A 57,145-nucleotide genomic window follows, 5' to 3' on the forward strand; every position below is an offset into this window, starting at 1 on the left:
GGTTTCCATCATGGAAAACACAGAGCACACCCAGCTGCGGGAGTCGCTGCGCGCCGCCGAGCGCGCCGAGGCGGCCCCGTGGATCGACTACCCGCCCACGCCCGCCTGGTACCCGGTCTCCGTGGCTCTCTGGGCCGCGGCCCTCACCATGAGCTTCGCCATCGAGTCGACACCGGTGCGCCTGGTGGTCGTCTTCGCGCTCGTCGGCCTCGAGCTCGGCTTCATCGTCTGGTATCGCCGGTACCGCGGCACGATGCCCGCGGGCAAGGTCCCGCCCGAGCTCGCCCGCCCCTTCTACGGCTTCATGGCCGCCAACCTCGCCATCGCGGGCGGCGCGCTGCTCATCGCCAGGACGAGCACGGTCTGGGCTGCGGCGATCTTCGTCTTCGTCGTCGTGATCCCCTCCCTCGTCTGGTACGAGCGCAGCTACGCACGGGCCGCCGCCCGCACCCGCGCCCGGCTGGACGCTGCATGAGCGGCACCGAGCAGACCTCGGCCCTGCACGGCCTCGACCCCACCCTCACCGCCCCCAAGCGACTGGCGGCCATGGCGCTGCTCAGTCGTTCCAACAGCACCGACTTCGCGTTCCTGCGCGAGCACCTCGGCGTCAGCGACTCCGACCTCTCCAAGCAGATGTCGGCGCTCGAGGCCGCGGGCTACGTCAAGGTCGCCAAGTCCGGTCGGGGGCGCGGCAGCAGCACCACGTTCTCGATCACCAAGGCCGGCCGGCGCGCCTACCAGGTGCACCGCGACACCCTGGCCGCGATCCTGGCCGACTGAGCACCCTGCCCCGACGCCCGGGGCCTCCTCAGTCCTGGACGGCCTTCGCCACCGTGACGCAGGTCGTGAGCCAGGCCCGGTCCGGCGTCGTCGCGCCGCCGGGCGGGTGGTCCTCCAGCTCCCACAGCGCGTTGTGCAGCATCCGCACCACCACCCAGTCCCGCGCCCGCTGCTCGTCGAGACCGGCGACGTCGACCAGCGTGTGGAAGCGTCGCCTCAGCGCGTCGCGCACCCCGCCCGGAGCGGCGTCGAGCTCCTCGACCCGGTTCCACAGCATCGGCGCCGGCTCGTAGTGCGGATCGCCGCTGAGCGGCTTGGGGTCGATGGCCAGCCACGGCTCGCGCTCGGCCGCCAGCACGTTCTCGTAGTGCAGGTCTGAGTGCACCATCACGCCGTCGGTCGCCGGGTCGGTCGCGAATCCGCGCCCGAGGGCCACGGCCTGCTCCACCAGGCGCCGCGGCAGGGGCGCGTCACGGGGCAGCGCTGCCAGCCGGTCCGACCACCGGGCGACCGCCCCCGAGAGCGGCCGCAGCTGCGGTGGGGCCGAGCGGTGCAGGCGGCCGTAGAGGCCGGCGACCACCTCGCACGCCTCGAGGTCCCACTGGTCGCGCAGGTCGAGGTCGTGCAGCCGCTCCAGCAGCAGCAGTCGGCGTCGCGGGTCGGCCCGGAGCAGCTGCACGGTCCCGCGCCCGCCCCAGTGCTGCAGCGCGAGGGGCTCGTGCTCCTCCTCCCAGCCGGGGCCCACGAGCTTGAGGACCGCCGACTCGCCGTCGTCCGTGGTGACCGGCAGCACCAGGGCGGTCGAGCCGCTCCTCGGCGCGCCGTCCGGCCGCAGCCGCCACTCTCCCAGCACGTCGTCGACCAGCCGCGGCAGCCGCCGCACCCACGTGTCCCACCCGGGACCGCGCTGCGCGAACGCGGCCACGGCGTCGGGTAGGCGTGAGGTCACTTCTTGGGCTTGTCCACCGACGAGCCGGCGCCGTCGTTGGAGAGCGCGGCCACGAACGCCTCCTGGGGGACCTCGACGCGGCCGACCATCTTCATCCGCTTCTTGCCCTCCTTCTGCTTCTCCAGCAGCTTGCGCTTGCGGCTGATGTCGCCGCCGTAGCACTTGGCGAGCACGTCCTTGCGGATGGCGCGGATGTTCTCGCGCGCGATCACCCGGGCTCCGATGGCGGCCTGGATCGGCACCTCGAACTGCTGGCGCGGGATGAGCTCCTTGAGCTTGCCCGCCATCATCACGCCGTAGTTGTAGGAGGAGTCGCGGTGCACGATGGCGCTGAAGGCGTCCACAGGCTCCCCCTGCAGGAGGATGTCGACCTTGACGAGGTCGGCGGCCTGGTCACCGGAGCGCTCGTAGTCGAGCGAGGCGTAGCCCTTGGTGCGCGACTTCAGCTGGTCGAAGAAGTCGAAGACGATCTCGCCCATCGGCAGCGTGTAGCGCATCTCCACGCGGTCCTCGGAGAGGTAGTCCATGCCGCCCAGCTGACCGCGCTTGGTCTGGCACAGCTCCATGATCGTGCCGATGAAGTCCGAGGGGCTCAGGATCGTGGCCTTGACCACCGGCTCGCGGACCTCGGCGATCTTGCCCTCGGGGAACTCGCTGGGGTTGGTCACCTCGATCTCGGTGCCGTCCTCCATGCGCACCTCGTAGACCACGTTCGGCGCGGTGGAGATCAGGTCGAGCCCGAACTCGCGCTCGAGGCGGTCGCGGGTGATCTCCATGTGCAGCAGGCCCAGGAAGCCGCAGCGGAAGCCGAAGCCCAGCGCACCGGAGGTCTCGGGCTCGTAGGTGAGCGCCGCGTCGTTGAGCTGCAGCTTCTCCAGCGCCTCGCGCAGGTCGCCGAACTGGTCGCCGTCGATCGGGTAGAGCCCGGCGTAGACCATCGGGTTGGGGTGCTTGTAGCCGCCCAGCGCGTCGACCGCGCCGCTGTGCTGGGTGGTGACGGTGTCGCCGACCCGCGACTGGCGTACGTCCTTCACGCCGGTGATCAGGTAGCCCACCTCGCCGACGCCGAGATCGGCGGCCTTGACCTGCTCGGGGCTGATCACGCCGATCTCGAGCATCTCGTGGGTGGCGTTGGTCGACATCATCTTGATCCGGTCGCGGTGGCTGAGCTCCCCGTCGACCACGCGGACGTAGGTGACCACGCCGCGGTAGGTGTCGTAGACGGAGTCGAAGATCAGGGCGCGTGCCGGCGCGTCGGCGTCGCCCACCGGGGCCGGCGTCTGCCGGACGATCTCGTTCAGCAGCTCCTCGACCCCCAGGCCGGTCTTGGCGCTGACGCGCAGGACGTCGGAGGGGTCGCAGCCCACCAGGCCGGCCAGCTCCGCCGCGTACTTCTCCGGGTTGGCGCTGGGCAGGTCGATCTTGTTGAGCACCGGGATGATGTGCAGGTCCGCCCCCATCGCCAGGTAGAGGTTGGCCAGCGTCTGGGCCTCGATGCCCTGCGCGGCGTCCACCAGCAGCACGGCCGCCTCGCACGCCTCGAGCGAGCGGGAGACCTCGTAGGTGAAGTCGACGTGGCCCGGGGTGTCGATCATGTTGAGCACGTAGGTGCCGGGCTCGGCGTCCTGCTCGTTGCCCTCGGCCACGGTCCACGGCATCCGCACGGCCTGGCTCTTGATGGTGATGCCGCGCTCGCGCTCGATGTCCATCCGGTCCAGGTACTGCGCCCGCGCCGCCCGCTCGTCGACCACCCCGGTGAGCTGCAGCATCCGGTCGGCCAGCGTGGACTTGCCGTGGTCGATGTGCGCGATGATGCAGAAGTTGCGGATGGTCGCGGGCGGCGTGCGCCCGGGGGCGGGCACGGCGGAGGCTGGCGTCACAGGCATGGTGCCCCCATTCTGGCCGACCGCCGCGCACGCGCGGAATCAACGCCCGCTCGCGCTCGGCCGATCCGTCGGATCAGGGGGTGAAGCGGTCGGCGTCGGCAGCGGCCCAGTCGGTGGCCCAGCCGGGCGGGGGCGCCGTCAGCAGCTGGCCGGGGGCCAGCTGCTCCACCAGGTCTCCGTAGGCGGCCACGGTGAAGGGTCCGGTGCGCCGCTGCAGGTGGTGGGGGCGCAGCTGCTCGGGGCCGTGCAGCCCCATGGAGGCGAGCAGGTGCTGGGCCTGGCGCACGGTCTCGGCCTGGTAGCGGGCCACCCGCTCGGCCTTGCTGGGCACGTGCAGGGCGCGCTGGCGCCGGGCGTCCTGGGTGGCGACGCCGGTGGGGCAGGTGTTGGTGTGGCAGGTCTGGGCCTGGATGCAGCCGACGGCCAGCATCATCGAGCGGGCGGCCATGGTGAAGTCCGCGCCCTGCACCATCCGGGTCACGATGTCGGCGCCGGTGGCGACCTTTCCGGCGGCGCCCACCCGCACGTGCTCGCGCAGGCCGGTGCCGACGAGCGCCTGGTGCACGATGGCGAGTCCCTCGGCCAGCGGCAGCCCCACCCGGTCGACCCACTCCAGCGGTGCGGCGCCGGTGCCGCCCTCGGCGCCGTCGACCACGATGAAGTCCGGCGTCACGCCCTCCTCCAGCATGGCCCGGCACAGCGCCAGCACCTCGATCCGTGCGCCGACGCACAGCTTGAACCCCGTGGGCTTGCCGCCGGAGAGCTCTCGCAGGCGGGCCAGGGTGCGCACCAGCTCCCGCGGGGTGGCGAAGAGACGGTGCGCGGGCGGCGAGATCACCGTCTGCCCCACAGGCACGCCGCGCGTCTCGGCGATCTCGGGCGTGACCTTGGCGCCGGGCAGCACCCCGCCGAGACCGGGCTTGGCGCCCTGGCTCAGCTTGAGGTGGACCATCTTCACCTGGGGGTCGCGCGCCTGCTCGGCGAAGCGCTCGGCGTCGAAGCCGCCATCGGCGGTGCGGCACCCGAAGTAGCCCGAGCCGATCTCCCAGACCAGGTCGCCCCCGCCGCGCCGGTGGTACGAGCTGATCGCGCCCTCACCGGTGTCGTGGGCGAAGCCGCCCATCGCGGCGCCCCGGCTCAGTGCCTCGATCGCGTTGGCCGAGAGCGAGCCGAAGCTCATCGCCGAGACGTTCAGCAGCGCCAGGTCGTAGGGCTGGGTGCAGTCCGGCCCGCCGACCCGGACCCTCGGCGCTTCGGCCGCCGGCTCGACCGGCGCCACCGAGTGCACCAGGTACTCGGAGCCGACGGCGTACAGGTCGCGCTCGGTGCCGAACGGGTGGTCGTCACGGTCGCCCTTCGCGCGCTGGTAGACCGCTGAGCGGGTGACCCGGTCGAAGGGCCGGCCATCGGTGTTGCGCTCCACGAAGTACTGCTGCAGCTCAGGGCGCACGTCCTCCATCAGGAAGCGGATGTGACCGACCAGCGGGTAGTTGCGCAGGATCGCGTGCCGGGTCTGGACGACGTCGTGGACGGCGACGGCGAGCAGCAGCGCGGCCAGCACGGCGACGATCAGCCAGCCCCGCGCTCCACCCACCGCCGCGGCCAGCAGCGCCACGGCGCCCACGAACACCAGGACGCCGATGACGTAGAAGCGCAGCACCCGGCCGTGTCTACACCACCCGGGGCGTCGAGGTGGGCAGGATGGACGTGTGCCACCGCCACCCCCGCTGCTCTCCTCGCTGCCGCACGGACGCACGGCTCGCCGGCTGGGCTGGGAGCACCTGCCGCCCCTCGTGCGCGCCGCGGTGGCAGAGCGCTGCGGCGCGGCCGTCGTCGACGACGAGCCGCTGACCGGTGGCTTCCTGCCCGGCTTCAGCTCGGTGCTCACCTGCGCCGACGGATCTCGCCACCTGGTGCGGGCCGCCTCGACCCGCGCCCAGCGCGGGTACGCCCACGGGTGCCAGCTGGAGGCGCGCACCCGCCCGGCCCTGCCACCGCAGGCTCCTGCCGCACCCCTGCGCTGGGTGCTGCGGGAGCAGGACTGGGTGGCGGTGGGCATCGAGCACGTACCGGGCCGCACGCCCACCCGCCCCTGGTCGCTCGAGGACGCGACCGCGGTGCTCACCGGGCTGGCCCGAGCGGCCGAGGCCCTGACGCCGGCACCCGTCGCCCTCGAGCTCGAGACCGCCGCCGAGGCCTTCGCCACCTGGCCGGCGGCGTGGGACCACGTGCGGGCCACCGACCCCGACCTGCCCCACCTGGAGGAGATGGCGGCGCTGGCCGCGCGCTTCCCGCACGTGTGCGCCGGCGAGACGCTGGTGCACACCGACGTGCGCGACGACACCGTCCTGCTCACCGACGACGGCCGCCTGCTGCTCGACGACTGGCACTGGCCGGTGCGTGGCGCCGCGTGGATCGACCCGGTGATCGCGCTCGTCGGCCCGCGGGGCGACGGCCTGGACGCCGACGCGCTGCTCGCCGCCTGCCCGCTGACCGCCGAGGTGCCCCGCGACCACGTCGACGCCCTGCTCGCGCTGCTCACCGGCTACTACCGCCAGGTGGCCGACGGCCCGGCCGTTCCGGCCGCCCCGCACCTGCGTGCGGCCCAGCGCTGGCAGGCCGAGGTCTGCGAGACCTGGCTGCGCGACCGTCGATTTCAGCCGTCCTGAGGTCCGCTGCTACCTTTGTCCGTCGCGAGTGCGGCCGCTCCGGCGCGCCCACCGCGTGGGATCTTGCAGCAGCACCGACCAGCCGGCACAGCGCCGTCCAACCGAGTCAAGAGGGTTATCCGCAGTGGCGAACATCAAGAGCCAGATCAAGCGCAACAAGCAGAACGAGAAGCGCCACGAGCGCAACAAGGCGGTCAAGTCGAGCCTGAAGACCGCGATCCGCAAGTTCCGCGCCGCCGCCGAGGCCGGCGACAAGGAGACCGCGGTGACGCTGAGCCGCGAGGCCACCCGCAAGCTCGACAAGGCCGTCTCCAAGGGAGTCATCCACAAGAACCAGGCCGCCAACCGCAAGTCGGCGATCGCCAAGCAGGCCGCTTCTCTCTGACCCGGCTCGGAGCCCTGCGCTCCGACCGGTCTGCTGCCCTCCGACCCGCCCTCCTCCGGGAGCCGGCGGGTCGTCGGCATTTGCGCCCGTGGGTTCTCTGGACCGGATCAGGCGTCGCGCAGCGCGGCGACGGTGAGCACCAGCCGCTCCAGGGTGTACTGCGGGTCGCTGGCCGCGCCCTTGATGTCGGCGTCGGCTTGGGCGACGGCGCGGATGGCGCGGGCGATCCCGGCCTCGCTCCACGAGCGGGAGAGGTCGCGCAGGGTGCGCAGCTTCCACGGCGGCACGCCCACCTCGCGGGCCAGGTCGTTCTCCCCCATCCCGCGCGGCGCCGAGCTGTAGCGGGCCAGGCCCCGCACGTTGCCCGCGAACGCGGAGGTGACCAGGACCGGTGCCGTGCCGGCATCGAGCGCCCAGCGCAGCTCCTCCAGCGCCACGTGACGACGCCCTGCCAGGGCGGCGTCGGCGACGGCGAACGAGGTGGCCTCGGCGCGACCGCCGAAGTACCGCTTGACCTGCTCGAGCCCGATCGTCTCGTCGGGGAAGTCGTTGACCAGCTGGTGGGCGGCGGCGGAGAGCGAGCGCAGGTCCTGGCCGACGGCCTGCACCAGGAACGAGGCGGCCTCCTGCTCGATCCGACCGCCGTGGGCGCGTGCCTCCGCCGTCGCGAAGCCGGGGTACTCCGAGGCCCGCAGCTCGGCGGACTTGTGCTCGGTGACCGTGGGCAGCTTGCGCAGCTTGGTGAGCACCCCCGAGCCCTTCTGCCCACCGCTGTGCACCAGCACCAGGCCGACGTCCTCCGCCGGTGCCGCCGCGTAGTCGAGCAGCCCGGCCACCGACTCCTCGGGCAGGTCCTCGACCTTGCGCACCACCACGCACCGCACCGTGGAGAAGAGCGAGGGGGCGGCCAGCTCGCCGAGCGTGGCGAGGGTCAGGTCGCCGCCGACGGTGTCGGCCAGCTCGGACTCCGGGTCGTGGGCACGCACCGCGGCCCGCGCCGAGACGACCGTCCGCTCGGCCAGGAACTCCTCCTTGCCGGTGACCAGCAGGACCCGGCCGAGCACCTCGCCGGCGTCGCTGATGGCACGCGCTGCTCCCCCGCTGGAGCCTGACCTCGCACCGGACCTGGACCCTGCTCGACCTGCCACGCGGAGCAGCCTGCCACAGCCCGCCGACACAGCAGGTGACGCTGCTCTGACGTGTGGTCGCCCACCCGCCCTGCTCGGTTGATCGACCCACCAGACTGGACTGACCGCAGAGCCGACGACATCGAGGAGCACGGCGACCGATGGCTCTCCCGAGACGTTCAGGTTCTCCTTGCTGCGCGGCTTCGATCCAGCCACGCCGACGCGTGTCATCGATGCAGCAGAGAGCCACTTCAAGCACGCTCTCGACTCGCGCCGGCACGGCTTGAACAGGAACTGACGAGACCAGGTCCGTGTCCCGGGTGTGGGTCTGGCCCGACACCGCTCAGTCCCGGGTGACCAGCCGGGCCTCGCCCGCCTCCACCACCACGGCGACGTCGCCCTGCTCGTCGGTGCGCCCGACCTCGGTGCCGGCGTCCTCCAGTGCGTCGAGCAGGTCCGGCGCCGGGTGGCCGTAGTCGTTGTCGGCCCCGGCGGAGACCACCGCCAGGGGCGCCTCGAGCGACTCGAGCCAGTCCAGGTCCTGGTAGCGACTGCCGTGGTGCGGCACCTTCAGCACGTCGACGTGCAGCCCTGGCAGGGCACGCGCCAGCAAGGCCTGCGACGGCGGCTCGATGTCGCCGGTCAGCAGGATCCGCACGCCACCCACCTCCGCCAGCAGCACCACGCTGGCGTCGTTGGCAGCCGACCCGTCGCCCGGACCCGCCACCACCGGCCCCGGTCGCGGCCACACGGCCTGCAACCGGACCTCGCCCACCGTGCGCGTGGTGCCGTAGGGAGCCGCCGACGCCGGCACCGCCGCGGCCGCGCTCTGCTCACGCACCTGCTGCGACCCCGCCGAGGGGTCCAACGTGCGCGAGGTCTCCACCAGGCCGACGCGCCGACCCGCCAGCACCCCGGGCAGCCCGTCCACGTGGTCGGCGTGGAAGTGGGTCAGCACCACCAGCGGCACCTCGGTGACACCGAGCCGGTCCAGGCAGCCCTCGACCGCGGGCGGGTCGGGCCCGGCGTCGACGACGACGGCGCTGCCCGGACCGCTGCGCAGCACCAGCGCGTCACCCTGTCCGACGTCGCAGGCCACCAGGACCCACCCCGGCGGCGGCCACCCGGGCGTGGGCAGCCGCACGCAGACCGCCACCCCCAGCACCGCGCAGCACAGCAGCGTGCTGCGGGGGCGGGCCAGCACCCGCGGCGCCACCAGCACCAGCAGGACGCAGAGCACCACGAGCAGCAGCAGCGACGCCGGCCCCGTGCCCCAGCCGAGCGAGGCTGCCGGCAGGTCGGCACCGCGCCGGGCCACCGCGGCGATCCACCCCACGCAGGCGCCCGCACCCCAGCCGAGCACCAGCCCCACGGGCGGCAGCACGAGCACCACCAGGCCGCCCACCAGCCCCAGCACCGTGGCAGGCCCCACGACGGGTGCCACCAGCAGGTTGGCCACCACCGCCACGAGGCTCACCTCGCCCGAGATCGCCGCGACCAGGGGGGTGCAGGCCACCTGGGCGGCCGCGGGCACGGCCACGGCCTCGGCGCACCAGCGGGGCATCCACCGGGCCAGGGCGTCGCGCAGGCCGGGGCCCAGCAGCACGATGCCGGCGGTGGCCAGCACCGAGAGGGCGAAGCCCGCGGTGGTCGCCAGCGCGGGCTGCACGAGGAGGAGCACGACCACGGCCAGACCCAGTGCGCGCAGCGCCCGGTGCCGACCGTTGCTGCCCAGCGCCAGCAGCCCGACGGCGCCCATGGTGGCGGCACGCACCACGCTCGGCTCGGTACGCGCCAGCAGCACGAAGCCGCAGATCCCCAGTGCCCCCACGAGCAGCAGCCAGCGCCCCCGCACCCGGCACCAGCGGGCGAGCACCAGCAGGAACCCCACCACCAGCGTGAGGTTGGTGCCGCTGACAGCGGTCAGGTGGGTGAGGCCGGTGGTACGGAAGTCGGCCTCGAGCCCGGGGTCCAGCGCGGCGTCGTCGCCGTCGACGAGGGCGGGCACCAGTGCCCGCTGGTCGGCCGGACGCCCGGCCACGGCCTCGCGGATGCCCTGCCGCACCACGGCGGCTCCCCGCCACCACAGGTCGGGCCGGGCCAGCCGCTCCGGCTCGGTGGCTCCGGTGAGCAGGGCCGAGACCCCACGGTCGCCCGGCGCCAGCCTGCCCCCGGCCCGCACCCGCTCCCCCAGCTCGACGCCGCGCCAGGCGTCGTCGCCCAGCACCAGCACCGCCGACCGCAGCCGGACGACCACCCCCCGCGCGGTGACCTCGGTGACCTGCAGCCGCACCGCCGTGCGCGGCTCGAAGCCGCCGTCGACCTGGCGCGGGTCCGAGACCACGGTGGCCACGAGCTCCACCCGTGCGCGCTCGTGGGCCAGCTCGGCCAGCGGCCCCTCGGTGACGGCGAGCCCGCGCACCCAGGTGAGCGACGCGACCGCCAGCGCGACGACGGCGAGGGCCGCGACCGTGGCCGCCCAGCGCCGCAACCCGTCGCTCCGGCCGGCCCGGCGCGCGGCCACGAGCACGATCGCCGGCACCAGCGCACCGAGCCCGACCAGGGCCGGGCCGAGTCCGCCCCACGCCGTGGCGGCCAGCGCCCCCGCCCACGCGGCCGCCCCGAGCAGCGGCATCCGCAGATCGGTCCGGGCCGGCTCCCGGCCGGGCTCCTCTGGTGGCTCAGACCGTGGCATACGGGGCGATCTGGGCCAGCGTGGCCTCGCCGATCCCGTCGACCTCGACCAGCTGGTCGACCGAGGCGAACGCCCCGTTGGCCTCGCGCCACGCCACGATCGCCGACGCGGTGACCGGGCCCACCTGGGGCAGCGCCTCGAGCTGCTCGGGCGTGGCGGTGTTGAGGTTCACCAGCCCGACGGCGCCCGTCGCCGGTGGCGAGGTGGTGGCCGTGCCCGGCACGGGCGGAGCCGCGGAGGCCGGCGCAGGCCCGCCCACCAGCACCTGCTCGCCGTCGACCAGCGGGCGCGCCAGGTTGAGGGAGGAGAGGTCGACACCGGGTCGCGCACCGCCGGCAGCCTCCAGCGCGTCGACCACCCGCGCGCCGACCGGCAGCACCGCGATGCCCGGACGCCGCACCCGCCCCGCGACGTCGACGGTGACCGTGTCACCACTGCCGGTGGCAGCCGCCCCGGAGGACGCGACGGGCGCCCCCGGAGTCGCAGCAGCACCCGGCGCGGAGACCGACGGGTCGAGCGGCACCAGCGGCTGGCTGCCGGCCGGAGCCGCCACCGGCACCGGAGCCGGCTGCGCGTCGCCGCGCACCACCAGCCACGCCGTGACCACCGCGCCCAGGGCCACCAGCACCGCCACCACGCTCACGTGGGCGGACCCGAGGTGCACCCGGCCCCGGAGCGGCTCCGGCACCCCCACCCGGTCGGCCCAGCTCGTGCTCCGTGCCGCCTCGCGCCGGGCTGCGTGCCGTCCCGGCACGGGCAGCACGGGCGCGGGCTCCTCCACCGCGGGCGGTGCCGGCATCGGCGACGGCGCCGGGACCGGCGTCGGGACCGGCGTCGGCACCGTGGCCTGCGCCGGCACCGGGGACACCAGCCGCAGGGCCGGGGCCACCCGGGTGTGCTCGCCCCACCAGTCCCCCTGCTCGGCGGGGCCCCCCGACTCCTCCGACCCGGTGGCAGACCCGGTCCCGGCAGCGGCGCGGGCCTGCTCCAGCTCGGCGGTCAGGCTGGCCAGCCGCCGGGCCACGGCCTCCTGGTGCTGGGCACGGGTCGGTCGGGATCGCATGATCGACGACGCTAGGCCGGGCGCGCGACATCCACCCGACGCGAGCAGCCGCCTGTGGAGGACATGCACCGCGACCCCCGCCTGTGGACGGCTCCCGGGCCGATCACCCGCGGGACGGACTCGTGGTCCGGCCGGGCGGCGGTCAGGCGGTGGGGAGCCGCGGCGCCACGCAGACGGCGAGCATCCCGGGACCCACGTGCGCGCCGAGCACCGCGCCCAGCTCGCCGCACCACACCTCGCGGCCCTGCAGCGGGTCGGCGAGCCGGTCGGCGAGCTTGGCCTGCAGGGCCTCGGCCCGCTCGGGGCTGGCCAGGTGGGCCACGCAGACGTCGACGGCCGCGTGCTCGCCAGCGGCCTCCACCGCGAGCTCCTCCAGCCGCGCGAGAGCCCTGCCGGAGGTGCGCACCCGCTCCAGCGAGGCCACGGACCCCTCGTGGATGCGCAGCAGCGGCTTGACCGCCAGGGCACCGCCCAGCAGCGCGGCGGCGGCGCCCACGCGGCCGCCGCGTCGCAGGTACTCCAGGGTGTCGACGTAGAACAGCGAGGCGCTGGCCTCGGCGCGCGAGCGGGCCGCCGCCGCCGCCTTCTCGGCCGACCCACCGGCCGCCAGCACCTCGGCGGCGGCCAGCACGGCGTACCCGGTGGCCACCCCCACCTGGCGACTGTCGACGGTGAGCACCGGCACCGAGGCCTTGCGCGCCGCCACCTGGGCCGACTCGTGGGTGCCGCTCATCTCGCCCGAGATGTGCACCGAGACGATCTGCTCGGCGCCGTCGGCGGCGAGGGCCTCGTAGGTCTCCAGCATCAGGGCGGGCGCGGGGCGCGAGGTGCTCACCGGCCGGTACTCGCGCAGCGCGGCGGCCACGCGCTCGGAGGTGGCCCCGGGCGTGCCCTCGTCGAAGGCCTCGGCCCCGATCACCACCTGCAGGGGCACGACCGTGACGTCGTACGCAGCCGCGACGTCGTCGGGCAGCGACGCCGTGGAGTCCGTGACGAGCGCAACACGAGGCACCCGCGCAGGGTAGCGAGCGGCGCACCGGGGTCGGGCCCCGGCCGGTGCTCCGGGCCGTCCTCCGTGCTCAGACGACGATGTTGACCAGCTTGGGCGCCCGCACCACGACCTTGCGCACGGTCTGGCCCTCGAGCGCGCGCTGCACAGCCGGGTCGGCCATCGCGGCGGCCTCCAGGTCGGCGTCGCCGATCTCGGGCGAGACCTCGAGCCGAGCCTTGACCTTGCCCTTGACCTGCACCACCGCCGTGACGCTCTCCTGCACCAGCAGCGACTCCTCGACCACGGGCCAGGGGGCACGCGCGACGGTGGGCTGGTGCCCGAGCCGCTCCCACATCTCCTCGGCCGTGTAGGGCGCCACCATCGAGAGCAGCACGGCGACCGCCTCGACGGCCTCGCGCACCGCCGGGTCGGCCGGGCCGCAGCCGGAGTCGATGGCCTTGCGGGTGGCGTTGACCAGCTCCATGACCCGCGCGACGACGACGTTGAACCGGTAGCTCTCCACCAGCTCCTCGGCGTCGCGCACCGTGCGGTGCGTCGCGCGCCGCAGCGCCACGTCGCCGTCGGCGGGGTCGACGTCGGGCTCGCTGGTGACGTCGTCGGCCAGGCGCCACGCGCGCTGCAGGAAGCGCTGCGAGCCGGCCGGGCTCATCCGCGCCCAGTCGATGTCGTCCTCGGGCGGGCTGGCGAAGACCAGCGTCAGGCGCACGGCGTCGACGCCGTAGGCATCCAGCTGCTCACCCAGGTCGACGCCGTTGCCCAGCGACTTGCTCATCTTGCGGCCGTCGTTGATGACCTTGCCCTGGGAGAGGTAGGCCGAGAACGGCTCGTCCCAGGTCAGCAGGCCGGCGTCGCGCAGCGCCTTGGTGAAGAACCGCGCGTAGAGCAGGTGCAGGACGGCGTGCTCGTCGCCACCGACGTAGAGGTCGATAGGACCCCAGGCGGCGGCGGCCTCGCTGCTGAACGCCTGGGTCTGGTCGTGCGGCGAGAGGTAGCGCAGGAAGTACCACGAGGAGTCCACGAAGGTGTCCATCGTGTCGGTGTCGCGGCGCGCGGGCCCACCGCACGTGGGGCAGGCCACCTCGACCCACTCGGTCGCCGCGCCCAGCGGCGAGGTGCCCTTGGGCTTCAGGTCGGCGCCGCGCAGCTCGGGCAGCACCACCGGCAGCTGGTCCTCGGGCACCGGCACCTCGCCGTGCTCGGGGCAGTGGATGATCGGGATCGGCGCGCCCCAGTAGCGCTGCCGCGAGAGCAGCCAGTCGCGCAGCCGGAAGTTGACCGTGCCCTCGCCGGTGCCGTCGGCCTCGAGCCGCTCGACGACGGTGCGGATGCCGGTGGCCTTGTCGGCGACGCCCTCCAGCAGGGGACTGTTGACGTAGGTGCCGTCGCCGCTGGTGGCGACACCGGTCTCGGCGGGGTCGCCCTCACCGGTGTCGACCACCTGCCGCACCGGCAGGTCGAACTCGCGGGCGAAGTCGAGGTCGCGCTGGTCGTGGGCGGGCACGGCCATGATCGCGCCGGTGCCGTAGTCGGCCAGCACGTAGTCGGAGGCCCACACCGGCAGCTGCTCGCCGTTGACCGGGTTGGTGGCCGTGACCCCGAGGTCGACGCCGGTCTTGGCCCGGTCGGTGGCCAGCCGGTCGATGTCGGAGGCCTTGCGGACCTGCTGCACGTAGGCCTCGAGCGCCTCGCGCCGCTCGGGCGCGACGATCTCGGCGGCCAGCGGCGCGTCAGCGGCCACCACCATGAACGTGGCGCCGTACAGCGTGTCGGGCCGGGTGGTGTAGACCGTGATCGGCTCCTCGCGACCCTCGACGGCGAACCGCACGTGCGCACCCTCGGAGCGGCCGATCCAGTTGCGCTGGGCGTTGACGACCTTGCCGATCCAGGTCTGCTGCAGGTCGTCGAGGCAGTCGTAGAGCTCCTGCGCGTAGGCGGTGGTGCGGAAGTACCACTGGGTCAGCTCGCGCTTGGTCACCTCGGCGCCGCACCGCTCGCAGGTGCCGTCGGCCAGCACCTGCTCGTTGGCCAGCACCGTCTGGTCCTGGGGGCACCAGTTGACCGGGCTGTTCTTGCGGTAGGCCAGCCCCTGCTCGCGCAGCTTGAGGAACAGCCACTGGGTCCAGCGGTAGTACTCGGGGTCGGAGGTGTGCAGGCGCCGCGACCAGTCGAAGCTGACGGCGTAGCGCCGCATCGAGGCGGCCTGGGTCTCGATGTTGCCGTAGGTGTAGGTGGCGGGGTGTGAGTCGTTGCGGATCGCGGCGTTCTCGGCCGGCAGCCCGAAGGAGTCCCAGCCCATCGGGTTGAGCACCTCGTAGCCGCGCAGTCGCCAGTAGCGCGAGATGACGTCGTGCAGCGCGAACACCTCGGCGTGCCCCATGTGCAGGTCGCCGCTCGGGTAGGGGAACATCGTCAGCGCGTAGCGCTTCTCGCGAGCACCGCTCTCGACCGCGGCGTCGTCAGCCTCGAAAGGCTGGAGCCGCTCCCACACCGGGAGCCACTTGGCCTCCACGGCCTCGACGTCGAAGGCGCTCGCCTCGGGGGCGCTGCCGGTGCTCTGCTGGCTCATCGCTGGCTCGGTGCTCTCTGGTGCGGGTGTGGTGCGGACATGAAAAAGCCCCTCGCAGGGAGGGGCGGCCGCGCGGATCGGGGTGATCAGCGCGGCAGGGCAAGAAGCAGGCTCTGCGTGCTCATGACGTCATGGTACCGCGGCACCCGGTGGGAGGGACGGCGGCGGCGTCACGCCTCGAGCACCGAGCCGAGGAAGCGGATCTGGGCCTCGACGCCCTGCTCGAAGAGGTCGTCGGCGTAGATGTCGAAGTGACCGCAGTCCAGGCGCAGCACCTCCACCCGTCCACCCGCTCGCCGGGCCACCCGCTCGACCGCGGCCGGCGGCGCGATCGAGTCGTCCGAGGCGATCAGCAGGAACAGCGGGGCCGTGAGCCGCGGGGCCGCGGTGACGGGGCGGTTGAGCATGATCGGGAGGATGGCGCGTGCCGGCATCCGGTTCTCGAAGGTCGGCCCCATGATGCGCGAGTAGCCCTCGAGCCCGTCGTCGGAGGTGATCGCGGCCAGCGACCCGGGCTCGCCGACCAGGGCCACCTCGTGGTCGCGGCGGACGACGCCGAGCAGCGCGTGGGCGCTGAGTCGCAGCAGGTGGCGCGGCCCGGCGTAGCGCACGATCTCGAGCACCGCGGTGAGACCGTCCATGGCGGCGCCCTGCGAGACCACGGCCGCGATGCGCGGGTCGTCGGCGGCGACGGCGACCACGTGGCCGCCGGAGTACGAGCTGCCCCACAGCGCCACCCGGTCCGGGTCGACGGCGGGCATCCGGCGCACGTGCTCGACCACGCTGCGGTAGTCGTCGCGGTGACGGCGGTGGTCGACGAGCTGGCGTGGCTCGCCGTCGGAGGTGCCGAAGCCGCGGTAGTCGAAGACCACGACGTCGGCGCCGGCCGCGGCGAAGCGCTGCGCGTAGGGCGCGAGGTTGGCGTCCTTGGTGGCGCCCAGACCGTGCGCCATCACCACGCAGGGGCGGCCGGCGGGCGTCGTCCAGGCGTCGGTGGTGGCGCTGAAGTGCCAGGCCGAGAGCCGGACCCCGTGGCTCGCGACGTCGATCTCGACCGCACCCTCGGGCACGGCGCCGATGGGAGCGGTGCTCACGCCCGCCGCCAGGCGTGCGCGCGCTCGACGGTGCCGACCGCGATCGAGTACTGCTCGTAGTACCCCTCGACGCCGGCGCGCTGCGCGGCGCGGTGCTCGGCGTCCTCGGCCCAGGTGCGGTGACCCTCGGCGTCCGCGAAGGTGACGAGCGTGACCCGCTCGCCGTCCGGGGCGGTGAAGACCTTGTGCTCCACGTAGCCCGGCATCGTGCGGGCCAGGGCGCTCATCCGCTCGGCGTGCTCGGCGTAGGCCTCGGCGCCCTCGGGGCGCAGGCGGGAGCGGAACACGGTGATGACCTGACCGGGCTCGGGTCGCATGGGGGCCACCCTAGTGCCGACAGCGAGGCGGGCCGGGGCCCGTCGGGCGCCACGCGGGCCCGGAGCCGACCGACTCGGCTCCGGGCCCACGCAGGTGGATCAGCTGGAGGGGCTGGACCAGCGAGGCCGGGTCAGGCCCGGCGCACCTGGATCACCGAGGGTCGCGGACCCTTGAACTCCCCGCGACCCGCCGAGCCGGTGACGTAGTCGGGGAAGAAGGAGGTCGGCGACTCCCAGGTGCCGCCGTCGCCGGGGTGCTGCACGGAGACGAACACCGAGCCCTCGCCGTCGGTGTCGCGGACGACGGGGCCGCAGGTCTCGGCGCCGGCGGGCACCGAGAGGAACTGCTGCACGCGACCGCGCTGGGGTCCGGCGACCGGCACCTTGAACAGGGCGTCGCAGCGGCTGGTGCTGCTGGGCTGGCCGTCGGTGGAGACCCACAGGTTGCCGACGCTGTCGAAGGCCACGTTGTCGGGGCACGAGATGGGCGAGACGGGGCCCTCGTAGCCGCCGAAGTAGGTGCCCGCGGTGCCGGGGTCGCCACAGATCAGCAGCAGGTTCCAGCGGAACCGCTCGAGCGTGTGGTCGCCCTTGTGGGGGATCATCTCGACGACGTGGCCGTCCTTGTTGGCGTTGCGCGGGTTGGGCTCGGTCGGGCCCTCCTTGCCGGCCTTGCCCCGGTCGGTGTTGTTGGTGCACGCCACGTAGATGTGGCCGTTGACCAGGTTGGGCTCGACGTCCTCGGGACGGTCCATCTTGGTGGCGCCGGCCTTGTCGGCGGCCAGGCGCGTGAAGACCAGGACCTCCTCGAGCGACATGCCCGCGACCATGGAGCGGCCGGCGCGGGTGAGCGGGAGCCAGCGGCCGATGCCGTCGCTGACGCCGTCCTCGAGACCGTCGCCGATGAACTTGGCCACCGACAGGTCGCCCTCGGAGAGCAGGCCCAGGTTGTGACGACGGGCGCCGGGGCTGTTGCCCTTGCGCAGCTTCTTCCTGGACACGAAGCGGTAGACGTAGTCGAAGCGCTCGTCGTCGCCCATGTAGGCCACCACGTGGCCGTCGTCGTTGACGATGACGTTGGCGCCCTCGTGCTTGAACCGGCCCATCGCGGTGTGCTTGACCGGGGTCGAGCTCGGGTCGGTGGGGTCGACCTCGACGATCCAGCCGAAGCGGTGCGGCTCGTTGCGGTAGCCCTCGGAGGTGGCGTCGAAGCGCTCGTCGACGTTGCGCCACCCGCGGGAGTCCTGGGTGGGGCCCAGGCCGTAGCGGCTCTCGCGCACGTCGGTGCCGGCGGCCAGGAAGTACTGGTTGAAGTTCTCCTCGCCGGAGAGCACGGTGCCCCACGGGGTGGTGCCGCCGGCGCAGTTGTTGAGGGTGCCGCGGACCGTGACGCCGCGGGGGTCCTCGGCGGTGCGCAGCAGAGCCGAGCCGCGGACGGGGCCGTCGAAGGTGAACGGGGTCTCGGCGGTGATCCGGCGGTTCTTGGGCGCACCGGGGATGTAGCTCCAGGCGTCGCCGCGCCGGGCGCGGCGCAGCTCGACGACGCTCATGCCGTGGGAGGCCAGGGCGACCCTCACGACGGTCTCCGGGTCGGTGCCCGGGGGGAACATGATCTCCTCGTTGGTGTACTCGTGGTTGGCCACGAGCAGCGCACGGGTGCCCTTGCTGTTGGTCTCGATGATGTCCAGGTAGTCGCAGTTGTAGCCGAACTGGCCCTCGGCCGACTCCTGGGTCTGGTCGCTCGCGTCGAACCCAGGCGCTCCGGGCAGGATCGGGTCGCCCCACCGCACGATGGTGTCCCAGCGGTACCCGGCCGGCACGCCCACCGAGTCGGTGTCGGCGGGCTGGGGCGCCACGGGCGTGAAGAGCAGGCGGCTGCGGCCGGGCTTGCCGGGCTTGCCGGGCTTCGTGTGGGGGTACTTCCCGCCGGGCTTGCCGGCGATGGCTCGCCCGGGTCGAGCGGCGGCGGGGCTCGCGGTCGTGGCAGCGACACCCAGCGCCACGGCGCCCGCACCGGCCAGGCCGAGGGTGCGACGGCGGCTCAGTGCGCGCGTGGCGACGTCGCGGAAGTAGTCGTTGTCCGTGGTGTTGGGCGGCGTGAACGAGCACGCGTCACCGCAGCGGAGGTGGCACGTCACCGGGTTGCGGTTGCCGTGCGTGAGACCGGCCATGGGCAGGTGGCGGCGGTCGGTGGGCGTCTGCGTCATCGAGGGTGGCTCCGGTTCCGAGGTCGAGCGTGAGTCGGTCGCGCACGACGCTAGGGGCGTCGGCGGCGTCGTAGTTGACGTCCAGGTGGACGTCAGGCGAACTCGCGAGCCCACGCGGCCGGCGTAGTCCCGGTCCAGCGCCGGAAGGCGGCGATGAAGCTCGTGGCCTCGGCGTAGCCCAGGCGCCGGGCGAGGGCATCGACGCCGAGCGTGGGGCCCGACCGCAGCAGCTCGGCGGCCAGGCTGGCGCGCACCTCGTCCAGCAGCTCGCGGTAGCCGACGCCGGCGGCGGCCAGCTCGCGGCGCAGCGTCCGCTCGCTGCGCCCCAGGTCGGCGGCGACGGCGGTCATGGGTGCGCCCTCGGGCAGGCGCTGGGTCACCAGGACCCGCACGTCGGCGGCCAGCCCGGTGCGACGCCGTCGGGGCTCCACCACCTGCTCGCACAGCAGGCGGCTGCGCTCGGCGGCGTCGGCGCCGTCGCGGGGCAGCGGGCGCGCCATCTCGCTGACGGCGACCCGCAGCGTCGCGGTGCTGCCCGTCAGCTCGAGGCTCGCCCCCGTGCCGCCCGGCACCAGGTCGTCGAGCACGGTGAGCACCGCGGTGGCGTCGCGGGCCACCAGCACCTCGCGCACGTCCACCGGCAGGCCCCCGCCGTCGAGGCGCCCGACGACCTCGTCGCCGACCACCTCGGCACGCGGCAGGGCGAAGGCGTGGCTGAGGTCGAGGTAGGTCAGCGCCACCTCCACCGCCTCGCCCAGCGTCCGGCTGGAGCGCAGCGCGTAGCCGAAGACGCCGAAGGTCTCGGCGCGGTAGCGGGAGCCGACGTCGGGGCCGATCCCCTCCCCCAACCGCGCCACCAGGTTGCGCACCACGCGCAGCTCCTGCGCCGCGGTCACCTCCGCGGCGCCGGATCCGGACGCCAACCCCAGGCTCCCGGCCTGGAGTCCGGTGCCGGCCAGCACGGTGCGGGCACCGAGCCCGTGGTCGCGGCCGTAAGTGAGCAGCACGCGCAGCCCGGTCGCGGCACGCGGGAAGGCCCAGTCGCGGACCGTCGAGGCTCCCACGTTGGCCGGAATCATGGATTCAGTGTGCGCTCGACCCTCCCGTCCGCGCCAGCTCCACGCCTAGCCTCGGGGCATGGCGAATGACGAGCAGCACGAGCAGGTCCACCAGGTCATCGTGATCGGCGCCGGCTTCGGCGGGCTGGGTGCGGTGCGCGCCCTGCGCGAGCGCGGTGTCACCGACGTGGTGGTGCTCGAGCGCGCGGCGGGAGTCGGCGGTGTGTGGCGCGACAACACCTACCCCAACGCCGCGTGCGACGTGCCCTCCCCGCTCTACTCCTGGTCGTGGGCGCGCAACCCGCGATGGACGCGGCGCTACTCCCAGCAGCCCGAGATCCTCGAGTACCTGCGCCAGGCGGCCGGCCGCGAGGGCCTGCTCGAGCACGTGCGCACGGGTGTCGAGGTCGCCTCCTGCACCTTCGAGGAGGAGGACGGCGAGTGGCGCGTCGAGTCCGCCGACGGGCGCACCTGGCGGGCGCGCTCCGTCGTCACCGCGGTGGGCCAGCTCTCCCAGCCCGTGGTTCCCGAGCTGCCCGGCCGCGAGACGTTCGCCGGCCCGGCCTTCCACTCCGCGCAGTGGCGCCACGACGTCGACCTACGCGGCAAGCGCGTCGCCGTCGTCGGCACCGGTGCCAGCGCCATCCAGTTCGTGCCCGGCATCGTCGACGACGTCGCATCCCTCACCGTCTTCCAGCGCTCCGCGCCCTACGTGGTGCCCAAGCCCGACCAGGCCTTCCACGCCCTGCACAGCAAGGTCTTCGAGAGGCTCCCCTTCGTCCTCGACGCCGAGCGCGGCCTCACCTTCTGGCTCAGCGAGCGGCTCAACGCCGCCCTCGAGGGCGGTTCGCTGATCGGCGGCCCGCTGCTCACGGGGCTGCGCAAGGCCTGGTCCCTGCACCTGCGCCGCCAGGTGCCCGACGCCGACCTGCGCGCCAAGCTGCAGCCCGACTACGAGCTGGGGTGCAAGCGCCTGCTCTTCAGCAACGACTGGTACCCGGCGCTGGCCCGCGAGCACGTGGAGCTGGTGACGCACCCGGTGGCCGAGGTCGTGCCCGAGGGCGTGCGCGACGCCGAGGGCCGGCTGCACGAGGCCGACGTCGTGATCTGGGGCACCGGGTTCGCGGCCACGCAGTTCCTGAGCCCGATGACGATCACCGGTCGCGACGGTGCCGACCTGCACGAGCACTGGGCCGACGGCGCCCGCGCCCACCTGGGCATCACCGTGCCCGGCTTCCCCAACCTGTTCTGCGTCTACGGCCCGAACACGAACCTGGGCGGCAGCTCGATCATCGGCATGATGGAGTCGCAGGCCGACTGGATCGCCGAGGTCGTCGCCCACCTCGAGGAGCAGGGCGGCGCGCTGGCGGAGGTGCGGACCGACGCGGCCGACGCCTTCGACGCCGAGATGCAGGAGCGGCTGCAGCGCTCGGTGTGGGCCAGCTGCGACAGCTGGTACCGCGACGGCGGCCGGATCTCCACCAACTGGCCCGGCCTGGTCGACGAGTACCGCGGGCGGGTGCGCCAGGTGGACTGGACCGAGCTGGAGGTCACGCCCGTCGCGTGACCCTGTGACCCTGTGACGACGGCGACGGCGCCGGTCGCGATGACTCGGTAGCGTCCGCGCCCATGACGCGCACCGACGTGACCTTCCCCAGCGGCAGCACGCACTGCGCGGCCTGGCTCTACCGCCCCGAGGACTCTGGCGAGGACTCCGGCGAGTCGACGGGACGCGTGCCGGTGGTCGTGATGGCGCACGGGCTGGCCGGCGTCAAGGAGATGCGGCTGGACGCCTTCGCCGAGCGCTTCACCGAGGCCGGGTACGCGTGCCTGGTCTTCGACTACCGGCACTTCGGTGCCTCGGGAGGCGAGCCGCGCCAGCTCCTCGACGTCGCGGCGCAGCGCCAGGACTGGCAGGCGGCCGTCGCGTGCGCGCGCTCCACCGCGGGTCTCGACGGCGACCGCGTGGTGCTCTGGGGCACCTCGTTCGCCGGCGGGCACGTGATCGCCGTGGGAGCCGCCGACCCGCGCGTGGCCGCCGTCATCTCCCAGTGCCCGTTCACCGACGGCCCGGCCTCCTCGCTCACGATCCCTCCGCTCACCTCGTTGCGACTGGGGGTGCGCGCCGTCCGCGACCAGGTGCGCGCCGCCCGTGGACGCGAGCCCCTCACCGTGCCGAGCTACGGACCGCCCGGCTCGGTGGCCCTGATGACGTCTCCCGACAGCGAGCCGGGCGTGCTCCGCCTCCTGCCCGCCGTCGCCCCGGGCGGTGACGAGGTGCGCGCCGACGTCGCCGCCCGCTTCGCCCTGCAGATCACCCGGCACCGCCCGGGCCGCCTGGCCCGGCGCCTGACCTGCCCGGCCCTGTTCGTCGTCTGCGACCACGACACCGTGGCGCCCCCGGGCCCGACCCTGCGCCACGTGGCTCGCGCCCCGCACGGCACCGTGGTCCGGGTGCCCGAGGGACACTTCGACATCTACGTGGGCGAGGCCTTCGAGCGCAACGTCGCCGAGCAGCTCGCCTTCCTCCAGCGCCACGTCCCGGTGGTTCGCTGACCGAGCGGCCTCTGGTGAGGAATCGTCGGTGACGGGTGTTGCCGTGGTCCGGACCGACTGCGACGACGCCGAGGCGCCGCGGTGGGTCATGGCCCTCGGCCGGCTTCGGGTTCCCGAGCGATCTACGCTCCGGCCGTCGAGTTGCCCACCCGCCGGTGGTCGAGTAGCGCCGTCCCGAGGAACGAAGGACGGCGTGTACCGAGACCCCCGGCTCCCGACCGCCAACCGCGGGAACCAAGTGTCAGTAGGTAGAAAACTGTTACTAGTTTGTTCCTCTGCAACGGGTGGATAACACCCAAAAGCAGGCCCTGACTGTCGGTGGTCGGTGCTTGAGTAGACCCATGACCACCACCGCTCCCGACCTCGCCGAGGTCCTCGCGCGCGAGGAGCGCGAGCGTGGTGAGCGCGAGTTCGCGTTGCAGCTGGTGCGGACCGCACGGAGCAACAAGATGCGTTCCGAGGTCAGCGAGCTGCAGATGATCGTGGAGTGGGCCAAGGTCAACCGCCTGGATGCCGACCACCACCCCGGTGAGCCCGACCCCAACGCCGTCATGTCCGACGAGGACGTCGAGGAGCTCGAGGCCGCATTGGGCGACCAGGGGTTCTGCGACCGCTGGATATCCGTCGCCGGCCCGGGCGCACCGGTGGTGTCGGAGTTCGCGGTGATGGAACTGGCCTCGACCTTGAGCATGAGCACGGATTCAGGCCTGACCCTGGTCGGCCGGGTGCTGGAGCTCAAGTACCGCCTACCCCGGCTGTACCAGCGCGTCGAGCAGCTCCAGCTGCCGGTGTGGAAGGCGTTCGGGCTCGCCGACCTCACCCAGCCCCTCCCCGCCGAGGCAGCCGATCACGTGGACCGGCAGGTCGAGGCCGCAGCCGGGAAGATCGGCAAGCGCGCCATGGAACGTTTGGTCGCAGAGACGCAGGCGAGGTTCGATCCCGACGCCGCTGCGGAGGCTGAGAAGGAGAAGCGGGAGCGCCGGTTCTTCGACATCGGGGACACGCGCCGCACCGAGACTGAGTCCGGGAGCCTGGAGTCTTTGGCCGGCACCGTCGAGGTCTCCGGGTGTCTCGACGCAGCGGACGCTGCCGACCTCGAGAACGCCATCAGGAACACCGCCCGCGCCCTCGGAGCCGCAGGGTGCGAGGACTCCCTCGACGTCCGCCGCGCCGCCGCCCTCGGGGAGCTGGCCCGCAACCAGCTGGCCTTCGACCTCGAGACCGGCGAGATCCACGACCAGCCGCGTTCGGCTTCCCGAGGTCGTGCGGTCGAGCTGGTCGTCCACCTCTCCGACGAAGCCCTCACCGCCGCCGGCTACATGGTCGGCCGCCTGGGAAACTCTCAGACCCCGGTCAGCGCTGACGTGATCCGCGCGTGGTGCGGCACCGCCGGCAGGATCACCGTCCGACCCGTGATCGACCTCAACGGTGCCGTGCACGTGGAGCAGTACGAAGTCCCAGACCGCATGAAGCAGCGCTCCCGGTGGACCGACCCCCGCTGCGTCTACCCGCACTGCAACCGCCCGGCCGACAGGTGCGACTGCGACCACATCCAGCCCTACGAGCAGGGCGGCGCGACCTGCACCTGCAACCTCGCCCCACTCTGCCGACGCCACCACCGGTTCAAGACCCACGGCGCCGTCACCTACCGACGGCTCGCACCCGGCGCCTACGAGTGGGCGTTCGAGACCGGGATGACCATCGTCCGCGACCACCTCGGCACCCACGAACCCCAGTGGCCCAAACCCCCACCACCGGACGAGTTCGACATCGAACCACCGGACGACCCTGTCTTCGACTAACGCCGCGCGAGAACCGTCGGCGCGAGTCAGTTGCCCGGCAGGCAGATCAACGTCTGCATGCCGGCCGCCACCTGGGTGCGCTGCTCCCCCACCACCGCGAAGACGGCCAGCTCGCACACCGTGAGCGTGCGCCCGGAGCGCAGGACCGTGCCCTCCGCCTCGAGGTCGCCGGCGGCGGGCGCCATCAGGTTCAGCTTGTACTCGACCGTGAGCACCTCGGCGCCCTCCGGCATCATCGTCAGGCCCGCGTACCCGCCGGCACTGTCGGCGATGGCACTGGTCGCGCCGGCGTGCACGTACCCGTGCTGCTGGGAGACCTCGGGGCGCCGAGGCAGGTCGATGCGCACCCGGCCGCGCTCCACCTCCACCAGGCGGGCGCCGATGAGCGCCATCAGGCCCTGCTTCTCGAAGCTCGCGCGCACCCGCGCCTCGGCGTCCGGTCCAGGTGTCCCCGCCATGCCGCCATGCTGGCACGCCTTCTTCGCGAGTCGTTCGCCTGCTCTCAGCGCCCGCTCAGCGCCCGGGCGTGATCTGTGGTCATGGCGCCGATCGGGCGCCCTCACGACCAGCTGGAGGTGACCTGATGAGCACGGAGGAGACGAGCGCGCAGCAGCAGGAGGACGGGACGCCGGGGCGGCCCTCGCGTGATCGACGCCGGGGACGCACCCTGCGGCTGGCGGCAGCCGGACTGTTGGCGGCCGGCACGCTGGTGACCACCCCGCTCGCGGCGCAGGCGGCTGCCCCCGGACCCGTGCCGCAGTGCAGCTCGGCCCAGCTGGGCTACCACTACCGGGCCGGTGGCGCGGCGACCTCGCACCGCTACGGGCGGCTGGTGGCCGAGAACACCGGCACGACCGCGTGCCGCACCGGTGGCTACGGCGGCGTCTCCTACGTGGGCGGGGGCGACGGCACCCAGGTGGGCGCAGCGGCGACGCGCGCCCCCGGCCGGGTGCGGACGGCGGTGCTGCAGCCCGGTCAGCGAGCCGTCCAGGCCGTGGACCTCACGGTCGCGCAGGCCTACCCCGCGCAGGTCTGCGGGCCGGCCTCCGTCGACGGCTTCCGTGTCTACCCGCCGAACTCGCGGACCTCGGTGTTCGTGCCACACCGGACCGTGGGCTGCGCGAACCCGGAGGTGCAGCTGATCGAGGTCGAGCCGTACCGGCGACCGCGAGCCTGACCCCGAGAGGCGTGGCCGGACAGCACGAGAGCCGCTCCCGGAGGAGCGGCTCTCGTGACTCGGTGGAGCTGAGGGGACTCGAACCCCTGACCCTCTGCATGCCATGCAGATGCGCTACCAGCTGCGCCACAGCCCCATCTCGTGCTCCTCGGGCGGACCCGATCGGCAACTCGGAGAATATTAGCCAACCGGGTCGCGGAGGTGAAATCCGGGGGTCACGCGCCGCGACCGAGCGCCACCAGCTGGAGTCGCCCGGTGACCGGGTTCTCGGCCAGCTCGGCCCAGGTGCAGTTGGGCAGGCCGCCGAGGGTGCCGAACTGCTCGGCCGGCCAGCCGAGCAGCTCCCCCACCGCCACGCGGATGGCGGCGCCGTGCGAGAGCGCGACGCCGGTCTGGTCGGCCTCGAGCAGGCCGAGCAGCTCCCCGAGTGCCGAGGCCATCCGTGCGCGCACCTGCGCGAGCGGCTCCGCGGTGGAGATCCGGTGGTAGTCGCCGCGGCGCAGGGCCGTGAAGTCGTCGGGTGCGTCCGCGGCGAGCTCGGTGTGCGTGCGCCCCTCGAGGTCACCGAAGCCGAACTCGCGCAGGCGCTCGTCGTAGCGAGGCTCGAGGCCGCAGGCGACCGCGACCGGCGCGACGGTCTGCCGGGCACGCTCGAGGTCGGAGCACCACAGCTGCGCAGGCGACAGCTTGGCGACGACGGGCGCGACCGCAGCCGCCTGCGCGTGACCCACGTCGTCGAGGCCGACGTCGCGGTGCCCCTGCACCCGGCCCTCGTGGTTCCACGGGGTGCGCCCGTGGCGCAGCAGCACCAGCCGGCGGGTCACCGCTCGTGGGAGACGACGTCGTCGGGGAGCTTGATGGTGGGGCAGTCCCGCCACAGTCGCTCGAGGGCGTAGAACTCCCGCTCCTCCTCGTGCTGCACGTGCACCACGATCTCGCCGTAGTCGATCAGCACCCAGCGCCCGTCGCGCTCGCCCTCGCGGCGGTCGGGCTTGGCGCCGATCTCGCGCAGCTTGTCCTCGATCTCCTCCACGATCGCCTTGACCTGACGGTCGTTGCTGGCCGAGGCCAGCAGGAAGGCGTCGGTGATGGCCAGCTGCTCGCTGACGTCGAAGGCGAGGATCTTGCTGGCCAGCTTGTCGGAGGCGGCGCGAGCGGCGGCGTGCACCAGCTCCACGGCGTGGTCGGTGGCGGTCATGTCGGTGTGTCCCATCGGGCCGCCGAGGCGGCGTAGAGGCGGTGCTTGTGGATGTACTGGACGACGCCGTCGGGCACCAGGTACCAGACGGGCCGCCCCTGCCGCTGCCGCTCGCGGCAGTCGGTGGAGGAGATGGCCAGGGCCGGGATCTCGAGCATCGTGACGCGGTCGCTCGGGATGGCGGCGAGGGTGGCGGGGTCGACCTCGGTGCCCGGCCGGGTGCAGCCCACGAACTGGGCGAGCGAGAACAGCTCCTCGGCGTCGCGCCAGCTGAAGATGTCGGCCAGGGCGTCGGCGCCGGTGATGAAGAACAGCTCGACGCCGGGGAGCTCGGCGGCCAGGTCGCGCAGCGTGTCGATCGTGTACGTGGGGCCCTCGCGGTCGACGTCGACCCGGGAGACCCGGAAGCGCGGGTTGGAGGCCGTGGCGATGACCGTCATCAGGTAGCGGTCCTCGGCGGGCGAGACCTCGCGGTGCGACTTCTGCCAGGGCTCGCCGGTGGGCACGAAGACCACCTCGTCGAGGTCGAACCAGGCCTGCGCCTCCGACGCGGCCACCAGGTGGCCGTGGTGCACGGGGTCGAAGGTGCCACCCATGACGCCGACCCGGCGCGGCCTGGTCGTGCCGGCCACCGGTGCCGCCGGGGTGGGCTCAGCTGTGATCGCGGCCCCCGCCGAAGGCGATCAGGCCCAGCAGCAGCGCCATCAGGATGCCGAAGGTGATCAGGCCGACGACCCACACCGGGATCAGGGGCTCGGAGTGCGCCTCCTCGCTGGCACGGACGAGAAGCATCGCGATCTGGCTCGACATGGGGCTGATCCTACCGACCTCTCGCCGGCACGGCGTCAGTGGCTGTGGTAGCCGCCCGCCCGGTAGTAGCGGCGGTACATGGTGCGCTTGAACAGCACGCCGCCCAGGGGGCCGAGCCACTTGAGCACCGCGCGCATGTGCTTGTTGTCGATCAGCTCGATGAGGTTGCCGTCGGGGTCCTTGATGAAGAAGAACGTGTGGCCGTGCGGCGACTGCTCCACGGGCGCCACGATCTCGACACCCTTGCTCTCCAGGTAGCGCTGCCACTTCATGGTGTTGCGCACGTTGAGCGAGAAGTGGTGGATGCCCTGGCGGTTCCACACCACCTCCTCGTAGGGCTCGGAGGGCACGAACTCGAAGACCTCGATGGTGGCGCCGCCCGGGATCCGGATCCAGCCGATCTTGAGCGTCGGGTCGGGGGCGCCCTCGGGCACCTCGACGCCGAAGAACCCCTTGACCCGCTCGGCGGGAGTGTCGCTGACCCCCACGACCGGCGCGCCGAAGATGTCGGCGTACCACCGGACGGTGCGGTTGAAGTCGGCCACCGTGATGGCGACGTGGCTGAACGAGTGCGCCTTCATGCGCGTCATGCTGCTCCCTCGGGTCGGGTCAGGCTGGACTGGTGGGTCTGGCTCGTCTGGTGCTGCAGCACCTCGCGCTTGAGGTGGTCGGCCACCCGCAGCGCCTGGGCGATGATCGTGAGGCCGGGGTTGACCGCTCCGGAAGAGGGGAAGAACGATCCGTCGACGACGTAGAGGTTCTCGACGTCGTGGGTGCGGCACCACGTGTCGAGCACCGAGGTGCGCGGATCGTGCCCGAACAGGGCGGTGCCGCACTGGTGGGTGGTGTTCTCGTTCTTGAACCGGTGCCGCACGACGCCCCAGAAGCCGGCCCGCTTGAGCAGCCGCACGGTCTCGCGCACCAGCTGCTGGTGGGCGCCCAGGTTGTTGATCCGGTACTCGAGCTTGATCTTGCCCTCGCCCGGGGTGAGGCTCACCCGGTTCTCGGGGTCGGGCAGGTCCTCGCTCATCGCCAACCAGTCCACGCCGCGCGCGACCCACGCCTCGGCCAGCCGCATCGGGATGCCCGGCATCACGCCCTGCACGATCGCGGCGTGGGCGCGGCCCTGGCTCTGGATGTGCCCCAGCGGGTGCGGTCGGCCCGGTCCGGGGGCGTAGAAGTCGTTGATCATCACCGTCTTGGCGAAGACCGTCGGGTTCACCTTCGTGGGGTGCACCGCCTCCATCATGGTGGCGATGTGGGCCATGTAGCGCCGCCCCACCAGGTCCGAGGAGTTGGCCAGGCCGCGCGGGTGCCGGTCGGTGGCGCTGCCCAGCAGCAGCGCCGAGGAGTTCACCGCACCGGCCGCCAGCACCACCGTGCCCGCCTCGACCACGAGCGTCTCGCCGTCGACCTCGACCTCGAGCGCGCGCACCCGAGCGCCCGGCGCGTCGGTGATCAGCCGCCGCACGCGGGCACCGGTCCACAGCGTCACGTTGTCGGCCTTGATCGCGTCGGTCACGCACACGACGTCGGTGTCGGCCTTGCCGCGGACCTTGCACGGGAAGGAGTTGCACGTGCTGCACAGCACGCACCCGCCCGAGCCGGGGTCGACCAGGCCGAGTGGCAGCGCGTGCGGGTGCAGGCCGTCGGCGCGCATCCGCTCCACCACCTCGGCCATCGTCGGCTCGTGCGGCACCGCCGGGTGGGGGAACTCCCCGCGGGGCGGGTCGGTGGGGTCGCCGGTCTCGCCGTGCACCTGGTAGAGCCGCTCGGCGGCGTCGTACCAGGGCGCCAGGTCGGCGTACCCGATGGGCCAGGCGGGCGAGACGCCCTCGGCGTGCTGGACCTCGCCGAAGTCGCTCTCGCGCAGGCGCAGCAGCGCCGCGCCCCACATCTTGGTGTTGCCGCCCACCACGTAGTGCATGAACGGGCGGAACTGCTCGTCGCGGCGGTTGACCCACGGCTCGTCGGCCCGGTAGCGCAGCTTCTGCCACACCTCCACCGGGTCGGCGTTCTGGGGCTCCATGGGCAGCCAGCCGCCCCGCTCCAGCAGCAGCACGCTCAGGCCGCTGCCGGCCAGGGCGTGCGCCATGGTGCCGCCGCCGGCCCCGCTGCCCACGATGACGACGTCGTGGGCCAGCTGCCGCGGCTCGCCGGGAACGTGCTCAGGCAACGCCGGCCTCCTCCATCAGTCGGTGGTCGGAGAGCGCCCGCTCCAGGCTCATCTCCGGCTGGGTGCCCGCGCGCACCGAGCGCACGAGGTCGCGGTACATCGCCTGGTAGCCGCGGATGTCGCGGTAGCCCGGCAGCACCACGCGGGGCGCGCCTCGCAGGCGGTGGCGGCTGCGCACCACGACGGCCGCGCCGTTGGACTCGAAGGTGATCACTCCCTCGCGCCCCCACAGCTTGGAGACCCGCAGGCCCTGCAGCAGCGAGGGCACCTCGCGGGAGTAGAACAGCGCCCCGACGGCGCCCGAGTCGTACTCGAAGGAGACCAGCCGGCTGCGGCTGCGGCGGTCCGCGAGCTGCTCGACGTCGGCCGCGAGCGCCGGGCGGTGCCCAGTGATGCGGGTGATCCGAGGGCCCAGGCTGTCGGCCAGGTGCAGCCAGTGGATGCCCTCCTCGAAGAAGGCATCACCCCCGGCCAGCGCCTCGTCGTTGCGCCAGTCCTCCGCCGCCTTGGCCTTGTCGGCCACCGTCACGAAGCTCGCCATGACCAGCTCGCCCACGGCCCCCTGCGCCAGCAGCGCGCGCAGGGTCACGGCGAGCGGCTTGTAGTGGTCGTTCTCCCCCACCAGCACCACCCGGCCCGGCCCGGCGGCGTCGCGGGCGGCGATCACCCGCTCGTAGTCGGCGGCGGTCAGGAAGGCCGGCTTCTCCACCAGCACGTGCTTGCCGGCCTCCAGGGCGGCCAGCACGAGGTCGAGGTGGTGGGCCGGTGGGACCGCGACCACCACGGCCTCGACGTCGGGGTCGGCCAGCGCTGCCTCGTAGCCGGTGAAGGCACGCACGCCGCCGTGGCGCTCTCGCGTGGCCTCGGCGCGGCCGGCGTCGCGGCTGGCGTAGGAGGCCAGCACGGCGTCCCCACCGCCGGCCAGCGCCCGCAGGTGCCGGCTGTGGACCCCCGTGATGAATCCGCAGCCGAGGAAGGCCACGTGCAGCGGCCGGGGGGTTGCGGACACGGCCGCGAACATACCCGCCGGTCACCGTGCGACCGGGTGGCGGCCCCGGCACCACCCCGGCTCCACCCAGCATCGCCCCGCGCGGCCACCGCACCTCCCCACCCCGGAGAAGGCGCGCCGTTAGGGTGTGCGCGTGGTCTGGCTCGCCGTCACCTTCGCGCTGGGCAGCGCTTTCATGGCCGCGCTCTCCACCTCGGTGCAGCACCAGGTCGCCGGCACGGCCCCGAAGGACGTCGGCGGCACGTGGCAGCTGCTGTGGCACCTGCTGCACCGGCCCTGGTGGCTGGTCGGCCAGCTGTTCGGCTTCTGCGGCTTCCTGTTCCACGCACTCGCCCTGTTCAACGGTCCGATCGCGCTGGTGCAGCCGATCATCATCACCGGCATCGTCTTCGCCGTCATGGTGCGCGCCGCCATCGCGCGCGAGTGGCCCGAGCCGCGCGAGACCGCGATCGTGGGCCTCACGGCCTCGGCCCTGGTCGTCTTCCTGCTGGCGAGCAACCCCTCGGAAGGGGCCGGACGACCCGAGGGTGCGGTGTTCCTGGTGCTCGTGGGTGCCAGCGCCGTCGCCGGCCTGACCGTCTTCGGACTCGCCAAGCTGCTGCCGCAGGGTCGCGAGCAGGGCTTCCTGATGGGCGCCGGCGCGGGCTTCGTCTTCGGTCTGGTGGCCGTGCTGCTCAAGGCCGCCGAGGAGGAGCAGTCCCAGGGCGGCATCTGGCAGATGGTCACCACGTGGCCGCTCTACGCGACCTTCGCCGCCGGCCTCACCGGCGTGGCGCTCAACCAGGCCGCCTACCGCGTCTCCCGCATCTCGGCCTCCATGCCGGTGCTCAACGTGGTCAACATCCTGCTCGGCCTCGCCTTCGGCTACCTCGTCTTCATGGAGACCCCCCGCACCACCCCGGTGGCCCTGGTGCTCATGGGCGTCAGCCTGGCCACCCTGTGCGTCGGCCTCTACCTCACCGCCAACTACGAGGCCCGCCGCGAGGAGGAGCTCGAGATCGTCCCGCCCTCGGCCCTGCGCCCCTGACGCCGACCCGGCGCGAACGCGCACGGCTCACGCATCGACCCGGCGCGAACGCGCACGGCTCACGCATCGACCCGGCGCGAGTGCGGCCGGGTCGACGCCGTGTTGACGCGCATGCACGCCGGGTCAGCGGGTGTGGCCGTCTCCGATCACGACGTACTTGGTGGAGGTCATCTCGGGCAGGCCCATGGGGCCGCGGGCGTGCAGCTTCTGGGTGCTGATGCCGATCTCGGCGCCGAAGCCGAACTCGCCTCCGTCGGTGAACCGGGTGCTGGCGTTGACCAGGACCGCGGCCGAGTCGACCTCGGCCACGAACCGACGGGCCGCTCCCTGGTCCTCGGTCAGGATCGCGTCGGAGTGCCCGCTGGAGTAGCGGCGCACGTGCTCGAGCGCGGCGTCGAGGTCGGGCACCACGGCAGCCGAGATCTCCAGCGCCAGGTACTCGGTGGCGTGGTCCTCCTCCGTGGCGGGCACGACGCCGTCGTGGGCGGCGAAGGTGGCGTCGCCGTGCACGAGCACACCGGCCTCCTGCAGCGCGGCGACGACGCGGGGCACGAACTGCTCGGCCACCTCGGCGTGCACCAGCAGCGACTCGGCGGCGTTGCAGACGCTGGTGCGGTGGGTCTTGGCGTTCAGCACGACCGCGAGCGCCTTGCCGAGGTCGGCGGCGCGGTCGACGTAGACGTGGCAGTTGCCGACGCCGGTCTCGATGACGGGCACGGTGGACTCCTCCACCACCGAGCGGATCAGCCCGGCTCCGCCGCGCGGGATCAGCACGTCCACGTGCCCGCGGGCGCGCATGAGCGCCTTGACCGAGTCGTGGGTCTCCCCCGGCACCAGCTGGACGGCGTCGGCGGGCAGGCCGGTGGAGGCGATCGCCTCACGCAGCACCTCGACGATCGCCGCGTTGCTGGAGCGGGCGCTCGAGGAGCCGCGCAGCAGCGCGGCGTTGCCGGACTTCAGGCAGATGCCGGCGGCGTCGGCGGTCACGTTGGGCCGCGCCTCGTAGATCATGCCGACGACGCCGAACGGCACCCGCACCTGGCGCAGCTCGAGACCGTTGGCCAGGGTGCTGCCGCGCACCACCTCCCCCACCGGGTCGGCCAGCCCGGCCACCTCGCGCAGGCCCTGGGCGATGCCGGCCAGGCGCTCGCCGGTCAGCCGCAGCCGGTCGACGATGCCGGGGTCGGTAGCGGCGGCCTCGGCACGGGCGACGTCCTCGGTGTTGGCGGCCAGCACCTCCGCCTCGCGCTCGAGCAGCTGCTCGGCCATCGCGTGCAGGGCAGCGTCCTTGCGCGCCCGCGTCGCCAGGGCCAGGGCCCGGGCCGCCACGCGCGCTCGGCCCGCGACCTGCTCCACCTCGTGCTGTGCGTCCACGACACGAGGGTAGTCACCGGCGCACGTTGCCGGATCGTGACGCAACCAGGTGCTGGGATGCGGCGTCAACACAGGTGAGCGGTCACTCCGGCCCTCACGCACAGAGAAGAGACGACGCCCGTGATCACCTCCCGACCCCGCCGGGCCGCTGCCCTGGCCGCGACCGCCGCGCTGGCCCTCGCGCCGCTCGCCACTCTCACCGTGGCAGCCGATGCGAGCACGGCCCCGCCCTCCTCCCCTGCCACGGCGCGCGCCGAGGCGACGGCCGCCGGCTCGCTGTGGGCACCGCGCCGCGCCGAGGCGCAGCTCTACGGCTCGCGCGAGTCGACCCGGGTCTCCCTGCCGGTGCGCTTCGTCGCCGGGGAGGCACCGCTCGAGCTCTGGTCGAACCGACCGTCCTACGGCGAGCAGATCCGCACGGTCTGGAAGGCACCGGACGGCGACGTGACCCTGCCGACCGGGTCGATGAGCACGTTCAACGCCCTCGACGACTTCGTGCGGATCTCGGCCAAGAACCTGCGCACGGGCAAGCGACTCAAGAGCCGGCTGGCCGACGTCTGCCTCAACTCCTACGGCGGCGAGCGGGTGCGCCCCGACGCGCCGGCCTACTCGCCCTATCCCCAGTACTGCTTCGCCAACCCCTACAGCCTGGGGTCGGTGCAGGGCGTCCAGGCCGGCTGGTCCTCGCCGCTGTTCGGTGAGGAGGGCCGCGGCGTGCGTCTCACGCGCGGCCAGTGGGAGGTGACGACGACCGTCACGCCGCGCTACGCGCGCGCGCTGCGCCTCTCGCCGCAGCAGGCCACCGCCACCACACGGGTCGCGGTCACCCGCGAGCACGACCACGACGACCACGACCACGGCGAGGGCGAGGGGCACAGCCACGGCGCCGGGCGCACCCCCGCACCGGACGCGCGCCCGGCCGCCGCCGCGCCCACCGGTCCCGAGCAGGCCGACGTCGAGGGGCCCCAGCCCAACCTGCGGTCGCTGCCGGCCTGGGGCATCGACATGGCCGGCAACGGCAACTACCTGCGGTTCGCCGCCACGGTGTGGAACGCCGGCGACAGCCCGCTCGTCGTCGACGGGTTCCGGCGCGCCGGCGGGAAGCCGATGATGGATGCCTACCAGTACTTCTTCGACGCCTCCGGCGAGCAGACCGGCTACCAGCAGATCGGCAGCTTCGAGTTCGACACCAAGCCGAGCCACCAGCACTGGCACTTCCGCGACTTCGCGAGCTACACGCTGCTGCGCGCCGACAAGTCCACCGCCGTCGTCTCCAAGAAGGAGGCGTTCTGCCTGGCCAACACCGACTCCATCGACCAGACGGTGCCGGGCGCCGACTGGAACCCCGAGAACACCGACCTCTCCACCGACTGCGGCTCCCCCGGCTCGCAGTCGCTGCGCCAGGTGCTCAGCGCCGGCTGGGGCGACACCTACGCCCAGTTCCGTGCCGGCCAGTCCTTCAGCCTCAAGGGACTTCCCAACGGCACCTACTACATCGCCACGATCGCCAACCCCGCCGACCGGCTCGTCGAGTCCGACTACGACGACAACGTGGCCCTGCGTCGCATCGTGATCGGCGGCAAGCCCGGTGCCCGCACGGTCAAGGTGCCGAAGATCGGCATCATCGAGGAGCCCACCGAGCAGTGGTGAGCCCGGCGCCGGCCGACGCCTGAACGCACCGCGGCCCCCGTCACGCGAGGTGACGGGGGCCGCGGCGTCCGGCGGTGTGGGCCTGCGATCAGCCCTTGCGCTCGGTGATCTTGTCGGTGGCGGCCGGCAGCACGCTGCCGAGGTCGCCGACGACGCCGAAGTCGACGAGCTCGAAGATCGGCGCCTCCTCGTCCTTGTTGACCGCGACGATCGTCTTCGAGGTCTGCATGCCGGCGCGGTGCTGGATGGCACCGGAGATGCCGGCGGCGATGTAGAGCTGCGGCGAGACGGTCTTGCCGGTCTGCCCGATCTGGAAGGAGTGGGCGATCCAGCCGGAGTCGACGGCGGCGCGCGAGGCACCGACGGCGGCACCGAGCGAGTCGGCCAGGCCCTCGATCGGGGCGAAGTCACCACCGGTGCCGCGGCCACCGGCCACGACGGTGGCGGCCTCGGTCAGCTCGGGGCGACCCGTGGACTTCTTGGGCTCCGAGGCCACGATCTGCGCCTTCTTGGCGGCGTCGGAGACGGTGACCGACACCTGCTCCACCGCGCCGGCGCCGGCGGTCTGCTCGGGGTTGGCCGAGTTCGGCTTGACCGTGATGATCGGCGTGCCGTGGGTGACCTTGGCGTTGACGGTGTAGCCGCCGGCGAAGACGCTCTGGGTGGTCTCGCCCTCGGCGCTGACGTCGACGGCGTCGGTGATCAGGCCGGAGTCGATCTTGATCGCCAGGCGACCGGCGACCTCCTTGCCCTCGATGCCCGAGACGATGAGCACTGCGGCGGGCGAGGTCTTCTCGACCAGCTGCTGCAGGGCCTCGGCCTTGGGGGCCACGAGGTAGCCCTTGATCTCGCTGTCGTCGACGGCGTAGATCTTCTCGGCACCGAACGAGGTGAGCTTCTCGGTGGCCGAGGAGACCTCGTCGGAGGAGCCGATGACGACCGCGGAGGGCTCGCCCATGCGCTTGGCCAGGGTGAGCAGCTCGAGGGTGGGCTTGGTGACGTTGCCGCCGACGTGGTCGACGAGCACCAGTACTTCGGACATGTGTTCTCTCCTAGGAGCGGTGAGGTCGGCGGGTCAGATGAACTTCTTGGAGGCGAGGAAGTCGGTCAGCGCCTGGGCGCCCGAGCCGTCCTCGTCCTTGACGACCTCACCCTGCGAGCGCGGGGGGCGCTCGGTGGTGTCGTTGACCGCGCTGTAGGCCACCGAGAGGCCGACCTTCTCGGCCTCGACGCCGAGGTCGGCCAGCGACCAGGTCTGCACGGGCTTCTTCTTGGCGGCCATGATCCCCTTGAAGGAGGGGTAGCGCGCCTCACCGGTCTGGTCGGTGACCGAGACGACCAGCGGCATGGTGCCGCCGATGACCTCGGTGGCGGTGTCGCTGTCGCGCTTGGCGCGCACCTGGTCGCCCTGGGTCTCGATGACCGAGGCGAAGGTGATCTGGGGGACGTCGAGGCGCTCGGCGAGCATGGCCGGCACGACGCTGCCCACACCGTCGGTGGAGGCCATGCCGCACATGACCAGGTCCGGCGTGCCGATCTTCTTGACGGCCTCGGCCAGCACCAGCGAGGTGGCGAGGTAGTCGGAGCCGGCGATGGCGTCGTCGCTCACGTGGACACCCTCGTCGGCGCCCATCTGCAGCGCCTTGCGCACCGCGTCAGCGGCGCCGTCGGGGCCCACGCACAGCGCGGTGACCTTGACGTCCTCGGGGGACTCGGCCTTCTCCTTGATCTGCAGCGCCTGCTCGACGGCGTACTCGTCGAGCTCGGACAGCAGGCCATCGACGCCGACGCGGTCGACGGTGCCGTCGCTCTCGAACTTCCGGTCGGCGGTGGCGTCGGGTACGTACTTCACACAGACGACAATGTTCATGGTGATCGGCCGGGAAGGCCCCTCCTGTGCAGTCGGGTGACCAACCGCGGGTAGCAGGTTGGCAGCACTGGCAGGTTACCGCCGAGTTGCAAGCAGTGGGACCGAGTACCACGGTGGAAAAGGTCACAGCCCGTGGGCGTGACCTCCCCCGTCGTCCGGGAGAGACCTCAGGCGCGGATGATCCGCTCGAGGATGCGACCCACGATGAGGTAGACCACCGCGCCGATGCCGTAGTTGAACAGCGCGGTCTTGGTGGCGGCGTTCTCGCCGTCGAAGGCCTTGATCGGGTTGCTGAGGTCGAAGATGCCCAGGTCGATGCTGCCGGCCAGGCCGCCACCGGAGGGGACGCCGCCGATGAACTCGACGAACGCGTTCTCCTCGTTGGCCTTGAGCGCGATCAGCAGGGCGGCGAGCGCCAGCACGAGCGCGAAGACCACGAACACCGCCCACACCACGCGGGCCACGACGGTCCGGATGCGGGCGACGTCGACGCCGGGCGAGCTGTAGTCCTTGCCCGCCGGCTTCTCCTTGCCCGCGGTCGTGCCCTTGCTCGTCCCGGAGTCCTTGCCGGCGGTCGGAGTTGCCATCGCTCGTCTACTTCCCTTCGAACTGCGCCTTGCCCGGACCCTGCTCAACGAAGGATGACATACCGATGGCACGGTCGCGGGTCGCAAAGGTTGCGGCGAACTGCTGGCGCTCGATCTCCAGCCCGGTCTCGAGGTCGGCCTCGAGCCCGCGGTCGACGGACTCCTTGGCGGCGCGCAGCGCCAGCGCGGCGGCCCCGGAGAACTGCGCGGCCCAGGCCACGGCCTCCTCGTAGACCGACTCCCTCGGGACGACGCGGTCCACCAGACCGATGGCCAGGGCCTCCTCGGCCTTGACGAAGCGGCCGGTGAAGATGAGCTCCTTGGCGGTGCTCGGGCCCACGAGCCGGCTCAGCCGCTGGGTGCCACCGGCGCCCGGGATGATGCCGAGCAGCACCTCGGGCTGGCCGAAGGTGGCGTCCTCGGCGGCGAAGCGCACGTCGGCGGCGAGCGCGAGCTCGCAGCCGCCGCCCAGCGCGTAGCCGTTGACGGCCGCGACCACCGGCTTGGGGATCCGCGCGATCGCGGTCACGGCGCCCTGCAGCGGTCCGGAGCGCTTGACCATGTCCGGGTAGGACATCTCGGCCATCTCCTTGACGTCGTTGCCGGCGGCGAAGACCCGCTCGCCGCCCCACAGCACCACCGCGCGGACGTCGTCGCGGTCGGTGGCCTCCTGGGCGACGGCGCGCAGCTCGTCCTGCACCTGGATGCTGATCGCGTTCATCTTCGGGCGATCCAGGCGGATGGTGCCGACGCCGTCGGCGACCTCGAGCCGGACGAACTCCATGGGTGCTCCTCGGGTAGATGCAGGTAGATGCAGGTAGATGCACGGGTGGGTGCGGGTGGGGTGCGCATTCTGCCGCCCCGTTCACGCCGGGTACCCCCGGGTCGGCCACAATGCCTGCCGTGACCCCGGGACTGTGGCGCAACCTCGGCGACCGCGCCGCCGTCTGGCCCGGCCGCGACTGGCCGCTCGGCGCCACCTGGAGCGCCGAGGCCACCAACTTCGCCGTGCACGCCCCCCAGGCCACCGCGGTCTGGGTGTGCCTGCTCGACGACGAGGGCGGCGAGGTGCGGCACGCGCTCACCGAGCAGAGCCTCGGTGTGTGGCACGGCGCCGTGCCCGGCGTCGAGGCCGGCACGCGCTACGGCTACCGCGTCGACGGGCCGTGGGAGCCCGCCCAGGGCCGGCGCTTCAACCCCCAGAAGCTGCTGCTCGACCCGTACGCACGCGCCGTCAGCGGCGCGCTGACGCCCGGCCCCGCCGTCCACGCCCACGAGCCGGGCCGCCGCACCCAGCGCCCCAGCCGGCTGGACTCGCTGGGCCACGTGCCGGTCGGCGTCGTGGTGGCCGACGACGACTTCGACTGGGGCGAGGACCGGCCGCTGCGCCACCGCTGGCGCGACACGGTCGTCTACGAGATGCACGTCAAGGGCATGACCGCGCTGCACGACCGCGTCCCCGAGCACCTGCGCGGCACCTACGCCGGCCTGGCCACACCCGCCGTCGTCGACTACCTGCGCGACCTCGGCGTCACGGCCGTGGAGCTGCTGCCGATCCACCAGTTCGTCTCCGAGCCGGCGCTCACCGAGCGCGGGCTCACCAACTACTGGGGCTACAACTCACTGGCGTTCTTCGCCCCGCACGCCGCCTACTCCTCGGCCGGAGACCGCGGCCAGCAGGTCACCGAGTTCAAGCACCTGGTGCGCACGCTGCACGCCGCGGGCATCGAGGTGCTGCTCGACGTCGTCTACAACCACACCGCCGAGGCCGGCCCCGACGGGCCCAGCCTGAGCTTCCGGGGCCTCGACGACCGCGGCACCTACCACCGCTCCTACCTGCGCTCCCAGGGCGAGGCGTTCGTCGACTCGTACTGGGACGTGACCGGCTGCGGCAACACCGTCAACGCCGACACCCCCGCGATGCTGAGGCTGATCCTGGACTCCCTGCGCTACTGGGTCACCGAGATGCACGTCGACGGCTTCCGCTTCGACCTCGCCTCCGCGCTGACCCGCGTCGACCACGAGATCGCGCTCGACTCCCGGCTGATCACCGCCATCGGCCAGGACCCGGTGCTGAGGCACGTCAAGCTGGTCGCCGAGCCGTGGGACGCCTCCATGGACGGCTACCGGGTGGGCGAGTTCCCGCCGCCGTGGGTGGAGTGGAACGACCAGTACCGCGACCAGGTGCGCGACTTCTGGCGGGGTGCCTCGCACGGCATCCGCGACGTCGCCACCCGCCTGGCCGGGTCGAGCGACCTCTACGCCGACGACGGCCGCTCGCCGTACGCCTCGGTCAACTTCGTCACCGCCCACGACGGCTTCACGGTGCGCGACCTCGTGAGCTACGAGCACAAGCACAACGAGGCCAACGGCGAGCACAACCGCGACGGCACCGACAACAACCGCTCCTGCCACCACGGCGTCGAGGGCGAGACCGACGACGAGGCGGTGCGGGCGCTGCGCCGTCGTCAGGCCGCCAACCTGATGGCGACCCTGTGCCTGAGCAACGGCGTGCCGATGCTGACAATGGGCGACGAGCGCGGCCGCACCCAGCGGGGCAACAACAACGCCTACTGCCAGGACAACGAGGTCTCGTGGGTCGACTGGCGCCCCGACGACGCCTGGCTCGACGTCTACGAGGTGACCCGCGCGGCGCTGCGGCTGCGGCGCGAGCACCCGGCGCTGCGCCAGCGGCACTTCTTCGAGGGCCGGCCCACGATGGTCGGCGGCCCCAAGGACCTCGCCTGGCTGCACCCCTCGGGGCGCGAGATGAGCGAGGAGAACTGGCACGACCACACCCTCGCCACGGTGGGCATGTTCGTCTCCGGCGCTCCCCTGCGTGCCCCCGGGCCGCGCGGCGAGCAGCAGGTCGACGCCTCGTTCGTGCTGTGGTTCCACGGCGGCACCGAGCCCGTCGACGTGCTGCTGCCCGAGAACGACTGGGTGCACTCGGGAGAGGTGGTGCTCTCCACCGACCCCGCGCTCGCCGAGGGCACCCCGGTGCGGATGGGCGAGCGGCTGACGCTCGGGCCCCGCACCGTGGCGGTGCTGCGCGAGCAGCGCCAGGGCTGAGCGGCGGTCGCGAGGGATTTCCCTCTTCACCACCCCCGCGACGCGTGATGAGGTGGAGCGGTCAGGTCCGCTCACCTCTCGGGAGGCGCCCCGCATGACCCTCGCACGCCCGGACGGCCGCGCGCCGTCCGACCCGCTCACGAGTCCTACCAGTCGTCGCCGGGTGCTCGGCCTGGCCGGCGCGCTGGCCGGCGCCGTCGTCGCAGCCCCCGCCGCCGCGCTGCTCGGCCCGACGACGACCGCCGCGGCGGCGGCGCCCGCCGAGCCCGTGGACCAGGAGTTCGAGTGCCTGGCCGACCTGATCGAGGCCGGGGAGGTGAGCCGTGCAGATCTCATGGCTGGCTGACGTCCTGCGCGGCGCCGGCGTCGACGTGGTGGAGGAGGGCAGCTGGCTCACGCGCTCGGCCGGCTCGACCTTCGAGCCGATCGGCGTCCTGTGGCACCACACCGCCGCCCCGAGCAGCGCCAGCAACCCGCACCCGGCGCTGAACATCTGCATCAACGGCCGCTCCGACCTGCCGGGACCGCTCTGCCACGCGCTCGTGGACTACTTCGGTGTCTTCCACGTCATCTCCGCCAACCGCGCCAACCACGCGGGCACCGCCCGGGCGAGCGGGCCGATCCCCGCGGGCAGCGGCAACACGATGCTGGTCGGCTGGGAGATCGACTACGCCGGCGACGGCGGGGGCGGCCAGGTGCAGCAGATGACCCAGGCGCAGTACGACGCCTCGATCGCCGCCACCGCCGCCGTCATCGAGCGCCTCGGCACCACCGCGCAGCACGTGCGCGGCCACCGCGAGACCAGCACCACCGGCAAGATCGACCCCTCGTTCATCGACCTGGACTCGATGCGCTCCGACGTGGCGGCGGCCATGGGCGGTGGCACCACGCCCCCGCCCTCGGGCGGCACGCCGCTGCGCACGACCGTCGGCAACCTCAACGTGCGCTCGGCGCCGTCGGCGTCGTCGTCGATCGTCGCGACGCTGGCCTACGACACCACCGTGTACGTGCAGTGCCAGACCGTCGGCGACCCCGTGACCGTCGGCGGCAACACCAGCCGCAACTGGGCCCGGATCAGCTCACCGGCAGCCGGCTACGTGACCTGCCACTACGTCCAGGGCGGCCCCAACCTCCCCGTCCCCGCCTGCTGACCCGGCGCAGCCCGCGCCAGGTCAGGCGGGGGCGAGGGCGACGACGCCGAGCTCGGCGGGCGAGACCAGCAGCGGGTTGGCCGGCAGCACCCGCACCGTGTAGCCGAAGGGACCCGAGCTGCCCAGCGTGACCTCGGCGTCGAGGCGGTGCCGACCGCCCTCGTAGGACTCGACCACGTGCAGGTCCGTGGTGGTCGTGTCGCGCAGGGCGTCCTCGGCGTCGGCGCGACCGTGCACCACCTGGACGACGACGTCCTCGGGCGCCAGCGACCCCAGCGCGACGAAGGCCCGCACCTGCAGCACGTCACCCACCTGCGGGGCGTCGCCCACGCCGGTGGACTCCACGTGCTCGACGCGCACCTCGCCCCAGCCGCTACGCACGCGGCGCTTCCACTCCGCCAGGGCGCGAGCACCGGCGAAGTCGCTGTTGAGCGCGCGGGCGGTGCCGGCGGCGGGCGCGTAGAGGGTGCGGGTGTAGTCGCGGACCATCCGGGTGGCCAGCACCTTCGGGCCCAGCGAGCCCAGGGTGTGGCGCAGCATCTCGACCCAGCGGGTGGGGACGCCCTCGTGGTCGAGGTCGTAGAAGCGCGGCGCCACCTCGTGCTCGATCAGGTCGTAGAGCGCGGTGGCCTCGAGGTCGTCGCGCCGGTCGGGGTCGTCGAGCCCGTCGGCCGAGGGGATCGCCCAGCCGTTCTCGCCGTCGAACCACTCGTCCCACCAGCCGTCGAGGATCGAGAGGTTCAGGCCGCCGTTGAGCGCGGCCTTCATCCCCGAGGTGCCGCACGCCTCGTAGGGGCGCAGCGGGTTGTTCAGCCAGACGTCGCAGCCGGGGTAGAGCGGCTGCGCCATCGCGATGTCGTAGTTGGGCAGGAATACGATCCGGTGCCGCACCTCGGGGTCGTCGGCGAAGCGCACCATCTCCTGGATCAGGCGCTTGCCGCCGTCGTCGGCGGGGTGGCTCTTGCCGGCGATGACCAGCTGCACCGGCCGCTCGGGGTGAAGCAGCAGCGCCTTGAGCCGGGCGGGGTCGCGCAGCATCAGCGTGAGCCGCTTGTAGGAGGGCACGCGGCGGGCGAAGCCGATGGTGAGCACGTCGGGATCGAGCGCGGAGTCGATCCAGCCGAGCTCGGCCGAGGCCGCGCCCCGCTTCTCCCACGAGCGCCGCAGACGACGTCGCGCCTCGTGCACCAGCCGGTCGCGCAGCACCCGCTTGGTGCTCCACATGTCACCCGCCGGCACCTTCTCGGCCGCGGCCCAGAAGCTGTCGGGGTCCTCACCGTCGGCACCGTGCGCGGCGGCGAGGTCGAAGAGCTCGCGCGCCACCCAGGTGGGCGCGTGGACGCCGTTGGTGATCGAGCCGATCGGCACCTCGGCTTCGTCGAAGGCGGGCCACAGGCCGCTGAACATGCCGCGGCTGACCTCGCCGTGGAGCAGCGAGACGCCGTTGGCGCGCTGGGCCAGGCGGAAGCCCATCACAGCCATGTTGAACACGGCCGCGTCGCCGCCGTCGTAGTCCTCGGTGCCCAGCGCGAGCACCCGCTCCACCGGGACGCCGGGGGTGGCGCCGCCGTCGGTGGCGAAGTACTGCTCCACCAGCGACCGCGGGAAGCGGTCGATGCCGGCCGGCACCGGGGTGTGGGTGGTGAAGACGGTGGAGGCGCGCCCCACCTCGAGCGCGGTGTCGACGTCGAGGCCGGGTCCGGCGGGGTCGACGGTGAGCTCGCGCACCCGCTCGACACCGAGGAAGCCCGCGTGACCCTCGTTGGTGTGGAACACCTCGGGCTCGGGGTGACCGGTGATGCGGCAGTACTCGCGGACGGCGCGCACGCCGCCGACGCCGAGCAGCAGCTCCTGGCGCAGGCGGTGCTCGGAGTTGCCGCCGTAGAGACGGTCGGTGATCTCGGCGTAGTGCTCGGGGTTGCCCTCGACGTCGGTGTCGAGCATCAGCAGCGGCACGCGACCGACGCTGGCGACCCAGATCCGGGCCTGCAGGTCGGGGCCGCCGGGCAGGGCGATGCTGATGGTGGCGCGCTGGCCCTCGCCGTCGCGCAGCAGCGAGATGGGGAGGCCGTCGGGGTCCAGCAGCGGGTAGGTCTCCTGCTGCCACCCCTCGCGCGAGAGCGACTGCTTGAAGTAGCCGTGGCGGTAGAGCAGGCCGACGCCGATGATGGGCACGCCGAGGTCGGAGGCCGCCTTGAGATGGTCGCCCGCGAGGATGCCCAGACCGCCGGAGTACTGGGGCAGCACCGCGGTGATGCCGAACTCCGGGCTGAAGTACGCCACCGCGCGCGGGGTCCCCGCGCGCTCGCCCTCCTGCTGCTGGAACCAGCGCGGCTCGGTCAGGTAGCGCTCCAGGTCGGCACGGGCCGCGGCCAGCCGGCCCAGGAAGCCCTCGTCGGCGGCGAGCTGCTCGAGCCGGGCGGCTCCGACGGCACCCAGGAGCCGGACCGGGTCGTGGCCGCTGGAGGTCCACAGCTCGTCGTCGACCTCGGCGAAGACGTCCTGCGTGGGTGGGTGCCAGGACCACCGCAGGTTGCCGGCCAGCTCGCTCAACGCGCTCAGCGAGGCGGGGAGGACGGGGCGGACGGTGAACCGGCGGATCGCACGCATGGCGGGACGGTAGCCGGGATCGTCTTGATCGTTCCAATTTCTCGCGGACCCGACTGGTCCGCGTGTCACAACCAATCTCTACTGACTTGGTGTACATTGCATGGGTGTCCACCCCCTCCCGCCCCGCGACGACGCACGGCACTCACGCAGCCGCCGGTGACGTCGCGCGGGCGGGGGGCAGCGTGGGGGGCGGCACCGACGTGCACCAGCACCTGTGGCCCGAGCCCCTGGTGGAGGCACTGCGCGCGCGGTCCGGCCCGCCGCTGCTGCGCGGCTGGTCGCTGCACCTGGCCGGCGAGCCGGTCTTCGAGGTCACCCCGCGCGACCACGACCCCGCCCTGCGCGCCGAGCGCGAGCTCGCGGCCGGGCGCGCCCGGGTGCTCGTCTCGCTCTCCACGCCGCTCGGCATCGAGGAGCTGCCCGCGGGGGAGGCCGAGCCACTGCTCGAGGCCTGGCACGAGGGCGCCGCCGCACTCCCCCGGCCCTTCGGGCACTGGGCCTCGGTGCGCACACCCGCCCCCGGCGAGCCCCACGACCTCGAGGCCCTCGACCGCGCCGCCGCGGGTGGCGCCGTCGGGCTGCAGCTGGGCGCCCACCTGCTCGCCTCGCCCCACACCCTCGAGCAGCACGCTCCCCTGCTGGAGCGCTGCGCCGCCCTCGGGCTGCCGGTGCTCGTGCACCCCGGGCCGGTGGCCGCCGTCGCAGGCGCTCCAGGCTGGTGGCCCGCCGTCGCCCAGTACCCGGCGCAGCTGCAGGCCGCCTGGTGGGCCTGGACGGCGGTCGGGCGCAGCCTGCTGCCCGGCCTGCGCATCGCCTTCGCCGCCGGCGCCGGCCTGGCCCCCGTGCACCACGAGCGGCTCGCCGCGCGCGGCGGGCCCCGCCGCGCCGTCGACCCGGGCGTCTTCGTCGACACCTCCTCCTACGGCCACCAGGGCATCGACGCCCTCGTGCGCGCGCTGGGCATCGACGCCGTCGTCCTGGCCAGTGACCGGCCCTACGCCGAGCCGGCCGACGAGGCCGTCGGCACCCAGCTCGGCGAGGCGGCCCTGCACGCCATCGCCCGCACCAACCCCGCCCGGCTGCTGGGCCAGCTGAACGAAGGAGCCACCGCATGACGAACCTCGCCGACGCCCCGACCCTGGCCGGTGTCACCGACCTGCAGGAGGTCGTCGACGCGCTGCCGCGCCGCGACCTCACCAAGGGCGAGCTGCGCGCCCTGGCCGACGCCGTCGCCGCGCGCCCCGACCTGTGGCGCCCCCACGTGGCGTGGTCCGACGACCACCGCCACTACGTCTCGCTGCACCGCGACGACCACGTCGACGTCTGGCTGATCTGCTGGACGCCGGAGAACGACACCGGCTGGCACGACCACGACGTCTCCTCCGGCGCCGTCGCGGTGGTGCAGGGCTGCGTCAGCGAGCACGCGCTGGCCGTCGAGCGGCCCAGCCTGCGCACGGACGTGCCGGCGGGCCGGACCTTCACGTTCGGACCCGACCACATCCACCGGATGACCGGCCGGGACCCCGGCAGCGTCTCGGTGCACGCCTACTCCCCGCCGCTGTGGCGGATGGGCCAGTACGCCCTGGGCCGCGACGGGGTCCTGCGCCGCACCTCGGTCTCCTACGCCGACGAGCTGCGCCCCCTCGACGCCTGACCAGCGGCCGGGTCAGTCGAGGTCGAGCGTGCCGATCCAGCGCTCGCCGGGGTCGCCGCCCCAGGCGTCCCAGGCCACCCGGCCGGGCGAGGGGAAGCCGTCGGTGCCACGTGTGAAGCCCTCGGCGTCCTTGTCGACGGCGTGCCGAGAGAAGTAGGCGCGCATCTTCTTGGCCTCCGCGTCGGTCAGGGACTCCCCGTTCGCCAGCTGGCGGGCGCGTTCGCGTCCGGTGTCGGTGAAGTTCTCGCCGGCCTTGCCGTCCTCGATCCACCTCCGGGCACGCTGCGCCGCCTCCTGCACGCCCTGCGGCGGCGTGTGGCCGCCGCCCTTCGTCGCCGTCATGCCGCCTCCTGGTCTGGCCCCGCCGGGCACGGGGACGACACCGGTACCCCGCTTGGATCGATCAAACCCACCTGCCCGTGCGGCTTGCCGGGCCCCCCGGGGGGCTGGCTAGGTTGGGGCGCATGGTCGGTCGCATCCCCGTCATGGACGTCATGCCCCTCGTCGATCTGGGTCGACACCCGGCGAAGGCGACGGTGGGCGAGAGCCTGCCCGTCTCGGCCACCGTGTTTCGCGAGGGACACGACCAGCTGGCCGCCGAGGTGGTGCTCGTCGACGCCGTCGGCGAGCGCCGCTCACCCGTGCGGATGACCAAGCTGCCCGAGCCCGTGGACCGCTACCGCGCCTGGGTGACGCCGGACCGCGAGGGCGCCTGGACCTTCGAGGTGCACGCCTGGTCCGACGTCGTCGGCACCTGGCTGCACGACGCGCCGATCAAGATCGAGGCCGGGGTCGACGTCGACCTGATGTTCACCGAGGGCCGGCTGATCCTGGAGCGCGTGCTCGGCGGCCGCGAGGCGGGCGACGGCGACGCCGCCATCACCCCGGCCGAGACCGAGGTGCTGCGCGGCGCCCTGGCCGCGGCCACGGACGCCGACCGCCCGGTCGAGGCCCGCCTGGCCCAGCTGACCTCTCCCGAGGTGGTGGCCGCACTGACCGCCCACCCGCTGCGCGAGCTGGTCTCGGTGGCGGGTCCGTTCCCGCTGTTCGCCGACCGCGAGCGCGCCCTCTACGGCAGCTGGTACGAGTTCTTCCCTCGCTCGGAGGGCGCGACGCGCGACGCCGAGACCGGCGCGGTCACCAGCGGCACGTTCCGCACGGTTGCCGAGCGGCTCGACGCCGTCGCGGCGATGGGCTTCGACGTGATCTACCTGCCCCCGATCCACCCGATCGGCGAGGTCAACCGCAAGGGACCGAACAACACCTTGACGCCGGGCCCCGAGGACCCGGGATCCCCCTGGGCGATCGGCAGCCGCCACGGCGGGCACGACGCCGTGCACCCCGACCTGGGCACGATCGAGGACTTCGACGCCTTCGTGGCGCGCGCCCGCGAGCTCGACCTCGAGGTGGCCCTCGACCTCGCGCTCCAGGCCGCGCCCGACCACCCGTGGGTCACCGAGCACCCGGAGTTCTTCACCACCCGCGCCGACGGCTCGATCGCCTACGCCGAGAACCCGCCGAAGAAGTACCAGGACATCTACCCGGTCAACTTCGACAACGACCCCACCGGCATCTGCCGCGAGGTCCTGCGCATCGTCCGGTACTGGATGAAGCACGGCGTGCGCATCTTCCGCGTCGACAACCCCCACACCAAGCCGCTCGCCTTCTGGGAGTGGCTGCTCAAGGAGGTGCGGCGCACCGACCCCGACGTCGTGTTCCTCTCCGAGGCCTTCACCAAGCCGCCGATGATGCACGGGCTCGGCGCCGTGGGCTTCCACCAGAGCTACACCTACTTCACCTGGCGCACCGCCCGCTGGGAGATCGAGGAGTACCTGCGCGAGGTGAGCGCGGAGTCCGACCACCTGATGCGGCCGAACTTCTTCGTCAACACCCCCGACATCCTGCACGCCTACCTGCAGTACGGCGGCCCGGCGGCGTTCAAGATCCGCGCCGTCATCGCCGCGTGCGGCTCCCCCAGCTGGGGCGTCTACGCCGGGTACGAGCTCTTCGAGCACGTGGCGGTCAAGCCGGGCAGCGAGGAGTACCTCGACTCCGAGAAGTACCAGATCCGCATCCGGGACTGGGAGGCCGCCGAGGCCGAGGGCCGCACGCTGGCGCCGTACCTGACCCGTCTCAACGAGGTGCGCCGCGCCCACCCTGCGCTGCAACGGCTGCGCAACGTCACCATCCACCACGCCGACGACGAGAACATCCTGGTGTTCTCGAAGCACGAGTCGGGGGACCGGGTGCTCGTGGTGGTGAACCTGGACCCGCACGGCACCCGCGAGACGATGGTGCACCTCGACCTCGAGGCGCTCGGCCTGCCGGCCGACCGCGGCGTCGACGTCCGCGACGAGATCACCGGCGAGACCTACCACTGGGGCCAGCACAACTACGTGCGGCTCGACCCGCACCACGAGCCGGCGCACGTGCTCTCGGTGCTGACCGGTCAGCACGCCGGGCAGGAGGCCCCCGCATGAGCGACCTCTCCCCCACCGTGCCGCAGCCCCCCGTCGACCCCGAGATCCCGGCGACGCCCGAGGACCTCGGCCCGCGCGAGGTGCCCCACGGCCCCGCCACCACGGCCGACGACGCCGCGGCCGACAGCACGCCGGACTGGTTCAAGACCGCGGTCTTCTACGAGGTGCTGGTGCGCAGCTTCCGCGACTCCAACGCCGACGGCACCGGCGACTTCCGTGGCCTGACCGAGAAGCTCGACTACCTGCAGTGGCTCGGCGTGGACTGCCTGTGGATCCCGCCGTTCATGACCTCGCCGCTGCGCGACGGCGGCTACGACGTGGCCGACTACACCAACATCCTCCCCGAGGTGGGCACGGTCGAGGACTTCCACCACTTCCTCGACGAGGCGCACGCCCGCGGCATCCGCGTGATCATCGACTTCGTCATGAACCACACCAGCGACCAGCACCCGTGGTTCCAGGCCAGCCGCAGCGACCCGGACGGTCCGTACGGCGACTTCTACGTGTGGTCCGACACCGACGAGCTCTACCAGGAGGCGCGGATCATCTTCGTCGACACCGAGCCCTCCAACTGGACGTGGGACCCGGTGCGGCAGCAGTACTACTGGCACCGGTTCTTCAGCCACCAGCCCGACCTCAACTTCGACAACCCGAAGGTCCACGAGGCCATGCTGGAGGCGATCAGCTTCTGGTTCGACATGGGCCTGGACGGCTTCCGCCTCGACGCCGTGCCCTACCTCTACGAGCGCCCCGGCACCAACGGCGAGAACCTGCCCGAGACCCACGAGTTCCTCCGGACGGTCCGCCGCTACGTCGACGAGCACTACCCCGGCAAGGTGCTGCTGGCCGAGGCCAACCAGTGGCCCTCCGACGTCGTCGACTACTTCGGCGACTTCGAGTCCGGTGGCGACGAGTGCCACATGTGCTTCCACTTCCCGGTGATGCCGCGCATCTTCATGGCGGTCCGCCGCGAGTCGCGCTTCCCGATCTCGGAGATCCTCGAGCAGACGCCGCCGATCCCGCACGGCTGCCAGTGGGGCATCTTCCTGCGCAACCACGACGAGCTGACGCTCGAGATGGTCACCGACGACGACCGCGACTACATGTGGAACGAGTACGCCAAGGACCCGCGGATGAAGGCCAACATCGGCATCCGCCGGCGGCTGGCACCGCTGCTCGAGAACGACATCAACCAGATCGAGCTGTTCACCGCGCTGCTGCTCTCCCTGCCGGGCTCGCCGGTGCTCTACTACGGCGACGAGATCGGGATGGGCGACAACATCTGGCTGGGCGACCGCGACGGCGTCCGCACGCCGATGCAGTGGACCCCCGACCGCAACGCGGGCTTCTCCTCCGCGACGCCGGGCAAGCTGCACCTGCCCGCGATCCAGGACCCCGTCTACGGCTACCAGTCGGTCAACGTCGAGGCGCAGCTGGAGAACACCTCCTCGCTGCTGCACTGGACCCGCCGGATGATCCACGCCCGACGGCGCCACCAGGCCTTCGGCCTCGGCACCTTCACCGACCTCGGCGGCTCCAACTCGACGGTGCTCTCCTACGTGCGCGAGCACACCGACGCCGAGGGGCGCACCGACACGATCGTGTGCGTCAACAACCTCTCCCGCTTCCCGCAGCCGGTCGAGCTGGACCTGCGCCGCTTCGAGGGCATGGTGCCGGTGGAGCTGCTCGGCGGTGTGCCGTTCCCGCGGATAGGCGAGCTGCCCTACCTGCTGACACTTGGCGGTTACGGCTTCTACTGGTTCCGGCTGGCCGCTCCCGAGGACGGCGGTGCGCGATGACCGACCAGACACCCGACCCGACACCCGACCAGGCCGCCGTGCTCGACTACGTCACCGGCGCCCGCTGGTTCGGCGGCAAGGGGCGCGAGACCCGCGGCGCCACCGTGCGCCGGCTGGGCGCCGTCGACACCGGACCCGACGGTCCGCCCGTCGTCGTCGAGGTGGTCGAGGTGACCTACGCCGACGGTGGCACCGAGCACTACCAGGTGCCGCTGGCTCTCTACACCGACGCCGAGACCCGGCTCGACCACGCCTTCGTGGGCTGGTGGGAGGACCCCGAGCACGGCTGGGTGCACGGCTACGACGCCGTCCACGACCGGGCGGCGATGGCCGGGTGGCTGCGCGGCTTCGTGGCCGCGCGCGAGGGCGGTCCGGGCACGGGCGGCAGCGGCGAGGTGGGAGGGCTGCGCTTCGAGCGGCTGCCCGGCCACGAGCTCGACCCCGAGACCACCGCCAGCGTGTTCAGCGGCGAGCAGAGCAACTCCTCGGTGTTCTTCGGCGAGGACGCGATCCTCAAGCTCTTCCGCAAGGTGACTCCGGGCCCCAACCCCGACATCGAGATCCACCGCGCCCTGACCGCGGCCGGCTCCGAGCACGTGGCGGCGCTCTACGGCTGGGTCGAGGCCCAGGCGCCCGGCAGCGACGACGGCGACGTGCTGCAGCTGGGCATGCTCCAGCAGTTCCTGCGCACCGCCTCGGACGGCTTCGAGCTGGCCCTGGCCAGCGTGCGCAACCTCTTCGCCGAGGCCGACCTGCACGCCCACGAGGTGGGCGGCGACTTCGCCGCGGAGTCCGAGCGGCTGGGTCTGGCGCTGCGCGAGATCCACACCGCCCTGGCCGCCGCCCTGCCCGCGGGAGCCGCTCCCCTGCCGCCCGCCGAGCTGGCCGCCACGATGACCCGCCGCCTGGAGCAGGTGGTGCCGGCGGTGCCGCAGCTGGCCGAGCACGAGGAGCGGCTGCGCCGGGTCTTCGACGCCGTCGCCGGCCTCGACGAGGTGCCGGTGCAGCGCGTGCACGGCGACCTGCACCTGGGCCAGACGCTGCGCACGGCGCTGGGCTGGAAGGTCGTCGACTTCGAGGGCGAGCCGGCCAAGTCGCTGGCCGAGCGGATCCTGCCCGACTCGCCGTGGCGCGACGTCGCAGGCATGCTGCGCTCCTTCGCCTACGCGCCGGCCTCGGTGCTGCGCAGCCACGGCGAGGACCCCCAGGGGGCGACCCAGCTGGCCTTCCGCGCCGCCGAGTGGACACACCGCAACCAGAACCACTTCCTGCACGCCTACGCCGGCGGCGAGCTCAGCGCGGCAGACCGCACGCTGCTGGACGCCTACACCGCCGACAAGGCCGTGTACGAGTGCCTGTACGAGACCCGCAACCGGCCCTCCTGGGTCACCATCCCGTTGGCCGCCGTGGCCGAGATCGGAGCCACCCCGTGAGCGCGACGCACCCCAAGGACGAGCTGGACCAGCTGATCCGTGGCGAGCACGGGCACCCGCACGCGCTGCTCGGGCCCCACGCCGACGGTGCCGGGCAGGTGTGGGTGCGCACCTACAAGCCGCTGGCCGACGCCGTCGTGCTCGTGGTCGGCGACGGGAGCACGGCCGGCAGCGCGGGTGAGGAGCACCCGCTCGAGCACGTGCACGACGGCGTCTGGGCGGTCCGCCTGACCGGTGACGCGGCCGGCGAGGTCCCCGACTACCGGCTGCGGGTCACCTACGGGGAGCACACCCTCACCGTCGACGACCCCTACCGCTTCCTGCCCACCCTGGGCGAGATGGACCAGCACCTCATCGGTGAGGGCCGGCACGAGCAGCTGTGGCAGGTGCTCGGCGCGCGCGTGCACCACTACGAGGCGCCGCTCGGCCCGCCGATCAGCGGCACCTCCTTCGCCGTCTGGGCGCCCGGCGCCCGCGGTGTGCGGGTCAAGGGCGACTTCAACTCCTGGGACGGCCGGGAGCACCCGATGCGCCAGCTGGGCAGCTCCGGCGTGTGGGAGCTGTTCGTGCCCGGCGTCGGCAGCGGCACCTCCTACAAGTACGGCGTCCTGGGCGCCGACGGGGAGTGGCGCGAGAAGGCCGACCCGATGGCGGCCTTCGCCGAGGTCGCCCCGGCCACCTCCTCGCGTGTCTTCGAGTCCAGCCACACCTGGGGCGACGACGCCTGGATGGCCGCCCGCGCCGAGCGGCCGGCCGTCGCCGCGCCGATGTCGGTCTACGAGCTGCACCTGGGCTCCTGGAAGCGGCACCCCGGCGGCGGGTTCTGGAGCTACGACGAGCTGGCCGACGACCTGGTGCCCTACCTCAGCGACCTCGGCTTCACCCACGTGGAGCTGATGCCGGTCATGCAGCACCCCTTCGGCGGCTCGTGGGGATACCACGTCACCTCCTACTTCGCGCCCGACTCCCGCTACGGCGACCCCGACGGGTTCCGGCGCCTGGTCGACCGGCTGCACCAGGCGGGCATCGGCGTCATCCTGGACTGGGTGCCCGGTCACTTCGCCACCGACGAGTGGGCGCTCGTGCGCTTCGACGGCACCCCGCTCTACGAGGACCCCAACCCCCAGCGCGGCTGGCACCAGGAGTGGGGCTCCCACATCTTCAACTTCGGTCGCCACGAGGTGCGCAACTTCCTCTACGCCAACGCGCTCTACTGGCTCGAGGAGTTCCACGCCGACGGCCTGCGCGTCGACGGCGTCGCCTCGATGCTCTACCTCGACTACGCCCGCAAGGACGGCGAGTGGACACCCAACAAGCACGGCGGGCACGAGAACCTCGAGGCGGTGCAGTTCCTGCAGGAGATGAACGCGACCGTCTACAAGCGCGTCCCTGGCATCACCACCATCGCCGAGGAGTCCACCTCCTGGCCGGGCGTCACCGCCCCCACCTCGCAGGGCGGGCTGGGCTTCGGCTTCAAGTGGAACATGGGCTGGATGCACGACACGCTCGGCTACCTGGAGCGCGACCCGATCTACCGCTCCCACCACCACCACGAGCTCACCTTCGCGATGACCTACCAGTGGAGCGAGAACTACGTGCTCCCGCTCAGCCACGACGAGGTCGTGCACGGCAAGGGCTCGCTGCTGCGCAAGATGCCGGGCGACCGGTGGCGCCAGCTGGCGGCGCTGCGCGCCTACTACGGCTACATGTGGGCCCACCCGGGCAAGCAGCTGCTGTTCATGGGCAGCGAGTTCGGCCAGGAGTCGGAGTGGGCCGAGTCCCGCGAGCTGGACTGGTGGCTGCTCGAGCACCCCGAGCACCGAGGCCTGCAGTCGCTGGTACGCGACCTCAACGCCGCCTACACCGGCTCCCCGGCGGCCTGGCGGCACGACGGCACCCCGGAGGGCTTCCGGTGGATCGACGCCAACGACGCCGGCCGCAACGTGTACTCGTTCGTGCGGACGGCGCCCGACGCCCCGGACCTGGTCTGCGTCACCAACTTCTCGGCGGTGCCGCACGAGGGGTTCCGCCTCGGGCTGCCCGCCACCGGCATCTGGCAGGAGCTGCTCAACACCGACGCCGAGGCCTACGGGGGCTCCGGGGTGGGCAACCTCGGCGTCGTCGAGGCCCAGCCCGCGGGCTCGCTCGACAGCGAGGCCCCCGGCGGGCTGCCCGCCCAGGCGACCCTCGTGCTGCCACCCCTGGCGACGCTGTGGCTGCGGGCGCCGGCACCGACCCGCGAGACCTCGCCGGGCATCCCTCCCACCGGCCCCGGCGAGGCACCGTCCCCTGCGTAGGGTGACCGCGTGACCCCTCCCGAACCCGTCACCGACGTCACCCCCGTGGCCGAGGGCGTCGCCCGCATCAGCTGGGGCGACGACCTGGTGGCGGGCGACTGGATGGCGGCCGTCGACGTCGTGCGTCGCGATGTCGCCGCAGCCCTGCAGGACCACGCCCGCGTCGAGGTCGTCGTCGACGCCGACGATGAGCGCGCCCAGCGCGTGGCGACCTGGTCGGGCATGCGACGCGAGGGCGTGCAGCGCGGCGTCGACGGCGACCAGGTGGTCTACGCGCGCCTGGCCACCGACACGCCCGTCAACGAGCCCGGTGGCTTCCGCGCGCTGCTCAACTCCTTCCTGCCGCGCAAGCGGGCCATCGCCCAGATGCTGGTGCGCGACACCTCCCCCGAGCCCCGCGTGCTGCTGTGCCGGCTCACCTACAAGACCGACTGGGACCTGCCGGGCGGCGTCGTGGAGGTGAGCGAGTCGCCCCGCACGGCCGTGGCGCGCGAGGTCGAGGAGGAGCTCGACCTGACGCTGCCCGCCGGCGAGCTGCTGCTCACCGACTGGCTCCCGCCGTGGGGCGGCTGGGACGACGCGCTGTGCCTGGTCTTCGACGGCGGCGGCCACGCCCCCGACCTGCTGGACCGCGTCGTCAAGCAGGCCCGCGAGATCCGCGACGTCGAGTTCTGCACCCTGGCGCAGGTGCACGAGCGCGCCGCCGACTTCACCGCACGCCGGGTGGAGGCCGCACTGGCGGTGCTCTCCGACCCGGGTGGCGCGCCCCGCTACACCGAGTCCGGTCGCTGAGTCCGCCGCTGAGCCAGCCACTGAGTTCGGGCCCGAGCGCATGTTTCGCTGACGAAAACTTCCGCCGCGGGCGGCACTGACTTCGGATCCAGCACTATCGCTCCGGCGCCGGACCAGGTAGAAACAGGGCTCCACCCACCCAGGAGCGATGCCCATGACCGACACGCGGCCCGCCGCGCTCAAGTCCGACGCCATCGGCTTCGTCGACGCCGTGGTGATCGGACTGGCCTCCACCAGCCCGGCCTACTCGCTGGCAGCCGTGATCGGCCCCATCGCCGCCCTCGTCGGGGTCTACGCGCCCGGCGTCCTGCTGGCCAGCTTCGTGCCCATGGCCCTGATCGCCACCGCGTTCCTCTACCTCAACCGGGTCGACACCGACTGCGGCACCACCTTCAGCTGGACCACCCGGGCGATGGGCCCGTGGTTCGGCTGGATCGGCGGCTGGGCCATCGCCATGACCGGTGTGCTGGTCATCGGCTCGCTGGCCGACGTCGGTGTCCGCTTCGGCCTCTACACGGTGGGCGCCGACTCCGCGGCGGACAACGCCTGGGTGCGGATGCCCCTGGCGGTGCTGCTCATCCTCTTCCTGACCTGGCTGTGCGTGCTCGGCACCGACGTCTCGGCCCGGATCCAGAACGTGCTGATCTTCGGCCAGGTCATCTCGCTGCTCGGCTTCGCGGCCGTCGCCATCGTCAAGGCGCTCGATGGCAACAGCAGCCTCGACCCCATCATCCCCGAGCTGGGGTGGCTCAACCCGTTCGCCGAGGGAGGAGCAGCGCTCTCCTCCGGCCTGCTGCTCGGCGTGTTCGCCTACTGGGGATGGGAGTCGGCGGTCAACCTGGCCGAGGAGACCCGCGACGGCGCCAGCGCGCCCGGCCGCGCCGGCGTGTGGTCGACGGTCATCCTGCTGCTCACCTACGTCTCCGTCGCCACGGCGGTCGTGGCCTTCGCCGGCACCCAGTGGCTCAGCGACAACGCCGGCGAGGAGGAGTTCGTCTTCGCCTACATCGCCGACGAGGTGCTGGGCGGGTGGTCGTGGATCCTGTTGTTCTCGGTGGCCACCTCGGCGATCGCCTCCACCCAGACCACGATCATCCCCGCCTCGCGCACCGGGCTCTCGATGGCGCGGCGCCACGCCCTGCCCTCGGGCCTGGCGCGCATCCACCCCACCCACCGCACGCCCGACGTCAGCACCTGGTGGGTGGCCGGCATCGCCATCGCCTGGTACGTCGGCATCTACCAGGTGAGCGAGAACGCCCTGTTCGACTCGCTGTCGGCCCTGGCGCTCCTGATCGCGTTCTACTACGCGCTCACGGGCATCGCGTGCGCGATCTTCTACCGCCGCCACCTGCTCGAGAGCGCGCGCAACCTGGTGCTGATCGGCGTCGGCCCGCTGCTGGGCTCCGCCCTGCTGATCTGGCTGCTCGTCCTCTCGGTGCGCGACCTCTCCGACCCGGCCAACTCCTACAGCGGCCAGTCCTGGTTGGGCGTCGGCCCTCCCCTGGCCATCGGCGTGGGGATCCTGCTGGCCGGCATCGTGGTGATGCTGGTCTGGCGCACCCGCGACGCGCGGTTCTGGGAGGAGCGACCCACCGTCGCCGACCCGGACATCGTCCACGGCGTCAAGGCGCCGCACGCCGACCCCGACGGTCTGGAAGGCTGAGCCCCATGAGCGTGGTCGTCGGATACGACGAGTCCCCCGGCGCCGACCGTGCGCTGGACACCGCCATCACCGTCGCGACGCGGTGGGGCGAGCCCCTCGTGCTCGTCTACGGAGCCGGCCCGCCGGGGATGGTGGGCGAGGAGGCAGGTGCGCACCGCGAGGCGCTGCGCGAGATGGGTCGCACCGCGCTCTCGCACGCCGTCGAGCGCGCGCAGGCCGCCGGCATCGACACCGAGATCCGGCTCGTCGACGCCAAGCCGGCCCAGGCGCTGATCGAGGTGGCCGACGAGCTCGACGCCACCGTGATCGTGGTCGGCACCGTGGGCGAGAGCCCGCTGCGCGGCGCGATGCTGGGCTCCACCCCGCACAAGCTGCTGCACCTGGCCACCCGGCCGGTGCTGTGCGTCCCGGTCGACCAGGGCTGAGAGCTACACCCGGCCCGTGGGGGGCGCGGTGGGCGCGCTCGGCGGCGGGGTCTCGGCCAGCAGGTCGCGCGCCAGCATGGTCGAGCCGACGACAGCCGCCGGCATCACCGCCACCGCCCCGAAGGGCACCAGGAAGAACAGCTGGGTCACCGCGCCGAAGCCGAGCACCCGTCCACGGTGGAGCTTGAACAGCGTCTCGCGCTCCACGCGGTCCATGCCGCGCGCCTCCAGCGGACGGCCGAGCAGCTCGCGGGCCAGCACCCGGGCGGCCAGGAGGAAGCCGGCCACGATGCCGGCGAGGGACCCGATCACCGGCAGGAAGCCCAGCAGCAGCACCGCGGCCGCCGTCAGCAGGCCGATGACCACGAGCGCCAGCCCGTCGCGGACCGAGCGCCACACGCCGAGGTCGCCGTCGGGCACGGGGCCGCCGAGCATCTCCTCGGTGGCGCGCCAGATGCGCTCGTAGAACGGGTCGCCGACCGCCAGCGTGAGGCCGGTGAAGCTCAGCACGGCGCCGGCCAGGGCAGCCACCACCAGCACCAGGCCTGCGAGCAGGCGCACCAGGTCGCGGGCGCCGGCCGACCAGTCGTCGGCGAACGGCGTGACCCACCCGGCGACGGTGCCGAGGTTGAACGCCAGCAGCAGGATCAGGGTCGCCAGCACCGCGAACACCAGCGCCGCGGGCACCATCCCGAGCAGCATCAGGCGGGGTCGGGTGCGCCACA

50 protein-coding genes and 1 tRNA gene (1 of these 51 only partly in view) are annotated in these 57,145 nt (G+C 73.0%); 22 read left to right on the forward strand and 29 right to left on the reverse strand.

What is annotated here, in order from left to right; translation table 11 throughout:
• Positions 1-10 precede the first annotated feature (10 nt).
• The gene (locus tag ABD948_RS17340; protein ID WP_345268167.1) at positions 11-475 is read left to right on the forward strand and encodes a hypothetical protein; all 465 of its coding nucleotides are present in this window, start codon (positions 11-13) and stop codon (positions 473-475) included.
• On the forward strand, positions 472-780 hold the full coding sequence (locus tag ABD948_RS17345) for a transcriptional regulator (RefSeq protein WP_345268169.1): 309 nt from the start codon (positions 472-474) through the stop codon (positions 778-780). Before ABD948_RS17340 ends, ABD948_RS17345 begins: the two co-directional genes overlap by 4 nt.
• A 28-nt stretch (positions 781-808) precedes the next feature.
• Here ABD948_RS17345 and ABD948_RS17350 read toward each other — a convergent pair whose 3' ends face one another.
• From ABD948_RS17350 to ABD948_RS17360, 3 genes are all read right to left on the reverse strand, one after another.
• Positions 809-1,729 (reverse strand): aminoglycoside phosphotransferase family protein, encoded by a 921-nt coding sequence (locus tag ABD948_RS17350; RefSeq protein WP_345268171.1) that lies wholly within the window; start codon positions 1,727-1,729, stop codon positions 809-811.
• Positions 1,726-3,615 carry a translation elongation factor 4 gene (gene lepA / locus ABD948_RS17355; RefSeq protein WP_345268173.1) on the reverse strand — a complete coding sequence of 630 codons (1,890 nt, stop codon included), beginning with the start codon at positions 3,613-3,615 and terminating at the stop codon, positions 1,726-1,728. The genes ABD948_RS17350 and lepA overlap by 4 nt, the downstream gene beginning before the upstream one ends.
• Before the next feature lie 73 nt (positions 3,616-3,688).
• Complete coding sequence (locus tag ABD948_RS17360) at positions 3,689-5,275, reverse strand: FMN-binding glutamate synthase family protein (protein WP_345268175.1); 1,587 nt, start codon at positions 5,273-5,275, stop codon at positions 3,689-3,691.
• Between the two features lie 49 nt (positions 5,276-5,324).
• Here ABD948_RS17360 and ABD948_RS17365 point away from each other — a divergent pair, with 49 nt between their 5' ends.
• Both ABD948_RS17365 and rpsT read left to right on the forward strand, forming a co-directional pair.
• Entirely contained in the window at positions 5,325-6,284 is a 960-nt protein-coding gene (locus ABD948_RS17365; RefSeq protein WP_345268178.1) for a hypothetical protein, read from the forward strand.
• Positions 6,285-6,408: 124 nt separating this feature from the next.
• Positions 6,409-6,669: a 30S ribosomal protein S20 gene (gene rpsT / locus ABD948_RS17370; RefSeq protein ID WP_345268180.1), complete on the forward strand. Its 261-nt coding sequence runs from the start codon at positions 6,409-6,411 to the stop codon at positions 6,667-6,669.
• A 107-nt stretch (positions 6,670-6,776) separates the two neighbouring features.
• Here rpsT and holA read toward each other — a convergent pair whose 3' ends face one another.
• The 9 genes from holA to ABD948_RS17415 form a co-directional block, all read right to left on the reverse strand.
• Positions 6,777-7,817: a DNA polymerase III subunit delta gene (holA, locus tag ABD948_RS17375; protein ID WP_345268182.1), complete on the reverse strand. Its 1,041-nt coding sequence runs from the start codon at positions 7,815-7,817 to the stop codon at positions 6,777-6,779.
• A gap of 322 nt (positions 7,818-8,139) precedes the next feature.
• Positions 8,140-10,431, reverse strand: coding sequence for a ComEC/Rec2 family competence protein (locus tag ABD948_RS17380; protein ID WP_345268184.1), 2,292 nt, complete (start codon positions 10,429-10,431; stop codon positions 8,140-8,142).
• A 46-nt stretch (positions 10,432-10,477) separates the two neighbouring features.
• Positions 10,478-11,554 (reverse strand): ComEA family DNA-binding protein, encoded by a 1,077-nt coding sequence (locus tag ABD948_RS17385; RefSeq protein WP_345268187.1) that lies wholly within the window; start codon positions 11,552-11,554, stop codon positions 10,478-10,480.
• 142 nt (positions 11,555-11,696) lie between these two features.
• Positions 11,697-12,566, reverse strand: coding sequence for a DegV family protein (locus tag ABD948_RS17390; protein ID WP_345268189.1), 870 nt, complete (start codon positions 12,564-12,566; stop codon positions 11,697-11,699).
• Between the two features lie 67 nt (positions 12,567-12,633).
• Positions 12,634-15,132 (reverse strand): leucine--tRNA ligase, encoded by a 2,499-nt coding sequence (gene leuS, locus ABD948_RS17395; protein ID WP_345268191.1) that lies wholly within the window; start codon positions 15,130-15,132, stop codon positions 12,634-12,636.
• A gap of 170 nt (positions 15,133-15,302) precedes the next feature.
• Positions 15,303-16,226, reverse strand: coding sequence for an alpha/beta hydrolase (locus ABD948_RS17400; RefSeq protein ID WP_345268193.1), 924 nt, complete (start codon positions 16,224-16,226; stop codon positions 15,303-15,305).
• Entirely contained in the window at positions 16,223-16,543 is a 321-nt protein-coding gene (locus tag ABD948_RS17405) for an antibiotic biosynthesis monooxygenase family protein (protein ID WP_345268195.1), read from the reverse strand. The genes ABD948_RS17400 and ABD948_RS17405 overlap by 4 nt, the downstream gene beginning before the upstream one ends.
• Before the next feature lie 131 nt (positions 16,544-16,674).
• Entirely contained in the window at positions 16,675-18,750 is a 2,076-nt protein-coding gene (locus tag ABD948_RS17410; RefSeq protein WP_345268197.1) for a PhoX family protein, read from the reverse strand.
• A gap of 92 nt (positions 18,751-18,842) precedes the next feature.
• Positions 18,843-19,829, reverse strand: a complete 987-nt coding sequence (locus tag ABD948_RS17415) for a helix-turn-helix domain-containing protein (protein ID WP_345268199.1) — start codon at positions 19,827-19,829, stop codon at positions 18,843-18,845.
• A gap of 58 nt (positions 19,830-19,887) precedes the next feature.
• On the opposite strand from ABD948_RS17415, the gene ABD948_RS17420 reads away from it, so the two are divergent.
• The 3 genes from ABD948_RS17420 to ABD948_RS17430 all read left to right on the forward strand — a co-directional run bounded on the left by ABD948_RS17420 (position 19,888) and on the right by ABD948_RS17430 (position 24,166).
• Positions 19,888-21,375: a flavin-containing monooxygenase gene (locus ABD948_RS17420; protein ID WP_345268201.1), complete on the forward strand. Its 1,488-nt coding sequence runs from the start codon at positions 19,888-19,890 to the stop codon at positions 21,373-21,375.
• 62 nt (positions 21,376-21,437) lie between these two features.
• Positions 21,438-22,364 (forward strand): alpha/beta hydrolase, encoded by a 927-nt coding sequence (locus ABD948_RS17425; protein WP_345268203.1) that lies wholly within the window; start codon positions 21,438-21,440, stop codon positions 22,362-22,364.
• 341 nt (positions 22,365-22,705) lie between these two features.
• Positions 22,706-24,166, forward strand: a complete 1,461-nt coding sequence (locus ABD948_RS17430; protein ID WP_345268205.1) for an HNH endonuclease signature motif containing protein — start codon at positions 22,706-22,708, stop codon at positions 24,164-24,166.
• Between the two features lie 26 nt (positions 24,167-24,192).
• Here the strand turns inward: ABD948_RS17430 and ABD948_RS17435 are convergent, their stop codons facing one another.
• Positions 24,193-24,624 (reverse strand): PaaI family thioesterase, encoded by a 432-nt coding sequence (locus ABD948_RS17435; protein ID WP_345268206.1) that lies wholly within the window; start codon positions 24,622-24,624, stop codon positions 24,193-24,195.
• Between the two features lie 125 nt (positions 24,625-24,749).
• Here ABD948_RS17435 and ABD948_RS17440 point away from each other — a divergent pair, with 125 nt between their 5' ends.
• Positions 24,750-25,343: a DUF4232 domain-containing protein gene (locus ABD948_RS17440; protein WP_345268208.1), complete on the forward strand. Its 594-nt coding sequence runs from the start codon at positions 24,750-24,752 to the stop codon at positions 25,341-25,343.
• Between the two features lie 63 nt (positions 25,344-25,406).
• Here the strand turns inward: ABD948_RS17440 and ABD948_RS17445 are convergent.
• From ABD948_RS17445 to ABD948_RS17480, 8 genes are all read right to left on the reverse strand, one after another.
• Positions 25,407-25,479: transfer RNA gene (locus ABD948_RS17445), tRNA-Ala, on the reverse strand.
• A 79-nt stretch (positions 25,480-25,558) separates the two neighbouring features.
• Positions 25,559-26,167 carry a histidine phosphatase family protein gene (locus ABD948_RS17450; protein WP_345268210.1) on the reverse strand — a complete coding sequence of 203 codons (609 nt, stop codon included), beginning with the start codon at positions 26,165-26,167 and terminating at the stop codon, positions 25,559-25,561.
• A complete protein-coding gene (rsfS, locus tag ABD948_RS17455; RefSeq protein ID WP_345268212.1) occupies positions 26,164-26,541 on the reverse strand; it encodes a ribosome silencing factor in 378 nt (125 codons plus the stop codon). Before rsfS ends, ABD948_RS17450 begins: the two co-directional genes overlap by 4 nt.
• Entirely contained in the window at positions 26,538-27,173 is a 636-nt protein-coding gene (nadD, locus tag ABD948_RS17460) for a nicotinate-nucleotide adenylyltransferase (protein ID WP_345268214.1), read from the reverse strand. Before nadD ends, rsfS begins: the two co-directional genes overlap by 4 nt.
• Before the next feature lie 19 nt (positions 27,174-27,192).
• Positions 27,193-27,351, reverse strand: a complete 159-nt coding sequence (locus ABD948_RS17465; RefSeq protein WP_345268216.1) for a hypothetical protein — start codon at positions 27,349-27,351, stop codon at positions 27,193-27,195.
• 35 nt (positions 27,352-27,386) lie between these two features.
• On the reverse strand, positions 27,387-27,932 hold the full coding sequence (locus ABD948_RS17470; RefSeq protein WP_345268218.1) for a VOC family protein: 546 nt from the start codon (positions 27,930-27,932) through the stop codon (positions 27,387-27,389).
• 5 nt (positions 27,933-27,937) lie between these two features.
• The gene (locus ABD948_RS17475; protein ID WP_345268220.1) at positions 27,938-29,527 is read right to left on the reverse strand and encodes a GMC oxidoreductase; all 1,590 of its coding nucleotides are present in this window, start codon (positions 29,525-29,527) and stop codon (positions 27,938-27,940) included.
• Complete coding sequence (locus ABD948_RS17480; RefSeq protein ID WP_345268222.1) at positions 29,520-30,536, reverse strand: Gfo/Idh/MocA family protein; 1,017 nt, start codon at positions 30,534-30,536, stop codon at positions 29,520-29,522. The genes ABD948_RS17475 and ABD948_RS17480 overlap by 8 nt, the downstream gene beginning before the upstream one ends.
• A 133-nt stretch (positions 30,537-30,669) precedes the next feature.
• On the opposite strand from ABD948_RS17480, the gene ABD948_RS17485 reads away from it, so the two are divergent.
• Positions 30,670-31,563, forward strand: coding sequence for a DMT family transporter (locus ABD948_RS17485; RefSeq protein ID WP_345268224.1), 894 nt, complete (start codon positions 30,670-30,672; stop codon positions 31,561-31,563).
• 123 nt (positions 31,564-31,686) lie between these two features.
• On the opposite strand, the gene ABD948_RS17490 is transcribed toward ABD948_RS17485, so the two are convergent.
• Complete coding sequence (locus tag ABD948_RS17490; protein WP_345268226.1) at positions 31,687-32,937, reverse strand: glutamate-5-semialdehyde dehydrogenase; 1,251 nt, start codon at positions 32,935-32,937, stop codon at positions 31,687-31,689.
• Between the two features lie 120 nt (positions 32,938-33,057).
• Here ABD948_RS17490 and ABD948_RS17495 point away from each other — a divergent pair, with 120 nt between their 5' ends.
• The gene (locus ABD948_RS17495; protein ID WP_345268228.1) at positions 33,058-34,587 is read left to right on the forward strand and encodes a lysyl oxidase family protein; all 1,530 of its coding nucleotides are present in this window, start codon (positions 33,058-33,060) and stop codon (positions 34,585-34,587) included.
• An 88-nt stretch (positions 34,588-34,675) separates the two neighbouring features.
• Here the strand turns inward: ABD948_RS17495 and ABD948_RS17500 are convergent, their stop codons facing one another.
• From ABD948_RS17500 to ABD948_RS17515, 4 genes are all read right to left on the reverse strand, one after another.
• Positions 34,676-35,629: an electron transfer flavoprotein subunit alpha/FixB family protein gene (locus tag ABD948_RS17500; RefSeq protein WP_345268230.1), complete on the reverse strand. Its 954-nt coding sequence runs from the start codon at positions 35,627-35,629 to the stop codon at positions 34,676-34,678.
• A gap of 33 nt (positions 35,630-35,662) precedes the next feature.
• Positions 35,663-36,439 (reverse strand): electron transfer flavoprotein subunit beta/FixA family protein, encoded by a 777-nt coding sequence (locus tag ABD948_RS17505; RefSeq protein WP_345268232.1) that lies wholly within the window; start codon positions 36,437-36,439, stop codon positions 35,663-35,665.
• A gap of 185 nt (positions 36,440-36,624) precedes the next feature.
• Complete coding sequence (locus ABD948_RS17510) at positions 36,625-37,044, reverse strand: hypothetical protein (protein ID WP_345268234.1); 420 nt, start codon at positions 37,042-37,044, stop codon at positions 36,625-36,627.
• Positions 37,045-37,051: 7 nt separating this feature from the next.
• The gene (locus ABD948_RS17515; RefSeq protein WP_345268236.1) at positions 37,052-37,828 is read right to left on the reverse strand and encodes an enoyl-CoA hydratase/isomerase family protein; all 777 of its coding nucleotides are present in this window, start codon (positions 37,826-37,828) and stop codon (positions 37,052-37,054) included.
• Between the two features lie 119 nt (positions 37,829-37,947).
• On the opposite strand from ABD948_RS17515, the gene glgX reads away from it, so the two are divergent.
• The 3 genes from glgX (at position 37,948) to ABD948_RS17530 (ending at position 41,267) form a co-directional block, all read left to right on the forward strand.
• The gene (gene glgX / locus ABD948_RS17520) at positions 37,948-40,116 is read left to right on the forward strand and encodes a glycogen debranching protein GlgX (RefSeq protein WP_345268238.1); all 2,169 of its coding nucleotides are present in this window, start codon (positions 37,948-37,950) and stop codon (positions 40,114-40,116) included.
• Between the two features lie 94 nt (positions 40,117-40,210).
• Positions 40,211-40,462 carry a hypothetical protein gene (locus ABD948_RS17525; protein ID WP_345268240.1) on the forward strand — a complete coding sequence of 84 codons (252 nt, stop codon included), beginning with the start codon at positions 40,211-40,213 and terminating at the stop codon, positions 40,460-40,462.
• A complete protein-coding gene (locus ABD948_RS17530; RefSeq protein ID WP_345268242.1) occupies positions 40,440-41,267 on the forward strand; it encodes an amidase in 828 nt (275 codons plus the stop codon). The genes ABD948_RS17525 and ABD948_RS17530 overlap by 23 nt, the downstream gene beginning before the upstream one ends.
• A 21-nt stretch (positions 41,268-41,288) precedes the next feature.
• Here ABD948_RS17530 and glgP read toward each other — a convergent pair whose 3' ends face one another.
• Positions 41,289-43,877 carry an alpha-glucan family phosphorylase gene (glgP, locus tag ABD948_RS17535; RefSeq protein WP_345268244.1) on the reverse strand — a complete coding sequence of 863 codons (2,589 nt, stop codon included), beginning with the start codon at positions 43,875-43,877 and terminating at the stop codon, positions 41,289-41,291.
• Positions 43,878-43,981: 104 nt separating this feature from the next.
• On the opposite strand from glgP, the gene ABD948_RS17540 reads away from it, so the two are divergent.
• Both ABD948_RS17540 and ABD948_RS17545 read left to right on the forward strand, forming a co-directional pair.
• The gene (locus ABD948_RS17540) at positions 43,982-44,992 is read left to right on the forward strand and encodes an amidohydrolase family protein (RefSeq protein ID WP_345268246.1); all 1,011 of its coding nucleotides are present in this window, start codon (positions 43,982-43,984) and stop codon (positions 44,990-44,992) included.
• Positions 44,989-45,531, forward strand: coding sequence for a cysteine dioxygenase (locus ABD948_RS17545; RefSeq protein WP_345268248.1), 543 nt, complete (start codon positions 44,989-44,991; stop codon positions 45,529-45,531). Before ABD948_RS17540 ends, ABD948_RS17545 begins: the two co-directional genes overlap by 4 nt.
• A gap of 12 nt (positions 45,532-45,543) precedes the next feature.
• Here the strand turns inward: ABD948_RS17545 and ABD948_RS17550 are convergent, their stop codons facing one another.
• Entirely contained in the window at positions 45,544-45,873 is a 330-nt protein-coding gene (locus ABD948_RS17550; RefSeq protein ID WP_345268250.1) for a hypothetical protein, read from the reverse strand.
• A 122-nt stretch (positions 45,874-45,995) separates the two neighbouring features.
• On the opposite strand from ABD948_RS17550, the gene ABD948_RS17555 reads away from it, so the two are divergent.
• The 7 genes from ABD948_RS17555 (at position 45,996) to ABD948_RS17585 (ending at position 56,420) form a co-directional block, all read left to right on the forward strand.
• Entirely contained in the window at positions 45,996-48,011 is a 2,016-nt protein-coding gene (locus ABD948_RS17555) for an alpha-1,4-glucan--maltose-1-phosphate maltosyltransferase (protein WP_345268252.1), read from the forward strand.
• A complete protein-coding gene (treS, locus tag ABD948_RS17560) occupies positions 48,008-49,810 on the forward strand; it encodes a maltose alpha-D-glucosyltransferase (protein WP_345268254.1) in 1,803 nt (600 codons plus the stop codon). Before ABD948_RS17555 ends, treS begins: the two co-directional genes overlap by 4 nt.
• The gene (locus tag ABD948_RS17565; RefSeq protein WP_345268256.1) at positions 49,807-51,243 is read left to right on the forward strand and encodes a maltokinase N-terminal cap-like domain-containing protein; all 1,437 of its coding nucleotides are present in this window, start codon (positions 49,807-49,809) and stop codon (positions 51,241-51,243) included. The genes treS and ABD948_RS17565 overlap by 4 nt, the downstream gene beginning before the upstream one ends.
• Complete coding sequence (gene glgB / locus ABD948_RS17570; protein ID WP_345268258.1) at positions 51,240-53,540, forward strand: 1,4-alpha-glucan branching protein GlgB; 2,301 nt, start codon at positions 51,240-51,242, stop codon at positions 53,538-53,540. Before ABD948_RS17565 ends, glgB begins: the two co-directional genes overlap by 4 nt.
• A 9-nt stretch (positions 53,541-53,549) precedes the next feature.
• Positions 53,550-54,332: an NUDIX hydrolase gene (locus tag ABD948_RS17575; protein WP_345268260.1), complete on the forward strand. Its 783-nt coding sequence runs from the start codon at positions 53,550-53,552 to the stop codon at positions 54,330-54,332.
• Between the two features lie 154 nt (positions 54,333-54,486).
• Complete coding sequence (locus tag ABD948_RS17580; RefSeq protein ID WP_345268262.1) at positions 54,487-55,995, forward strand: APC family permease; 1,509 nt, start codon at positions 54,487-54,489, stop codon at positions 55,993-55,995.
• 5 nt (positions 55,996-56,000) lie between these two features.
• Positions 56,001-56,420 (forward strand): universal stress protein, encoded by a 420-nt coding sequence (locus tag ABD948_RS17585; protein ID WP_345268264.1) that lies wholly within the window; start codon positions 56,001-56,003, stop codon positions 56,418-56,420.
• Positions 56,421-56,423: 3 nt separating this feature from the next.
• On the opposite strand, the gene ABD948_RS17590 is transcribed toward ABD948_RS17585, so the two are convergent.
• On the reverse strand, positions 56,424-57,145 hold the 3' portion of the coding sequence (locus ABD948_RS17590; RefSeq protein ID WP_345268266.1) for an EI24 domain-containing protein. 40 nt of this gene lie beyond the right edge of the window; 722 of the gene's 762 nt are visible here — the last part of the coding sequence; the start codon falls outside the window, past its right edge; it ends in the stop codon at positions 56,424-56,426.

This window comes from Nocardioides nanhaiensis, from assembly GCF_039542785.1.
In the GTDB taxonomy this organism is placed as follows: Bacteria; Actinomycetota; Actinomycetes; order Propionibacteriales; family Nocardioidaceae; genus Nocardioides; species Nocardioides nanhaiensis.

Excerpts from the sequence above, each read along its gene's own strand:
- ABD948_RS17385 (WP_345268187.1), bottom strand. The coding sequence starts at position 11,554 with ATGCGATCCCGACCGACCCGTGCCCAGCACCAGGAGGCCGTGGCCCGG.
- rsfS (WP_345268212.1), bottom strand. The coding sequence starts at position 26,541 with ATGACCGCCACCGACCACGCCGTGGAGCTGGTGCACGCCGCCGCTCGC.
- ABD948_RS17545 (WP_345268248.1), top strand. The coding sequence starts at position 44,989 with ATGACGAACCTCGCCGACGCCCCGACCCTGGCCGGTGTCACCGACCTG.
- ABD948_RS17340 (WP_345268167.1), top strand. The coding sequence starts at position 11 with ATGGAAAACACAGAGCACACCCAGCTGCGGGAGTCGCTGCGCGCCGCC.
- lepA (WP_345268173.1), bottom strand. The coding sequence starts at position 3,615 with ATGCCTGTGACGCCAGCCTCCGCCGTGCCCGCCCCCGGGCGCACGCCG.
- ABD948_RS17425 (WP_345268203.1), top strand. The coding sequence starts at position 21,438 with ATGACGCGCACCGACGTGACCTTCCCCAGCGGCAGCACGCACTGCGCG.
- ABD948_RS17550 (WP_345268250.1), bottom strand. The coding sequence starts at position 45,873 with ATGACGGCGACGAAGGGCGGCGGCCACACGCCGCCGCAGGGCGTGCAG.
- ABD948_RS17420 (WP_345268201.1), top strand. The coding sequence starts at position 19,888 with ATGGCGAATGACGAGCAGCACGAGCAGGTCCACCAGGTCATCGTGATC.
- ABD948_RS17430 (WP_345268205.1), top strand. The coding sequence starts at position 22,706 with ATGACCACCACCGCTCCCGACCTCGCCGAGGTCCTCGCGCGCGAGGAG.
- ABD948_RS17555 (WP_345268252.1), top strand. The coding sequence starts at position 45,996 with ATGGTCGGTCGCATCCCCGTCATGGACGTCATGCCCCTCGTCGATCTG.
- glgP (WP_345268244.1), bottom strand. The coding sequence starts at position 43,877 with ATGCGTGCGATCCGCCGGTTCACCGTCCGCCCCGTCCTCCCCGCCTCG.
- ABD948_RS17435 (WP_345268206.1), bottom strand. The coding sequence starts at position 24,624 with ATGGCGGGGACACCTGGACCGGACGCCGAGGCGCGGGTGCGCGCGAGC.
- ABD948_RS17415 (WP_345268199.1), bottom strand. The coding sequence starts at position 19,829 with ATGATTCCGGCCAACGTGGGAGCCTCGACGGTCCGCGACTGGGCCTTC.
- ABD948_RS17525 (WP_345268240.1), top strand. The coding sequence starts at position 40,211 with ATGACCCTCGCACGCCCGGACGGCCGCGCGCCGTCCGACCCGCTCACG.
- ABD948_RS17345 (WP_345268169.1), top strand. The coding sequence starts at position 472 with ATGAGCGGCACCGAGCAGACCTCGGCCCTGCACGGCCTCGACCCCACC.
- ABD948_RS17585 (WP_345268264.1), top strand. The coding sequence starts at position 56,001 with ATGAGCGTGGTCGTCGGATACGACGAGTCCCCCGGCGCCGACCGTGCG.
- ABD948_RS17470 (WP_345268218.1), bottom strand. The coding sequence starts at position 27,932 with ATGAAGGCGCACTCGTTCAGCCACGTCGCCATCACGGTGGCCGACTTC.
- ABD948_RS17410 (WP_345268197.1), bottom strand. The coding sequence starts at position 18,750 with ATGACGCAGACGCCCACCGACCGCCGCCACCTGCCCATGGCCGGTCTC.
- ABD948_RS17500 (WP_345268230.1), bottom strand. The coding sequence starts at position 35,629 with ATGTCCGAAGTACTGGTGCTCGTCGACCACGTCGGCGGCAACGTCACC.
- ABD948_RS17515 (WP_345268236.1), bottom strand. The coding sequence starts at position 37,828 with ATGGAGTTCGTCCGGCTCGAGGTCGCCGACGGCGTCGGCACCATCCGC.
- treS (WP_345268254.1), top strand. The coding sequence starts at position 48,008 with ATGAGCGACCTCTCCCCCACCGTGCCGCAGCCCCCCGTCGACCCCGAG.
- ABD948_RS17510 (WP_345268234.1), bottom strand. The coding sequence starts at position 37,044 with ATGGCAACTCCGACCGCCGGCAAGGACTCCGGGACGAGCAAGGGCACG.
- ABD948_RS17380 (WP_345268184.1), bottom strand. The coding sequence starts at position 10,431 with ATGCCGCTGCTCGGGGCGGCCGCGTGGGCGGGGGCGCTGGCCGCCACG.
- ABD948_RS17405 (WP_345268195.1), bottom strand. The coding sequence starts at position 16,543 with ATGCGACCCGAGCCCGGTCAGGTCATCACCGTGTTCCGCTCCCGCCTG.
- ABD948_RS17440 (WP_345268208.1), top strand. The coding sequence starts at position 24,750 with ATGAGCACGGAGGAGACGAGCGCGCAGCAGCAGGAGGACGGGACGCCG.
- leuS (WP_345268191.1), bottom strand. The coding sequence starts at position 15,132 with ATGAGCCAGCAGAGCACCGGCAGCGCCCCCGAGGCGAGCGCCTTCGAC.
- ABD948_RS17580 (WP_345268262.1), top strand. The coding sequence starts at position 54,487 with ATGACCGACACGCGGCCCGCCGCGCTCAAGTCCGACGCCATCGGCTTC.
- ABD948_RS17465 (WP_345268216.1), bottom strand. The coding sequence starts at position 27,351 with ATGTCGAGCCAGATCGCGATGCTTCTCGTCCGTGCCAGCGAGGAGGCG.
- ABD948_RS17565 (WP_345268256.1), top strand. The coding sequence starts at position 49,807 with ATGACCGACCAGACACCCGACCCGACACCCGACCAGGCCGCCGTGCTC.